This window comes from Staphylococcus sp. 11007852 (genome assembly GCF_011394325.1).
GTDB lineage: Bacteria > Bacillota > Bacilli > Staphylococcales > Staphylococcaceae > Staphylococcus > Staphylococcus agnetis.
Map to the genome: position 1 here is coordinate 1 of NZ_JAANBJ010000042.1, position 51,068 is coordinate 51,068.

Annotated in this window: 48 protein-coding genes, 1 riboswitch and 3 other annotated features; of the genes, 47 read left to right on the forward strand and 1 reads right to left on the reverse strand. The window is 35.2% G+C overall.

Annotation, left to right across the window (positions count from 1 at the left end; genetic code table 11):
* Positions 1-244: 244 nt before the first annotated feature.
* From G8Y85_RS12040 to G8Y85_RS12165, 26 genes are all read left to right on the forward strand, one after another.
* Positions 245-949 carry a response regulator transcription factor gene (locus G8Y85_RS12040; RefSeq protein WP_037565516.1) on the forward strand — a complete coding sequence of 235 codons (705 nt, stop codon included), beginning with the start codon at positions 245-247 and terminating at the stop codon, positions 947-949.
* Positions 950-2,650: a two-component system histidine kinase PnpS gene (gene pnpS / locus G8Y85_RS12045; RefSeq protein WP_060551227.1), complete on the forward strand. Its 1,701-nt coding sequence runs from the start codon at positions 950-952 to the stop codon at positions 2,648-2,650.
* Positions 2,651-2,770: 120 nt separating this feature from the next.
* The gene (gene polA, locus G8Y85_RS12050; RefSeq protein ID WP_165805920.1) at positions 2,771-5,398 is read left to right on the forward strand and encodes a DNA polymerase I; all 2,628 of its coding nucleotides are present in this window, start codon (positions 2,771-2,773) and stop codon (positions 5,396-5,398) included.
* A 15-nt stretch (positions 5,399-5,413) separates the two neighbouring features.
* Positions 5,414-6,286, forward strand: coding sequence for a bifunctional DNA-formamidopyrimidine glycosylase/DNA-(apurinic or apyrimidinic site) lyase (mutM, locus tag G8Y85_RS12055; protein ID WP_103345301.1), 873 nt, complete (start codon positions 5,414-5,416; stop codon positions 6,284-6,286).
* 16 nt (positions 6,287-6,302) lie between these two features.
* The gene (gene coaE / locus G8Y85_RS12060) at positions 6,303-6,911 is read left to right on the forward strand and encodes a dephospho-CoA kinase (protein ID WP_060551224.1); all 609 of its coding nucleotides are present in this window, start codon (positions 6,303-6,305) and stop codon (positions 6,909-6,911) included.
* A 317-nt stretch (positions 6,912-7,228) separates the two neighbouring features.
* Positions 7,229-8,239, forward strand: a complete 1,011-nt coding sequence (locus G8Y85_RS12065; RefSeq protein ID WP_060551223.1) for a glyceraldehyde-3-phosphate dehydrogenase — start codon at positions 7,229-7,231, stop codon at positions 8,237-8,239.
* A gap of 166 nt (positions 8,240-8,405) precedes the next feature.
* Positions 8,406-8,873, forward strand: coding sequence for a transcriptional regulator NrdR (gene nrdR, locus G8Y85_RS12070; protein WP_037565510.1), 468 nt, complete (start codon positions 8,406-8,408; stop codon positions 8,871-8,873).
* A gap of 1 nt (position 8,874) precedes the next feature.
* Positions 8,875-10,242, forward strand: a complete 1,368-nt coding sequence (locus G8Y85_RS12075; protein ID WP_165805921.1) for a replicative helicase loading/DNA remodeling protein DnaB — start codon at positions 8,875-8,877, stop codon at positions 10,240-10,242.
* Positions 10,239-11,162, forward strand: coding sequence for a primosomal protein DnaI (gene dnaI / locus G8Y85_RS12080; protein ID WP_060551221.1), 924 nt, complete (start codon positions 10,239-10,241; stop codon positions 11,160-11,162). Before G8Y85_RS12075 ends, dnaI begins: the two co-directional genes overlap by 4 nt.
* 292 nt (positions 11,163-11,454) lie before the next feature.
* Complete coding sequence (gene thrS / locus G8Y85_RS12085) at positions 11,455-13,392, forward strand: threonine--tRNA ligase (protein ID WP_107368643.1); 1,938 nt, start codon at positions 11,455-11,457, stop codon at positions 13,390-13,392.
* A 54-nt stretch (positions 13,393-13,446) separates the two neighbouring features.
* A riboswitch (Lysine riboswitch) is annotated at positions 13,447-13,621 on the forward strand.
* Between the two features lie 120 nt (positions 13,622-13,741).
* The gene (locus G8Y85_RS12090; RefSeq protein WP_165805922.1) at positions 13,742-15,256 is read left to right on the forward strand and encodes an amino acid permease; all 1,515 of its coding nucleotides are present in this window, start codon (positions 13,742-13,744) and stop codon (positions 15,254-15,256) included.
* A 34-nt stretch (positions 15,257-15,290) separates the two neighbouring features.
* Positions 15,291-15,424: a sequence feature (ribosomal protein L20 leader region), on the forward strand.
* A gap of 26 nt (positions 15,425-15,450) precedes the next feature.
* A complete protein-coding gene (gene infC / locus G8Y85_RS12095) occupies positions 15,451-15,978 on the forward strand; it encodes a translation initiation factor IF-3 (protein ID WP_082021572.1) in 528 nt (175 codons plus the stop codon).
* A 27-nt stretch (positions 15,979-16,005) separates the two neighbouring features.
* Positions 16,006-16,206, forward strand: a complete 201-nt coding sequence (rpmI, locus tag G8Y85_RS12100) for a 50S ribosomal protein L35 (protein ID WP_037565503.1) — start codon at positions 16,006-16,008, stop codon at positions 16,204-16,206.
* Positions 16,207-16,265: 59 nt separating this feature from the next.
* Positions 16,266-16,622 (forward strand): 50S ribosomal protein L20, encoded by a 357-nt coding sequence (gene rplT, locus G8Y85_RS12105; RefSeq protein ID WP_037565502.1) that lies wholly within the window; start codon positions 16,266-16,268, stop codon positions 16,620-16,622.
* Positions 16,623-16,841: 219 nt separating this feature from the next.
* The gene (locus tag G8Y85_RS12110; protein WP_103345297.1) at positions 16,842-17,453 is read left to right on the forward strand and encodes an NUDIX domain-containing protein; all 612 of its coding nucleotides are present in this window, start codon (positions 16,842-16,844) and stop codon (positions 17,451-17,453) included.
* Positions 17,454-17,462: 9 nt separating this feature from the next.
* Positions 17,463-18,386 (forward strand): hypothetical protein, encoded by a 924-nt coding sequence (locus G8Y85_RS12115; RefSeq protein WP_165805923.1) that lies wholly within the window; start codon positions 17,463-17,465, stop codon positions 18,384-18,386.
* An 84-nt stretch (positions 18,387-18,470) separates the two neighbouring features.
* Entirely contained in the window at positions 18,471-19,784 is a 1,314-nt protein-coding gene (gene tig, locus G8Y85_RS12120) for a trigger factor (protein ID WP_165805924.1), read from the forward strand.
* A 212-nt stretch (positions 19,785-19,996) separates the two neighbouring features.
* On the forward strand, positions 19,997-21,259 hold the full coding sequence (clpX, locus tag G8Y85_RS12125; RefSeq protein ID WP_165805925.1) for an ATP-dependent Clp protease ATP-binding subunit ClpX: 1,263 nt from the start codon (positions 19,997-19,999) through the stop codon (positions 21,257-21,259).
* Between the two features lie 69 nt (positions 21,260-21,328).
* Positions 21,329-21,916 (forward strand): ribosome biogenesis GTP-binding protein YihA/YsxC, encoded by a 588-nt coding sequence (yihA, locus tag G8Y85_RS12130; RefSeq protein WP_107400937.1) that lies wholly within the window; start codon positions 21,329-21,331, stop codon positions 21,914-21,916.
* Positions 21,917-22,038: 122 nt separating this feature from the next.
* Entirely contained in the window at positions 22,039-23,379 is a 1,341-nt protein-coding gene (gene hemA, locus G8Y85_RS12135) for a glutamyl-tRNA reductase (protein ID WP_165805926.1), read from the forward strand.
* Between the two features lie 14 nt (positions 23,380-23,393).
* Positions 23,394-24,230, forward strand: coding sequence for a cytochrome c biogenesis protein CcsA (ccsA, locus tag G8Y85_RS12140; protein ID WP_165805927.1), 837 nt, complete (start codon positions 23,394-23,396; stop codon positions 24,228-24,230).
* Positions 24,231-24,250: 20 nt separating this feature from the next.
* Entirely contained in the window at positions 24,251-25,177 is a 927-nt protein-coding gene (gene hemC / locus G8Y85_RS12145; RefSeq protein WP_103345293.1) for a hydroxymethylbilane synthase, read from the forward strand.
* 10 nt (positions 25,178-25,187) lie between these two features.
* Positions 25,188-25,868: a uroporphyrinogen-III synthase gene (locus G8Y85_RS12150; RefSeq protein ID WP_165805928.1), complete on the forward strand. Its 681-nt coding sequence runs from the start codon at positions 25,188-25,190 to the stop codon at positions 25,866-25,868.
* A complete protein-coding gene (hemB, locus tag G8Y85_RS12155; protein WP_060551210.1) occupies positions 25,865-26,842 on the forward strand; it encodes a porphobilinogen synthase in 978 nt (325 codons plus the stop codon). Before G8Y85_RS12150 ends, hemB begins: the two co-directional genes overlap by 4 nt.
* A gap of 15 nt (positions 26,843-26,857) precedes the next feature.
* On the forward strand, positions 26,858-28,144 hold the full coding sequence (hemL, locus tag G8Y85_RS12160; protein ID WP_105988906.1) for a glutamate-1-semialdehyde 2,1-aminomutase: 1,287 nt from the start codon (positions 26,858-26,860) through the stop codon (positions 28,142-28,144).
* Between the two features lie 215 nt (positions 28,145-28,359).
* Complete coding sequence (locus tag G8Y85_RS12165) at positions 28,360-29,430, forward strand: AbrB family transcriptional regulator (RefSeq protein ID WP_165805929.1); 1,071 nt, start codon at positions 28,360-28,362, stop codon at positions 29,428-29,430.
* Positions 29,431-29,485: 55 nt separating this feature from the next.
* Here the strand turns inward: G8Y85_RS12165 and G8Y85_RS12170 are convergent, their stop codons facing one another.
* The gene (locus G8Y85_RS12170; protein WP_165805930.1) at positions 29,486-30,037 is read right to left on the reverse strand and encodes a DNA-3-methyladenine glycosylase I; all 552 of its coding nucleotides are present in this window, start codon (positions 30,035-30,037) and stop codon (positions 29,486-29,488) included.
* Positions 30,038-30,092: 55 nt separating this feature from the next.
* Positions 30,093-30,302 (forward strand) — a binding site (T-box leader).
* A 42-nt stretch (positions 30,303-30,344) separates the two neighbouring features.
* On the opposite strand from G8Y85_RS12170, the gene G8Y85_RS12175 reads away from it, so the two are divergent.
* The 21 genes from G8Y85_RS12175 (at position 30,345) to G8Y85_RS12275 (ending at position 50,955) form a co-directional block, all read left to right on the forward strand.
* The gene (locus G8Y85_RS12175) at positions 30,345-32,975 is read left to right on the forward strand and encodes a valine--tRNA ligase (RefSeq protein WP_103345289.1); all 2,631 of its coding nucleotides are present in this window, start codon (positions 30,345-30,347) and stop codon (positions 32,973-32,975) included.
* 11 nt (positions 32,976-32,986) lie between these two features.
* Entirely contained in the window at positions 32,987-34,249 is a 1,263-nt protein-coding gene (locus G8Y85_RS12180; RefSeq protein WP_103345288.1) for a bifunctional folylpolyglutamate synthase/dihydrofolate synthase, read from the forward strand.
* A gap of 170 nt (positions 34,250-34,419) precedes the next feature.
* Positions 34,420-35,133: a prepilin peptidase gene (locus G8Y85_RS12565; RefSeq protein WP_082624728.1), complete on the forward strand. Its 714-nt coding sequence runs from the start codon at positions 34,420-34,422 to the stop codon at positions 35,131-35,133.
* Positions 35,130-35,813, forward strand: a complete 684-nt coding sequence (gene radC, locus G8Y85_RS12190; protein WP_060551203.1) for a RadC family protein — start codon at positions 35,130-35,132, stop codon at positions 35,811-35,813. The genes G8Y85_RS12565 and radC overlap by 4 nt, the downstream gene beginning before the upstream one ends.
* A gap of 336 nt (positions 35,814-36,149) precedes the next feature.
* The gene (locus G8Y85_RS12195; protein WP_165805931.1) at positions 36,150-36,608 is read left to right on the forward strand and encodes a DUF4930 family protein; all 459 of its coding nucleotides are present in this window, start codon (positions 36,150-36,152) and stop codon (positions 36,606-36,608) included.
* 70 nt (positions 36,609-36,678) lie between these two features.
* Complete coding sequence (locus G8Y85_RS12200) at positions 36,679-36,822, forward strand: hypothetical protein (protein ID WP_165805190.1); 144 nt, start codon at positions 36,679-36,681, stop codon at positions 36,820-36,822.
* Positions 36,823-37,053: 231 nt separating this feature from the next.
* A complete protein-coding gene (gene mreC, locus G8Y85_RS12205; RefSeq protein WP_060551201.1) occupies positions 37,054-37,890 on the forward strand; it encodes a rod shape-determining protein MreC in 837 nt (278 codons plus the stop codon).
* Positions 37,887-38,411, forward strand: a complete 525-nt coding sequence (gene mreD, locus G8Y85_RS12210; RefSeq protein ID WP_107400933.1) for a rod shape-determining protein MreD — start codon at positions 37,887-37,889, stop codon at positions 38,409-38,411. Before mreC ends, mreD begins: the two co-directional genes overlap by 4 nt.
* A gap of 28 nt (positions 38,412-38,439) precedes the next feature.
* Positions 38,440-38,513, forward strand: a sequence feature (ribosomal protein L21 leader region).
* An 11-nt stretch (positions 38,514-38,524) separates the two neighbouring features.
* Positions 38,525-38,833: a 50S ribosomal protein L21 gene (gene rplU, locus G8Y85_RS12215; protein WP_037565481.1), complete on the forward strand. Its 309-nt coding sequence runs from the start codon at positions 38,525-38,527 to the stop codon at positions 38,831-38,833.
* Between the two features lie 2 nt (positions 38,834-38,835).
* The gene (locus tag G8Y85_RS12220; protein ID WP_037565480.1) at positions 38,836-39,156 is read left to right on the forward strand and encodes a ribosomal-processing cysteine protease Prp; all 321 of its coding nucleotides are present in this window, start codon (positions 38,836-38,838) and stop codon (positions 39,154-39,156) included.
* A gap of 10 nt (positions 39,157-39,166) precedes the next feature.
* Positions 39,167-39,451, forward strand: a complete 285-nt coding sequence (rpmA, locus tag G8Y85_RS12225; protein WP_014613716.1) for a 50S ribosomal protein L27 — start codon at positions 39,167-39,169, stop codon at positions 39,449-39,451.
* Positions 39,452-39,619: 168 nt separating this feature from the next.
* Positions 39,620-40,909 (forward strand): GTPase ObgE, encoded by a 1,290-nt coding sequence (obgE, locus tag G8Y85_RS12230; RefSeq protein ID WP_103345285.1) that lies wholly within the window; start codon positions 39,620-39,622, stop codon positions 40,907-40,909.
* A gap of 15 nt (positions 40,910-40,924) precedes the next feature.
* Entirely contained in the window at positions 40,925-41,368 is a 444-nt protein-coding gene (locus G8Y85_RS12235) for an ACT domain-containing protein (protein ID WP_037565478.1), read from the forward strand.
* 12 nt (positions 41,369-41,380) lie between these two features.
* A complete protein-coding gene (gene ruvA, locus G8Y85_RS12240) occupies positions 41,381-41,980 on the forward strand; it encodes a Holliday junction branch migration protein RuvA (RefSeq protein WP_165805932.1) in 600 nt (199 codons plus the stop codon).
* Between the two features lie 15 nt (positions 41,981-41,995).
* The gene (gene ruvB / locus G8Y85_RS12245) at positions 41,996-42,991 is read left to right on the forward strand and encodes a Holliday junction branch migration DNA helicase RuvB (RefSeq protein ID WP_060551196.1); all 996 of its coding nucleotides are present in this window, start codon (positions 41,996-41,998) and stop codon (positions 42,989-42,991) included.
* A gap of 13 nt (positions 42,992-43,004) precedes the next feature.
* Complete coding sequence (gene queA, locus G8Y85_RS12250) at positions 43,005-44,030, forward strand: tRNA preQ1(34) S-adenosylmethionine ribosyltransferase-isomerase QueA (protein ID WP_107371445.1); 1,026 nt, start codon at positions 43,005-43,007, stop codon at positions 44,028-44,030.
* 13 nt (positions 44,031-44,043) lie between these two features.
* Positions 44,044-45,183 carry a tRNA guanosine(34) transglycosylase Tgt gene (tgt, locus tag G8Y85_RS12255; protein WP_060551194.1) on the forward strand — a complete coding sequence of 380 codons (1,140 nt, stop codon included), beginning with the start codon at positions 44,044-44,046 and terminating at the stop codon, positions 45,181-45,183.
* Between the two features lie 15 nt (positions 45,184-45,198).
* Complete coding sequence (gene yajC, locus G8Y85_RS12260) at positions 45,199-45,462, forward strand: preprotein translocase subunit YajC (RefSeq protein ID WP_039645397.1); 264 nt, start codon at positions 45,199-45,201, stop codon at positions 45,460-45,462.
* A 308-nt stretch (positions 45,463-45,770) separates the two neighbouring features.
* Positions 45,771-48,050, forward strand: coding sequence for a protein translocase subunit SecDF (secDF, locus tag G8Y85_RS12265; RefSeq protein WP_105995570.1), 2,280 nt, complete (start codon positions 45,771-45,773; stop codon positions 48,048-48,050).
* A gap of 92 nt (positions 48,051-48,142) precedes the next feature.
* Positions 48,143-50,425, forward strand: coding sequence for a single-stranded-DNA-specific exonuclease RecJ (gene recJ / locus G8Y85_RS12270; RefSeq protein WP_165805933.1), 2,283 nt, complete (start codon positions 48,143-48,145; stop codon positions 50,423-50,425).
* Between the two features lie 11 nt (positions 50,426-50,436).
* Positions 50,437-50,955 (forward strand): adenine phosphoribosyltransferase, encoded by a 519-nt coding sequence (locus G8Y85_RS12275; RefSeq protein ID WP_037565470.1) that lies wholly within the window; start codon positions 50,437-50,439, stop codon positions 50,953-50,955.
* The last annotated feature ends 113 nt before the right edge of the window (positions 50,956-51,068 follow it).

Sequence of the window (51,068 nt, forward strand, 5' to 3'; positions counted from 1 at the left end):
TTTTTATGTAAATCACGGTATATTTTTATTTAATATGACATTTACACATTTACTTCATGTGCTAAAAATTCACTTAAAAACGATACACTTTTGAACTTTAAGGGTATAAGCTAATGGAATACAGATGAACATTTTGATTTTTGTTAAGGTATTATGAATATATTGTAAAGTTACTTAATAACATATTATTTTTAAGTACATTTTAAGTTATAATGAACTTAATCATTCATAGGAGGTACGTTTAATGGTGCAAAGAGTGCTCGTAGTAGATGATGAACAATCGATTGTCACACTACTTAAATACAATCTTGAACAAGCAGGGTATATTGTAGAAATCGCTCAAGACGGCGAGGAAGCAATTGAAAAAGAAAAAGAAACAAAACCTGACTTAATCGTATTAGATGTGATGTTACCTAAAAAAGATGGTATCGAAGTATGTAAAACGATTCGTTCTGATAAAAATCAAGTCCCAATATTAATGTTAACAGCTAAAGATGATGAGTTTGATCGCGTTTTAGGTTTGGAATTGGGTGCTGATGACTACATGACAAAACCTTTCTCACCTAGAGAAGTCGTGGCGAGAGTTAAAGCGATTTTACGCCGTTCTTCTCAATTTGAAACAACCCGCGCTGATGAAGAAGATGAAGATATCGTGATTGGTCCTATTCGTATTAGACCAGATTATTTTGAAGTTTATCGTAATGATGAACTCTTAGAATTAACCCCAAAAGAGTTTGAACTATTATTGTATCTTGTAGAACGTCAAGGGCGTGTGATTACAAGAGAACATATGTTAAATTCGGTATGGAATTATGAGTTTGCAGGTGACTCACGTATTGTTGATGTTCATATCAGTCATTTACGTGATAAATTAGAAGAAAACCCAAAACAACCGCAGTTCATTAAAACTGTAAGAGGTTTAGGTTACAAATTGGAGCGTCCAAAATAGATGATAAAGTTTTATCACAAGTTATTAATTATACTTACAACAATCACTGTTGTAAGTTTTCTTATATTAGGCTTTATTGTTCATAATTCTATATACACGATTTCTGTGGATCATCAAAAACGTGAATTACTCAAACAATCTAAACATATCATTCAACGCTATCAAGCGCACCAATCATCGCGTATTCAAGATATAGCTGAAACATATCAAGCTAATATTCACATTATCACTAATGGTAAAACTGAAACACTTCATACTGAAAAAGATTTTACTATCGAAAATAGAAAAGATGAGCTTTTGAGGCAATTGCATTCTGAAAATCCTGTTTATATCCTTGATGGAAAATCCGGTGAATATTTGTATGGTGTCAAACATCAACAAACAATACTGTTAATGAGTGGGAAATATGATGCGGTCTATGATTTACAAATGCAATTCTGGAAGTACTTAATATTGATTGGTATTGTTATTATGGCATTGATTTTCTTTACAGTTCGCTATATTAACCGCACTTATATACAACCGATTAATGAGGTTTCTTATGCCGCTTCTTTATTAACGCAAGGGAATTATAAAGTGCGTGTTCCTGAAAGCAGTGTCAAAGAAACACGTGAACTCTATGTAACAATTAATGTACTTGCAAGACGTTTAGAGCGTTTAAATAGTGAGCAAAAAATTCAGCGTAATCGCCTAGTGACTACATTAGAAAATATACCGAGTGCTGTACTAATGATTGATAAGCATGGAAATATCGTAGTTGCCAATAAAACATTTTATGAGATTTTTAACGAGACGAAAAATGTTGAACATCAAAACTATGAAAAGTTTTTACATCCGACTTTAAAAAAACTCGTTGTAGAAGGTTTTCGTACTGAAAAACCCGTGTATGATCAAGTGGAGCTACAATTAAGTTTAATACATCAAAAGTTTTTTGATACGTCATGCGTACCTATTTTGACTAGAACAAAGAAACGATTACAAGGGATGGTTATTGTTTTACATGATATTACACAATTGAAAAAACTCGAAAATTTAAGACGTGACTTTGTTGCAAATGTTTCGCATGAATTAAAAACACCGATCACGTCGATGAAAGGGTTCACTGAAACACTTTTAGATGGTGCTAAAAATGATGAGGCATCATTAGATATGTTTTTAAATATCATGTTAAAAGAATCTAATCGCATTCAATCGCTCGTTAATGATTTGCTGGATTTATCGAAAATTGAACAAAATACGGCATTAGATAAACATCCTATTAACCTATCTCAAGTTGCGAACAATGCTTTAGACTTAATTCAACCTTTAGCGAGCGAAAAAAACATTGATTTAATTGATGAAATCGATGAGCATATCACTGCACTAGCGGATGAAACAAAGATGTCTCAGGTTATCGTAAACTTATTATCAAATGCAGTGAATTATTCTCCGCCAGACAAAACGATTACTTTACGTGTGTATCAAAATGATAAACATAAAGTGATTGAAGTTATAGATGAAGGTATAGGTATAGCAGAAGAGGAAACTGTGCGTATTTTCGAACGATTTTATCGAGTTGATAAAGCGCGCAGTCGTGAATCAGGTGGCACGGGTCTTGGGCTTTCTATCACGAAACATATTGTGGAAGGGTATCAAGGTAAAATTGAGGTTGAAAGTGAAATAGGTAAAGGGTCCACTTTTAGAGTGCAATTACCTGAATAAAGTGATATTGCGATACAGGTTTGGTTTTAACCAAGTCTGTATCGTTTTCTTTTAGTGCCGCAATGGGTATTTAGTATGTGATGTGATAAAATAAATGCAAAGTAGCTAGGAGGGACCCATGTGGAAAAGTTAGTGTTAATTGATGGTAACAGTTTAAGCTTTAGAGCATTTTATGCGTTACCCTTATTACAAAATAAAGCTGGTATTCACACGAATGCAATTTATGGCTTTGCACGTTTATTAGAAAAAATTATCAAAGAAGAATCACCCACACATTTTCTAGTTGCATTTGATGCTGGGAAAACAACATTTCGACACGAGACTTATCAAAATTATAAAGGTGGCAGACAAAAAACACCTCCAGAATTAAGTGAACAGTTCCCTTATATTCGCCAACTGTTGGACGCTTATCAAATCAAGCGGTATGAATTAGAACAATATGAAGCCGATGATATTATTGGGACACTTAGTCGTGAAGCGGATCAAAAAGGGTTAGAAACCATCATCATTACAGGAGACCGTGATTTAACACAATTGGCCACTGATAACGTGACAATTTATTATACAAAAAAAGGTGTCACAGATGTAGATCATTATACACCGGCATTTATCGCAGAACAGTATGGCGGTCTTGTTCCTGATCAAATACGTGATTTGAAAGGTTTAATGGGTGATACATCAGATAATATTCCAGGTGTTGCTGGTGTTGGTGAAAAAACAGCACTAAAATTGTTACATCAATTTAAAACTGTTGAAGGTGTGTATGACAATATAGAACAAGTCAGTGGGAAAAAGTTGAAAGAAAAATTAGCTAATAGCCAAGCGGATGCATTAATGAGTAAACAATTAGCTACTATAAATTGCGACAGTCCCATCTCTGTTACGATAGAAGATACAAAACGTCCGACAACAATAGATGAGACAGAAAAAATTGAGCTGTTTAAAACATTGGAATTTCGCCAATTATTAAAAGATATTGATATTAAAGCAGATACATCATCAGTTCAAAAATCATATCAAATCTCCTCAGATTTTAAAGGAATTCAATTTGATGCTTTAGATGCAGCGATAGTTCATATTGAAATTGATGGAGACAATTATATCAAAAATAATATTTTAAAATTTGGTTTGAAAACAGACAATGACTATATTGTTGTGGACGCACATCAGATTAAGGAGATTGAACCTTTAGTTGCGTGGCTTGAAGATGAAAAAACGTGTAAATATGTGTTTGATGCTAAGAAAACATATGTCGCGTGTAAGCGTTTAGGCATACGCATTCAAAACATAGTTTTTGATACGATGCTTGCAAGCTATTTAATTGATCCATCGCAAACAATTGAGGATGTAGCTTCCGTTTCATCTCTATATGAAGGGACATTTGTTCAGGATCGTGTTGCTATTTATGGAAAAGGAAAATCTTATCTTATCCCCGATGACCAACCGTTAGCCGAACATATTGCATCAATTTTAGATGCAATTGAAATCATGTATCCAATGATGCAACAAAAATTGGATGCGCATGAACAAATGACTTTATTAACGGATATTGAACTTCCTTTAGCTTTAATTTTGGGTGAAATGGAGTTTACTGGTATTTACACAGATGTGACGACGCTACAAACTATGGAAGCTGATATTCAATCGAAATTGGATACACTGATTAAAGATATTCATAAAGTAGCGGGTGAAACATTTAATATTAACTCTCCGAAACAACTTGGTGTTATCTTATTTGAAAAGTTACAATTGCCTGTTATTAAAAAAACTAAAACAGGGTATTCCACAGCAGTTGATGTATTAGAAAAATTGCAAGGTGAGCACGACATTATTGATTTAATTCTTCAGTACCGTACGCTTTCTAAGCTACAATCGACTTATGTAGAAGGCTTACAAAAAGTGATTTCTGAAGATGGCCGTATTCATACGCGCTTTAATCAAACGTTAGCTCAAACGGGTCGTTTATCTTCTGTGGATCCTAACTTGCAAAATATACCAATTCGTATTGAAGAAGGGCGCAAAATTCGTAAAGCATTCAAATCAACAGATGAAAATAGTGTAATTTTAGCAGCAGACTATTCACAAATCGAGTTACGTGTACTTGCACATATTACTAAAGATCGTACCCTTCAAGATGCTTTTATTAATAATGAAGATATCCATACGACGACTGCTATGAAAGTGTTTAATGTTGATGCTTCCGAAGTAACTGCTCTAATGCGTCGTCAAGCGAAAGCAGTTAACTTTGGTATCGTGTATGGAATTAGCGATTATGGTTTAAGCCAAAGTCTAGGTATTACACGTAAAGCAGCTAAACAGTTTATAGATGACTATTTAAATCACTTTCCTGGTGTAAAGACTTATATGGAAGAAATTGTTCAAGATGCGAAACAAGATGGTTATGTAGAAACATTGTTAAAACGTCGTCGATATATTCCTGATATAACGAGTCGTAACTTTAATAAACGTGGTTTTGCTGAACGCACAGCTATGAATTCCCCAATTCAAGGTAGCGCGGCTGACATTATCAAATGTGCGATGGTTAAGTTAGATGAAGCGATGAAACATTCTGATTTTAAAGCTAAGATGTTATTACAAGTACACGATGAGTTGATTTTTGAATTACCTAAAGATGAAGTTGAAACATTTAGTAAGTTTGTAGAAGACATTATGATTCATGCATTAGAATTAGATGTACCGCTTCAAGTAGATTCAGATTATGGGAAAACGTGGTACGATGCAAAATAGAAAGTAGGGAACACATTGCCAGAATTACCAGAAGTTGAACATGTAAAACGTGGCATTCAACCGCTCATTGAAGGTGCAAGCATTGAAAAGATTACCTTTTCCGATAGTGTCATTTTAGGTAAACAACAAGGTAAAGACACCATTATAAAGGGCATAAGTTTAGAGGCGTTTCAACAGTTTAGTGTTAGTTATACTATTCAACATGTATATCGCCGAAGCAAATATATTCTTTTTGATTTGGTAAACGATTCTGATCAACGTACATTAGTATCTCACTTAGGCATGGCTGGTGGCTTTTTTGTAGTCAAACATATTGAGGATATTAACATTGCAAACTATCGAAAGCATTGGCACGTTATATTTCATTTAGATAACGATTGGTTACTTGTTTATTCAGATATTAGACGGTTTGGTGAAATTAGAAATGTTAAATGTTTAGAGGAATACCCTTCTCTATTAGAAATTGCACCTGAACCATTTGATATCGATGCGTTATCGCATTATTTAGCTCAATATGAAGTTAATCGTTATAAAAAAATGCCGATAAAACGTATGATTTTAGAACATCGCGTCATTGCTGGGTGTGGGAATATATATGCGTGTGAAGCGTTATTTGATGCTAAAATCAATCCACATCGTTTAGCACAAGATTTATCACATGATGAGCGCATAAACGTTTTTAAAAGTGTTGTAAAAGTTCTAGAAATGGGTATTTTACATGGAGGAACAAGTATCTCTGATTACGTTCACGCAGATGGTCAACGTGGAACGATGCAAAATAATTTAAAAGTATATAAACAGAAAATGTGTGAAGAATGTAAAAGTGCGATTGATACAGCGATTATTGGCGGTCGTAATACACACTATTGTAAAAATTGTCAAAAATAAGGGAAGAAGGTATGTTATGTCAAAAGTCATTGGTTTAACGGGTGGAATTGCCACTGGTAAATCCACTGTGGCAGAACTTTTGAAAGCGCACGGCTTTAAAATAGTAGATGCTGATGTCGCGTCTCGAAAAGCAGTTGAAAAAGGGTCTGAAGGCTTGTCACAAGTCCGAGCAGAATTTGGTGAGGAAGCCATTGATGACAATGGAGAAATGAATCGCCATTATATCGGACAACAAGTGTTCTATGATGATGTAAAACGTGAAAAATTAAATGCTATTATTCATCCTATTGTGAGAACGTTAATGGAAAAGGAAAGAGATCAATATCTTGCTGAAGGTTATGATGTTGTCATGGATATTCCTTTACTATATGAAAATGGTCTTGAAAATACAGTGGATGAAGTATGGTTAGTTTATACATCTCCTAGCATTCAAATAGACCGTTTAATGGAACGTAACCAATTATCAATTGAAGATGCCAAAGCACGCATTTATAGTCAAATTTCAATTGATAAAAAGAGTCGTATGGCTGATGTAGTAATTGATAATTTTGGCACAAAACTTGAACTTAAACAAAATTTAGAGGAAGTTTTAGCTGAAAAGGGTTATCTTAAAAGTGTTGAATAAAGTGAAATAAAATGGGGTGGACCAATTTTAAGGTTCACCCCATTTTTTATAAATTCAGGTGGATGCGAATGAAAGATGTAGGATTGAGTTTACAGGTAGCTAATGCGCCATGTAACCTCTAAATTTATGATTCATCATATATCACTACATAGGTTAATGTGACACATTAATATCCCAAAGGCACTATACACGGATTGTAAAAATATACAAATGACATTTTATAAGTAAAATTTATCAACGCAAACGGTTTCATTTTTGATTAATTATGATATACTCTTAAATATAAGTATAACACATTAACAAGGAGTGCTTTTTTCATGACGACAAAGATTGCGATAAACGGTTTAGGTCGTATCGGCCGTATGGTTTTAAGAATTGCATTAAACAGAGAGGATATTGAGGTAGTTGCGATTAACGCGAGTTATCCACCAGAGACCATTGCACATCTTATTAAATATGATACAACGCACGGACGTTTCAACAAAGAAGTACAACCTATAGAAAATGGTATTAGTGTGGATGGTAAAGAAATTAAATTAGTTTCTGATCGTAACCCAGAAAATTTACCTTGGAAAGCTTTAGGTATTGATGTAGTTATTGAAGCGACAGGTAAATTTAACCACGGTGATAAGGCGGATGCTCATATTAGAGCAGGTGCAAAAAAAGTATTGTTAACAGGTCCATCAAAAGGTGGACACGTGCAAACGATTGTTAAAGGTGTAAATGACAGTGATTTAGATGTTGATACATATGACATCTTTAGTAATGCGTCATGTACGACAAATTGTTTAGCACCTGTTGCAAAATTGTTAAATGATACGTTCGGTATTGAAAACGGCCTAATGACTACAGTACATGCCGTAACAAATGATCAAAACAATTTAGATAATCCACATAAAGATTTACGTCGTGCACGTGCAGCATTTGAAAGTATTATTCCAACATCTACTGGCGCAGCAAAAGCACTCGCACTAGTGTTGCCAGAACTTGAAGGGAAACTACACGGAATGGCATTACGCGTGCCAACTAAAAATGTGTCGCTCGTTGATTTAGTTGTAGATTTAAAACAACCTGTAACTAAAGAAGAAGTGAACCAATTATTTAGAGATCATCAACTTGGTGGTGTAATTGATATTGTGGATGAACCCCTTGTATCAGATGACTTTAAAACAGATAGCCACTCTGCAATTATCGATGCGCAATCAACTATCGTGATGGGTGAAAATAAAGTAAAAGTACTTGCTTGGTATGATAACGAATGGGGTTACTCTACACGTGTTGTAGATGTCTTACAACAAATTGCGAAAGCGATTAAAGTGACAGCATAAGTTGTAAATTGCTAATATATAGATTGGTTTAACAAAAAATAGTATATTTTTCTCGATTAGGGTCAAGGTAAAATGTTTACCTTGGCTCTTTTTAATCACTGTACTTTTGCTATTAAATCAGTTTGTAGTATAATGAAACAAAATTATTGAAGAAGGTGAAAAAGTCGTGAAATGCCCTAAATGTCAACACACGCACGCTCGTGTTGTGGATTCGAGACATGTAGATGACCTAAATGCAATTAGAAGAAGACGTGAATGTGAACATTGTGGAACACGTTTCACTACTTTTGAACACATTGAGATGAGTCCGCTCATTGTTGTTAAAAAAGATGGAACAAGAGAGCAATTCAATCGTGAAAAAATTTTAAACGGTTTGGTTCGATCATGCGAAAAACGACCAGTACGTTTTCAAAAACTAGAGGAAATTACAAATCAAGTGGAATGGAAATTGAGAGATTCAGGTATGGCAGAAATTTCATCGAGAGATATTGGAGAACATGTGATGGATTTATTAATAGATGTAGACCAGGTTTCTTATGTGCGTTTTGCATCCGTGTACCGTGAATTTAAAGATGTAGATCAATTGCTTAAATCCATGCAAGGTATTATTAAAGATAACAGGCGGAGTGAATAATATGGTATCGATGTATCCGAATCAATTACAAGCACATGATGGTTTTGCCGTCGTGCGCGCATATTTTTATCACCAACGTCACCAAGAAGTACTTCATCGACTTTTTATACCACTGATTGGTGCTGATGCTGTTAGTTATTATCAATATTTAGAACAATTTGCCTCAAGTACTTTTGATGACGGTTACACACATTATACGATTATGTCTGAGTTGAAAATTAACTTATTAAAATTCCGAGAAAAATTAGATTTATTAGAGGGAATTGGTTTGTTAAAGACCTATGTACGTCACACAAAACAAACTACACAATTCGTTTATGAACTCGTTGCACCACCATCGCCTTATAAATTTTTTAATGACCCGATGTTGTCTGTTTATTTTTATCAAGTTGTTGGCCAATCACGTTTTCATGAAATTAAACGGTATTTTATTCCAAATGAGATGGATTTAAAGGGTTTTACCGAAGTAACTAAAAAATTTACAGATGTTTTTAAAGTACCACAACAGTCACATCGACCGAATGCAGGTGCATTAAATGAACAAAGTTATAATGGTGTCGATTTATCTGATGTTTATTTTGATTTTGACTTATTAAAAGATATGCTTCAAACGCATTATGTAAGTAGTGAAGTGATTAGTGAACCGAATAAAACAACGATTATTCAGTTGGCTACATTATATCGATTATCCCCTGACATGATGAAAACAGCGATATTAAAATCGTTAAATAGCGATCAAACATTATCTTTATCAACTTTACGTAAAACAGCGCAAGATTATTATTTGATTGAAAACCAACAAGAATTACCTGCACTTACGCCTTCAAATTCAGGTGAAACGACGAACGCTATCCAAAATCCTTTAAAAGCTGACGTTTCCAATTGGGATGAGTGGTATGAAATGATGGACAATACAAGTCCTATTGTGATGCTCACATCGTGGGGTGACGCAGAACCGACCCCGCAACAAAAAGCAATGATAGAAGATTTAATCACGCGCGAGAAGTTAAGCTTCGGTGCGATTAATGTTTTATTGCAATATGTCTTACTAACGAAAGATCAAAATTTACCTAAAAATTACGTGCTTTCAGTAGCGTCAAGTTGGAAAAAACAACAGGTGACAGACGCGAGATCCGCACATGAACTCGCACAAAAGATAAAAGAGAAACAATCACAACATTATTCAAAACCACGTGCTTCACAATACCGTAATAAACAACATTTACAATCACTCGAAAAAACACCAAGGTGGCTTACACATCCTGAAGAATTTGAGTTGAAAAAAGAAGACGAAGCGCATCTTGAAAAGGAAAAACAAGCCTTTTTAAATAAATTAAAAAACAAAAAACGGGCAGGTGAAAAAGAATGAAATCATTTAGTCACATTATAGGGTCGAATGATGCCTTCGAAAAACGTATTGCTAAAATTAAACGCGATGTTTTACAAGATCCAGATGTCAAGCAGTTTATAGACGCGCACCAACATGAAATCACAAATCACATGATAGATGTAGACTTAAATATACTTCAAGAATATAAAGATCAACAAAAGCAATGTGATGATGATCATTCCTTCGAAAACTGTCCAAACTTTGTGAAAGGGCATATTCCACAATTATATATCGAAAATAATCGCATCAAAATCAAATATACGCCATGCCCATGTAAAATTAAGCATGATGAGGCGAAGTATTATAGTAGCATGATTACTTCATTTCATATGCACCCTGAAACATTAAATGCGAAAATTAAAGATATTTATATGAATCGAAGAAATCGTTTAGAACTGGCGATGCGCTTAGACGATATGATTGATCAAATTATTGCGAAAACACCCACTAAAGGTTTATATCTTTATGGTGAATTTGGGACAGGGAAGTCATTTATATTAGGTGCCATTGCTAATGAATTGAAAAGTAATCGAGTGCCTTCTACAATCATCTATGTGCCTGAATTTATTCGTACACTCAAAAATGGTTTTAAAGATGGCTCGACGGACCGACGTGTTAAAGAAGTGAGAGAAGCCCGTGTTCTGTTTTTAGATGATATTGGCGCAGAAGAAATTTCACCATGGGTTCGAGATGAAGTGTTAGGACCTATTTTACATTACCGTATGATTCAAGAATTACCAACGTTTTTCAGCTCGAATTTAAATTTAGACGAACTCGAACACCATCTATCTGTAACGCGTGGTGGCACTGAAGTAACGAAGGCCGCTCGGATTATGGAACGTGTTAAAACTTTAGCAGAGCCTTATCGATTAGAAGGGGAAAATTATAGAAAACGTTGAAAATTTATAAAAAAGCGCTATAATGGAAATAACTAAATGACGACAAAAAATAGAGGATACGATGTTGTACAGCCTATTATACAGAGAGCTACCGTTTGATGAGAGTGTAGTTAATAGTGTATCGCATTACTCCCTCAGTATGACATTTGTAATGAATGTCCGGCTCAAGACCGTTATCTTAAGTAGAGTTTGCATATTTTTATGCAGTACTAGGGTGGTACCACGATGACCTCGTCCCTATTTAGGGATGGGGTCTTTTTATTTTAGTCGTTAAAATTTAAGGAGGATGCATATGTCACAAATAATGATTCGCTTTCCAGATGGAAATGAAAAAAGTTTTGAAAAAGGGATTACAACAGAAGAAATTGCTCAATCGATCAGTCCTGGGCTACGTAAAAAAGCAGTTGCAGGTAAATTTAATCATCAATTAGTCGATCTTACACGTCCTTTAGAAGAAGATGGTGATATTGAAATTATTACACCGGGAAGTGATGAGGCATTAGAAGTATTACGGCACTCTACTGCTCATCTTATGGCACAAGCATTGAAACGTTTATATGGCGATGTAAAGTTTGGTGTGGGCCCTGTGATTGATGGCGGCTTCTATTATGATTTTGATATGGATGACAAAGTTTCAAGTGATGATTTTGAAAAAATTGAAAAAACAATGAAACAAATCGTTAATGAAAATCATCCGGTGACACATCGTGTAGTTAGTCGAAACGAAGCGAAAGCATTCTTTAATGATGACCCTTACAAATTAGAATTAATCGAGGCGATTCCAGAAGATGAAAATGTAACGCTCTATACTCAAGGTGAGTTTACAGATTTATGTCGCGGTGTACATGTCCCATCTACAGCTAAAATTAAAGAATTTAAATTGTTATCTACTGCTGGCGCATATTGGCGCGGAGATAGTAATAATAAAATGTTGCAACGTATTTATGGAACAGCGTTCTTTGATAAGAAAGATTTAAAAGCACACTTGAAAATGCTTGAAGAACGTAAAGAGCGTGATCACAGACGTATCGGTAAAGATTTAGAGCTCTTCACTAACAATCAATTAGTAGGAGCAGGGTTACCATTATGGTTACCAAATGGTGCAACAATTCGCCGTGAGATTGAACGCTACATCGTAGATAAAGAAGTAAGTTTAGGTTATGACCATGTCTATACACCTGTCATGGCGAATGTAAATTTATACAAAACATCTGGACATTGGGATCATTATCAAGAAGACATGTTTCCAGTGATGCAACTTGATGAGGATGAAGCAATGGTACTTCGTCCGATGAACTGTCCACATCATATGATGATTTATGCAAATAAACCACATTCATACCGCGAATTGCCGATTCGTATTGCTGAATTAGGTACTATGCATCGTTATGAAGCGAGTGGCGCGGTATCAGGACTACAGCGTGTACGCGGCATGACGTTAAATGATGCCCATATCTTTGTGCGACCTGATCAAATTAAAGATGAATTCAAGCGCACAGTGAACATGATTATTGATGTATATAAAGACTTCGGTTTTGAAGATTATCGCTTTAGATTAAGCTATCGCGATCCTGAAGATAAAGAAAAATACTTTGATGATGATGACATGTGGAATAAAGCGGAATCGATGTTAAAAGAAGCGGTGGATGAACTGGGTCTTTCCTATGAAGAAGCTATAGGTGAAGCGGCATTCTATGGTCCTAAATTAGACGTTCAAGTGAAAACGGCAATGGGTAAAGAGGAAACGTTGTCTACAGTACAACTTGATTTCTTATTACCTGAGCGTTTTGATTTAAATTACATCGGTAAAGATGGTGAACAACATCGTCCAGTTGTTATTCACCGCGGAGTCGTTTCTACAATGGAACGTTTTGTTGCATTTTTAACAGAAGAAACAAAAGGGGTTTTCCCAACTTGGTTAGCACCGCAACAAGTTGAAATCATTCCAGTCAATGTTGAGTTGCATTATGATTATGCGAGACAACTTCAAGATGAACTCAAATCACAAGGTGTCCGCGTTCATATTGATGACCGTAATGAAAAGATGGGCTATAAAATCCGTGAAGCACAAATGAAAAAAATTCCTTATCAGCTTGTAGTAGGTGATAAAGAAGTTGAAAATCATGAAGTTAACGTACGTAAATATGGCTCTAAAGATCAAGAAACAGTTGAAAAAGACACGTTTATTTGGAATTTAGTGGACGAAATCCGTTTAAAAAAGAAAAGATAACTTGTCTTTCAGTAAACTTTAAGCTATAGTAGATACAAATCAAAAATTTAATAAAATTTAGTTAGAGGTTGCGTCTTTAATGAGTCGTTTGTCAGAAGTCGAATGGAACATATGTTGCACAAATTAAAGGTAAAGACGCCGAAATAAAAGTTCATCCATCAACAACTTTTATTGGGCTGGTATTCGAATAGGAACCAGACTGTCACAATAGTGGTGTGCTATCTATGTTGAAATATATAACAAAGGTTGCATCCTCGATGTAACCTTTGTTTCTTTTTACACAAATAAACACAATGATCATCATGTAACATTTGCACCTACCTCTAAGTAAAGGGAAAGGATAGGTTTTATGAGTCAAAGTAATTTGGGAAATGAAAACACGGTTCAAAGACACCTTAAAGATCGTCATATTTCGATGATCGCGATCGGTGGTGCGATTGGAACAGGACTATTTATGACATCTGGTGGCGCGATTGCAGATGCGGGTCCATTAGGGGCATTACTAGGATATGCGATTATCGGCGTGATGGTATTTTTCTTGATGACATCTTTAGGAGAGATGGCTACGTACTTGCCTGTATCTGGATCATTTAGTACGTATGCGACACGGTTTGTAGATCCTTCATTAGGATTTGCCCTTGGATGGAACTACTGGTTTAACTGGGTTATTACAGTTGCTGCAGACGTCACAATCGCTGCGCAAGTCATTCAATATTGGCAACCGCTACAGTTTCTACCAGCATGGGCGTGGAGTTGCTTGTTCATGTGTATCATCTTTAGCTTGAATGCTTTATCTGTTAAAGTGTATGGCGAAAGTGAATATTGGTTTGCATTTATTAAAGTGGCAACGGTCATTATTTTCATTATTGTAGGTCTTCTTACGATTGTGGGTATTATGGGTGGCCAAGCTGTTGGATTTGATACATTCACTAAAGGTGATGGTCCAATTTTAGGTGGTAGCTTTGGTGGCAGTCTATTAGCTGTTTTTGGTGTATTCTTAATTGCTGGTTTCTCTTTCCAAGGTACAGAACTTGTAGGGATTACAGCTGGAGAATCTGAAAATCCTCAACGTGCTGTGCCGAAAGCCATTAAACAAGTTTTTTGGCGTATTTTACTTTTCTACATTTTTGCTATTTTTATCATCGGTATGTTGATTCCATACGATAACCCTGCATTAATGGGCGGTGGTAATGATATCGCTACATCACCATTTACATTAGTTTTTAAAAATGCTGGTTTAGCCTTTGCGGCATCGTTTATGAATGCGGTGATTTTAACCTCTGTATTGTCAGCAGGTAACTCAGGTATGTATGCAAGTACGCGTATGTTGTACTCTATGAGTAAAGATGGACTCGCAGCACGCATTTTCGGTCATACAAATAAGAATGGGACACCAATTATCTCAATGCTTGCAACCGCTGCAATCGTTATTTTAATATTTATCGTGCAACAAGTTAGTGGTAACGCGTATGAGTATATTGTTGCGGCAAGTGGTTTAACTGGATTTATCGCATGGGTTGGTATCGCCGTCAGTCATTATCGTTTTAGAAAAGCATTTGATGCACAAAATTATGATAAAGACAAATTGGTTTACAAAGCGAAATTGTTCCCATTCGGTCCAATACTTGCAGGTGTTTTATGTATCGTTGTCATCATTGGTCAAGACGTTGATTTTATTCAAAGTGGTAACTTTGATTTCAATCGTTTCCTTATCACATATATGGGTATTCCGGTATTTTTAGGGTTTTTCTTATATCACAAATTTAGATATAAAACGAAATTAATACCTTTAAATGATGTGAACTTAGATCCTTCTATTTCAACGAAAGAAAAAACTTTCAGAAACATGTTGACTAATTCGTAACAACTTGGTATAGTTAATTCTGTTGATTACGAAACGGACCAAGTAGAAGCACCCGCTTCTCACCTGTAGCGACGCATCAAGCAGTTGGCAGGTAAACGATAAACATGTAGAAAACGTTCATGTTATTGAAGAAGCGGGGACATTTTATGTCCTCGCTTCTTTTTGTACTTGGACCATTCGTAAAACTATTGGAGGTGTCAACCATAGCTAAGGATCAAACGCAAGTTAATGAAAAGATTCGCGCAAAAGAATTACGTGTTATCGGTCAAAATGGTGACCAAATTGGTTTAAAAACCAAACATGAAGCATTAGAAATGGCAGACCGTCTAGGATTAGATGTCGTTGTTGTTGCACCTAATGCGAAACCGCCTGTTGCTCGTATTATGGACTATGGTAAGTACAAATTTGAGCAACAAAAGAAAGAAAAAGAAATGAAAAAGAAACAAAAAATTATCAACGTGAAAGAAATACGTTTAAGTCCAACAATTGAAGAACATGACTTCAATACAAAGCTTAAAAACGGACGTAAATTCTTATCTAAAGGTGATAAAGTTAAAGTTTCGATTCGTTTCAGAGGGCGTGCCATTACACATAAAGAAATTGGTCAACGTGTTTTAGAAAAGTTTGCTGATGAATGTAAAGATATTGCATCTGTAGAGCAAAAGCCTAAAATGGAAGGCCGTCAAATGTTTCTTATGTTAGCGCCAACTAACGAAAAATAAACAACGATTAAATAGGAGGAACTCACTATGCCTAAAATGAAAACTCATCGCGGAGCAGCGAAACGTGTTAAAAGAACTGGATCTGGTCAATTAAAACGTTCTAGAGCGTACACTTCTCACTTATTCGCTAACAAATCTACAAAGCAAAAACGTCAATTACGTAAAGCATCATTAGTATCTAAGAGCGATGCAAAACGTGTAAGACAGTTATTAACATACGTTAAATAATTTTAGTTTTCGATATGGTATGTAAGGCATACCGCAAGAGATAAAAGGAGGAATTTATTATGCCACGTGTTAAAGGTGGAACAGTAACAAGAGCGCGTCGTAAAAAGACGATTAAATTAGCAAAAGGTTACTTTGGTTCAAAAAGTACATTATATAAAGTAGCAAAACAACAAGTAATGAAATCAGGTCAATATTCATTCCGTGACCGCCGTCAAAGAAAACGTGACTTCCGTAAATTATGGATTACACGTATCAATGCAGCTGCACGTCAACACGACATCAGCTACTCACGTTTAATGAACGGTTTAAAAACTGCTGGTATCGATATTAACCGTAAAATGCTTTCTGAAATCGCGATTTCAGACGATAAAGCTTTCGGTGAATTAGTAAGTAAAGCGAAAGAAGCTTTAAAATAAACCTAATTAAAAATGCTTTTCACGTCTAAAGATTTAATCTTTTGAGTGAAAAGCATTTTTATCTTTGTGTGCATGTAGCTTCTTCAATTTAATTTAGACGAAAAATAATGGAGTAAGACGAGAAAACACCATGTGTAAGTTGTCATTGATACGGTATATCACTTTTCGTTATACCCATTCTCTGATACGATTAAGAAAATGAATATAAAGGAGAACATTATGTCGAAATTTGATGAACAAATCGCTGTCGTACAACGTCATTCGTTGTTCAACCAAGAAAAGAATGCTTTTAATGGTTTTATTTCTAAAAGCGATGCGAAGAGTATTGAAATTTTTAACACATTAGACCAGTATGAAGTAAAAAGACGTGGGGATATGGAAGAGGATCCTTCTTACAAACAACTTATATCCTACTGCATACTTGAAAATGAAAATGGCGACCTTTTAGTCTATGAACGTTTATCAGGTGGTGGTGAAGCACGTCTACACGGACAAGGCTCTATTGGTGTAGGTGGGCATATGAATGATGTTCCAGATGCACAAACCATCAATGACTTAATTATTGTCAATGCAAGTCGTGAGCTTGAAGAAGAGGTGGGGCTTCATGTTACAAGTGCATCACAACTTGAACATGTTGGATTCATCAATGACGACTCTAACGAAGTGGGTAAAGTTCATATTGGTATTGTTTTTAAAGTTAAAGTCAAAGCCAATAACATTGAAGTTAAAGAAACAGATACATTGAAAATAGAATGGAAGTCTCTTGAAGACATCAATGATTTAAATCAATTCGAATCATGGAGTGCGCTTATTTTACAAGATTTGAAATAGGTGATAAAGATGAGTGAAATAATTCCATTTCCAAAGCGTAAAGATAAAATTGAAAAAGATATGATCACATTTTTTAATCAAGGCGACTATGAACGTGTGTATGATTTATTCATTACGTACGAAGCATCGTTTGAGTTAACGTCACAATTAGCGCTAATGAAATGCGAAACATTATGGGAGTTAAAGTCATATCTTGAATTAAAAGAAGAAGCAAATATTTTAATGTCACAAGGGTTCCAACCATACGATACTTTGATGATTTATTATGTGAAAAGTTTGTTTGAATTAAAACAATATCATGCTGTGATTGATGTCATTGATCAAGTGATTGATGAAGTTAACGAACATCAAACACGCTTAGTATTTTTACCTATTAAAGATCAAGCGACGGCAGAACTTAATAAGCGTAAAGATTATTTTCATTACCAATTACAATCTTTCTTTAGTCTTTCTAATGGTGAACAGACGAAATTGTTATTAGATTTAATTGATGACCATGCTTATCAATATGCAGACACATTTGCATTTTATATCAAACATGAATCCCTTAATCATCGGTTAATGACGCTTATTCTTGAATATTTAAAATTTGCACACTATGAACAACCGATTCACATTGAAAAATTCGGCTTACACACAGAGGTTAAACCTCATCGTTTAAAAGGCGTTTCACACACAAGCTTCAACAATAAACTGATGCCTAGAATCATCGAATGGTTAGAGAAAGCAATGCCATCATTAGTAAGTGAGGCGTATGTGCATCTCAATACACACAATATCGCGTTGTATCCTTTTGAAATTACTTCAATTGATACTATTGACCATTGGTTGAAAGCGTATCAAATGTACTTTAAATCCTTAACAGGCGAGGAAAACAAAAAGGATGACGACTTACATGCATTGGTTGAACTTATAAATTTATTAAATACATAGGCGCTTGGGTTTATCACCACGCCAACCTATGCTATAATGAAGAAGTTGAAAAATTTTAATAGTATATCATGGAGGTTTATACACATGACAGCAACTTGGGAAAAGAAAGAAGGCAACGAAGGGTTATTACAAGTAACTGTTCCTGCTGAAGAAGTAGATAAAGCATTAGATCAAGCTTTTAAAAAAGTAGTTAAACAAATTAACGTACCTGGCTTCCGTAAAGGTAAAGTGCCACGTCCAATTTTCGAACAACGTTTTGGTGTTGAAGCGTTATATCAAGACGCTGTAGACATTTTATTACCAAAAGCATACAGCAATGCAGTTGAAGAAGCTGGTATTAATCCAGTAGATCAACCTGAAATTGAAGTAACTCAAATTGAAAAAGGTAAAGAATTCAAATTTGATGCGACAGTTACTGTAGAACCTGAAGTTGAATTAGGTGACTACAAAGGGTTAGAAATTGAAAAACAAAATACTGAATTAGCAGATGAAGAAGTGGAAGAAACTATTCAACAACGTTTAGAAGCAATGGCTGATATGGTGGTTAAAGAAGACGGTAAAGTTGAAGAAGGCGATACTGTAAATCTTGACTTCGATGGTTATGTTGATGGTGAACAATTTGAAGGTGGACAAGCTGACGGTTATGACTTAGAAATCGGATCTGGTATGTTTATCCCAGGTTTCGAAGAACAACTTGTTGGTTTAGCTGTTGGTGAAGAAAAGGATGTTGAAGTAACATTCCCTGAAGAATACCACGCTGAAGAATTAGCAGGTAAACCAGCAACTTTCAAAACAAAAATCAATGAAATTAAATCAAAAGAAGTGCCAGAATTAGACGACGAGCTTGCGAATGAACTTGATTCTGAAGCAAATACTGTAGATGAATATAAAGAAAACTTACGTAAGCAATTAGCAGAAAATAAAGCGACTGAAGCTGAAAATACACAAAAAGAAGAAGCAATTACAAAAGCTACAGATAATGCTAAAGTTGATATTCCAAATGCGATGATTAAAACAGAAGAAGATCGCATGGTACAAGAATTCGCACAACGTTTACAACAACAAGGATTAAACCTTGAAACGTATTTCCAAATTTCAGGTCAACCTGAAGAGGATTTACGTGGTCAAATGAAAGAAGATGCTGAACAACGCGTGAAAACAAACTTAACATTAGCTGCGATTGCAGATGCTGAAAATATCGAAGCAACAGACGAAGATGTTGAAAAAGAACTTGAAACAATGAGTGCTCAATTCGGTATTTCTGTAGACGATATTAAATCAACTTTAGGTAACACAGACATCGTTAAAAATGACGTACGTGTGAAAAAAGTTATTGATTTATTAGTTAAAGAAGCTAAGCTTGTTGAAGCGACTAAAGAAGAAGAAAGCGACAAATAAGCTTTGAGATAACGAAACATGCTAATATGGTTTCATTTCTCAATTTAAATAGTAAATGAATAGTTGCGGGGGTGAGTGTTTGAAGCCAAGTGATGCATATCGGTTTCACATTCACTCCCATCTTATTTTATGCAAATAACTTGATAGGCTATCCATTTGCGTAATAGAATGCTTTTTAGTATAGTCATAGAAGAACAGGGGTGTAATCAATTATGTTTAAATTCAATGAAGATGAAGAAAACTTAAAATGTTCTTTCTGTGGTAAAGATCAAGACCAAGTCAAGAAGCTTGTAGCAGGAAGTGGTGTATACATTTGTAATGAATGTATCGAACTTTGCTCTGAGATTGTTGAAGAAGAATTGAATCAAAACGAAACAGAAGAACTCACAGAATTACCCACACCAAAAGAAATTATGGAACAATTAGACAGCTACGTTATCGGTCAAGATAGAGCTAAAAAATCGTTAGCAGTAGCTGTATATAACCATTATAAACGTGTTAAACAATTAGGACCTAAAGATGACGATGTAGAATTGCAAAAAAGTAATGTTGCACTTATAGGGCCGACTGGTAGTGGTAAAACATTATTAGCGCAAACATTAGCTCGAACATTAAATGTGCCGTTTGCTATTGCGGATGCAACGAGTTTAACGGAAGCGGGTTATGTGGGTGAAGATGTTGAAAATATCCTTTTACGTTTAATCCAAGCAGCTGATTTTGATATCGATAAAGCTGAAAAAGGGATTATTTATGTTGATGAGATAGATAAAATTGCACGTAAATCTGAAAATACATCGATTACACGCGATGTATCAGGTGAAGGTGTGCAACAAGCATTATTAAAAATATTAGAGGGTACGACTGCGAGTGTACCGCCACAAGGTGGACGTAAGCATCCAAATCAAGAATTTATTCAAATCGATACTACGAATATTTTATTTATTCTTGGTGGTGCGTTTGATGGCATTGAAGACGTGATTAAACGCCGTTTAGGAGAAAAAGTCATTGGTTTTGCGAGTAGCGAAGCATCAAATTATGATGACGCATCATTATTAGAACATATTCGTCCTGAAGATTTACAAACGTATGGCTTAATCCCTGAATTTATCGGTCGTGTACCGATCGTTGCTAATCTTGAAACATTAGATGTTGAAGCATTAAAAAACATTTTAACACAACCTAAAAATGCACTCGTTAAACAATATACGAAAATGTTAGAGTTGGATAATGTTGCATTAGAATTTACAGAAGAAGCACTTAATGCGATTAGTGAAAAAGCCATTGAACGTAAAACTGGCGCGCGTGGTTTACGCTCGATTATCGAAGAAGCGCTCATCGATATTATGTTTGATGTCCCTTCAACTGAAAATGTTGCAAAAGTAGTCATTACGAAAGAAACGATTATTAACGAAACTGAGCCTGATTTATATGATTCAGAAGGAAATCTTTTAAACGATAAGAAAACTTCTGCATAACAATAGGCATCATTATTGGCCTAAGCTGAATGTAACGATTCAACTTAGGCTTTTTTATGAGGTGAATACATGAATATTAATCCAAATAATGTAGATATTTTAATAAGTGCGGTCAAACCTGAACAGTATCCTGAAATTGGATTGCCTGAGGTGGCGCTGAGTGGGCGTTCTAATGTTGGAAAATCATCGTTTATAAACAGTATGATTGGTCGGAAAAACATGGCAAGAACGTCCCAACAACCCGGTAAAACACAAACATTAAACTTTTTTGATATTGATCATCAGTTAATCTTTGTCGATGTTCCAGGATATGGGTACGCAAAGGTAAGTAAAAAACAAAGAGAAGCGTTTGGAAAAATGATTGAAACATATATTACACAACGAGAGGCTTTAAAACTTGTTATTCAATTAGTAGATCTTAGGCACCCTCCTACAGAAGATGATGTCCTCATGTATGACTTCTTAAAATATCATGAGATTCCAACATTAATTATCGCGACTAAAGAGGATAAAATTCCTAAAGGTAAGGTTCAAAAACATATCAAAGTGATAAAAGAAGCATTAGAACTCGAAAAAGGTGATCACATCATCAGTTATTCTTCTGTTGATAAAAAAAATCAACAAATGATTTGGGATGCGATTACGACGCACTTTTAAATGTGAGTTTGACAAATTCATGACAACATCATTTAGCAACTTATAAATACGGGCAATAATAATTAGAATGACTTTAATGTATGTTATAATTTGGGTATTGTAGATATAACGGGGGCGTTATAATGTATATGATTTCTGTAAGTGTGAATCATCACACTGCGAATGTATCATTGAGAGAAAAATTAAATTTTAATAACGTGGATATGTATCGTGTACATGAAACGTTGTATGAAACGAAATCAATATTAGAAAATGTTATCGTATCCACATGTAATCGAACTGAAGTCTATGCTATTGTAGACCAAATTCATACTGGGCGATATTATATTCAACGCTTTTTAGCGCGTGAGTTTAATTTTGAAGTTGATGAAATCAAGCAATTTACAGATGTGAAAGTGGAAGATGATGCTGTGACACATTTGTTTAGAGTTACATCTGGATTAGATTCTATTGTATTAGGTGAAACGCAAATTTTGGGTCAAATCCGAGATGCATTTTTAATTGCGCAAAAAGCAGGAACTACGGGTATTATTTTTAATGAATTATTCAAGCAAGCGATTACATTTAGTAAAAAAGCGCATCATGAAACGGATATAGCCGATCATGCTACAAGCGTTTCTTATGCAGCGGTGGAGCTAGCGAAGAAAATTTACGGTAAATTAACGCGTCGTAATGCTTTAGTGATTGGTGCAGGTGAAATGGCAGAACTTGCCATTATGAATTTAAAAGGTGCAGGCGTGACAGATATAACAGTTATCAACAGAACGCTTGAACGTGCTGAAGATTTAGCACTAAAACATCATATTTCTGTCGGTGCGTTTTCTGAAATAACGCATTATTTGGCTACTGCTGACATTGTAATTAGTTCAACGAGTGCAGAAGGGTTTGTCATTACAAAAGACATGATTGCACTGAGTCACGATTTAAATAAAAATCGTCAACAGGTTTTAATCGATATCGCGGTACCGCGAGATATTGAACCACTAGACACCGTTGATTCTAATATTTTTATATACGATGTCGATGATTTAAAAGGGCTTGTTGATGCGAATATGAGAGAGCGTCAAAAAGCTGCAGCACTTATCGCTGAACGCATTCCAAATGAAATTGATAAGCATAATGAGTGGGTCAAAATGTTAGGCGTCGTCCCTGTCATTCGAGCGTTGCGCGAAAAAGCAATGACCATTCAGGAAGAAACAATGATTAGTATCGATCGTAAGTTGCCACATTTATCTGATAGAGAACGTAAAGTGATATCTAAGCATACTAAAAGTATTATTAACCAAATGTTAAAAGATCCTATTAAGCAAGCTAAAGAAATTAGCGATGATAAATATTCAGAAGAAAAGTTAGCACTCTTTAAAGAGATTTTTGATTTAGAGGTGACGTCTGACTATAAGACAGAAGCCACTGAAAAAAAGAGACACTTACTTAAGCAGAGGTTTTTCTTACTAGATAATTAAAGAATGGTGATGCTATGGAAGAAGCATTTTTTATAAGATTTCATGAATGTATCTTTATCATTTATTTAATCAGTGTGCTCACTTTAACGATCGATGTATTGCATAAAAATAGTCGATTTCAAAATATTGGATTTTATACATTAGGCATCGCATGGGTACTTCAGACCAGTTCATTGGTTTTGTATATTTTTTGGATGGGGCAATTACCTTTAACCTCAATTATTGAAAGTTTTTATATACTAACATGGCTGATATTAACGATTACTTTTATCTTTGCGGTCTTTAGAAGTTCCGCATATTTAATTGCATTGCTGAATCTGATAGGTTTAATGTTTATGGCAATTCATACGTTTCATCCGAATCAATTTCAGTTAAATGGTTCACGTTTAAATGTGATTAATGAGTTATTAATCTTCCATATCTCATTCGCACTTGTCAGTTATCTTTTTTTCGCAATTGCGTGTGTGAATGCGATACTGTATTTAATACAATATCGTAATTTAAAAGAAAAGCGTTTTAATCAAGATTACTTTCGTATTGGTAGTGTGGCGACTTTAGAAAAAGGCGTTTTTTATAGTTCGTTTTTAGGAGTAATGTTACTGTTTATCAGTATTCTCTTAGGTATTCAATGGGGGATATTGACGGTAGGGCATCATATATTTTTAGATTTAAAAGTCATATCATCAATCTTTATCTTAATATGTTACGGGTTTTACATTACATTAAGGTTGTTGCGCAAGTTCTCATCACTTGCGTTAATTTATGTCAATATCGGACTGTTCATATGTTGTATGATTAATCTTATATTTATTACGCAACTGTCAGAATTCCATCAATGGACAGGTGTATAAAATCGTTTGGAGGACATATTATGCGTAAATTGGTAGTAGGTTCAAGACGCAGTCAATTAGCTTTGACACAAAGTAAACAATTCATCGAAAAACTGAAAGCGATCGATCCAACTTTAGATATCGAAATCAAAGAAATTGTGACGAAAGGGGATCAGATCGTTGATCGCCAACTGTCTAAAGTGGGCGGTAAGGGATTGTTTGTAAAAGAAATACAGAACGAATTATTTAATAAGAATATTGATTTTGCTATTCATTCTTTGAAAGATGTGCCGAGTGTACTTCCAGAAGGCTTGGTCATAGGATGTATTCCAGATAGGGAAATTCCTTTAGATGCATATATCGCAAAAAATCATACGCCATTAGAAGATTTAGCAAGTGGCAGTATTATAGGTACGAGTTCTTTACGTAGAGGTGCCCAAATTCTTGCGCAATACCCGCATTTAAAAATCAAATGGATACGGGGAAACATCGATACACGATTACGCAAACTTAAAGAAGAAGACTATGATGCCATCATTCTAGCAGCAGCTGGATTAAAAAGAATGGGTTGGTCTGACGATGGCGTTACGGCTTATCTTGATGACCGTCTTGTCTTACCAGCTATAGGTCAAGGTGCGCTCGGTATTGAATGTCGTGCAGATGATGACGCTTTACTTGCATTACTTAAAAAAGTACATAACCCGGATGTTGCGGCATGTGTTACGGCAGAACGTACCTTTTTAAAAGAAATGGACGGTAGTTGTCAAGTACCTATTGCTGGACATGCGCGTATCACATCTAATGATTCCATTCTATTTAAGGGACTCATTATGTCAACAGATGGAAAGCAACGTTTTGAATATGAAGCGGAAGGTAAAGATCCAGTCGCATTAGGATTAAAAGTGAGTGAACAACTCAAGGCACAAGGTGCTGAAACAATTATCCAAGCTTTAAGCGAATCACATTGAGGTGTATAGTATGAAGCCAAACGTATTGATGACACAAACACATACATTTGAAGACGCACGCGTAAATATAAAACATTTACCATTTTTAAAACCTGTTGCGTTAGCATTTGATACCCGTGTGTTAGCGTCTCATTTTGATTGGCTTATTTTTACATCTAAAAATGCAGTAAAATTTTTCCGTCCATATTTACAAGTTGTTTCATATGAAAATGTGGCAGTTATCGGTGAGAAAACAAAGCAGTATTGTGATAGTATTGGACTAGATGTCGCTTTTTATCCAAAAGATTATTCTCAAGAAGGTTTCATAGAAATGCATCCATTTCATCAAAAGGAGCGTGTCCTGATACCTTCAAGTGTCAAGGCACGTCCGAAGTTAATGGAGACACTTAATTCACAAGGCATCATAGCAATTAAAGTCGATTTATATGACGTACATATTGAACAACAGTCTATTCAACAAGCAATGGAAGTCCTTGCAAACAGTGAGGTTGATGCGATAACATTTGCAAGTTCATCGGCAGCGCATGCTTTTTTTAGTATATCTCCGCCACAACGTCCGAATTTATACTATGCAATTGGATTACAAACGGCAAAGACGATTCATCAATATGGCTATACGTGTAAAGTTGCACACAAGCAGACATTGGAAAGTCTCATTAATAAAATTATTGAAGAGGGGTCAAATATATGAAGTTTGATAGACATAGAAGATTACGCGTTTCACCAACAATGAGATCAATTGTGCGAGAGACACATTTACGTAAAGAAGATTTAATTTATCCGATTTTTGTTGTTGAAAAGGATGATGTTAAAAAGGAGATTACATCTCTTCCTAATGTATATCAAATCAGTTTAAATTTATTACATGAAGAAATCAAAGAAGCTTATGATTTAGGCATTCGTTCATTTATCTTTTTTGGTATTCCTAATGAAAAGGATGCATGTGGTACTGGGGCATTTATAGATGATGGTGTGATTCAAAAAGCGACGCGCATTGCAAAAAAACTTTATGACGATATTTTAGTTATAGCAGATACATGTTTATGTGAATATACAGATCATGGACATTGTGGTTTGATTGACGATCATACACACGATGTTGATAACGATAAAACTTTACCTTTACTTGTTAAAACAGCGGTTTCTCAAGTTAAAGCAGGCGCTGACATTATCGCACCAAGTAACATGATGGATGGGTTTGTTGCAGAAATTCGTCAAGGTTTAGATGAAGCAGGTTATCAACATATTCCAATCATGAGTTATGGGATTAAATATGCGTCTAGTTTCTTTGGACCATTCCGAGATGCCGCTGAATCTACGCCATCTTTTGGTGACAGAAAAACATATCAAATGGATCCTGCTAATCGCCTTGAGGCACTTCGTGAATTAGAGAGTGACCTGAAAGAAGGTGCAGATATGATGATTGTTAAACCTGCACTCAGCTATTTAGACATTATTAGAGATGTACGAAATAACACGAACATCCCAGTTGTTGCATACAATGTGAGTGGTGAATATAGTATGACAAAAGCTGCAGCGATAAATGGTTGGATTGATGAAGAAAAAGTGGTCATGGAACAAATGATTTCTATGAAACGTGCAGGGGCAGATTTAATTATTACGTACTTTGCGAAAGACTTATGTCACTATATCGAGAGACAATAGGAGGTTATAAACGATATGCGTTATGAAAAATCAACTCAAGCTTTTGAAATTGCTGAAAAATTAATGCCTGGTGGCGTTAATAGTCCCGTTCGTGCATTTAAAGCGGTAGACACACCTCCTTTATTTATGGAACGTGGTGAAGGAAGTAAAATATATGACATTGATGGCAATGAATATATTGATTACGTATTGAGTTGGGGACCTTTAATTTTAGGTCACCGGGATCCTAAAGTGATAGATGCGATTCATAAGGTTGTGGATCGTGGCACAAGTTTTGGTGCATCTACCCTTGAAGAAAATAAATTAGCGCAACTTGTTATCGATCGTGTCCCTTCAATCGAGAAAGTAAGAATGGTTTCTTCTGGTACAGAAGCGACGCTTGATACATTAAGACTCGCGCGTGGTTATACTGGGAAAAATAAAATTATTAAATTTGAAGGAAATTATCATGGGCATAGTGACTCTCTATTAATTAAAGCGGGTTCCGGTGTTGCGACACTTGGTTTACCGGATTCACCAGGTGTACCAGAGGGCACGGCTAAGAATACAATTACGGTCCCTTATAATGATATAGAAGCGGTAAAATATGCATTCGAGCAATTTGCCGATGATATCGCGGCAGTGATTGTCGAACCAGTTGCAGGTAATATGGGTGTAGTTCCCCCAGTAGAAGGGTTTTTACAAGGTTTAAGAACCATTACACATGAACATGATGCATTGTTGATTTTTGATGAAGTTATGACTGGATTTAGAGTAGGTTACCATTGTGCACAAGGTTACTTTAATGTCACACCAGATTTAACTTGTCTAGGAAAAGTAATTGGTGGTGGCCTTCCAGTGGGGGCGTTTGGTGGTAAAAAAGAAATTATGGATCATATCGCACCGAGTGGTGATATCTACCAAGCGGGAACGCTATCAGGAAATCCGCTTGCCATGACAAGTGGCTATATGACGTTAAGTCAATTGACTCCTGAAAGTTACGTATATTTCAATGAATTAGGGGACGCATTAGAAGAAGGACTTAAAACAACCTTTGCTAAATATAACGTACCGATTGTGATTAATCGTGCCGGTTCGATGATAGGTTTCTTTTTAAACGAAGGACCTGTGACGAATTTTAAACAAGCGAATCAAAGTGATTTAAAATTATTCAGCATGATGTATCGTGAGTTAGCGCAAGAGGGTGTCTTTTTACCTCCGTCACAATTTGAAGGTATGTTTCTTTCTACATCACACACACATGAAGATGTTCAAAAAACAATAGCAGCTTTTGATACAGCTTTAAGTAGAATTATTAAGTAATGTTAAAAATATTAAAATTGTCATAAGTTTGTTTTATGAGTAGGTTGCCGTGGCAATAATAGGATTGGTTTTCCATTGAAAAGATGTGAGGTATACAAGTAAATGATGCAAGAATGAATTGATGTACATATGTGACAATTGCTACAATCAACATCGTTTTATTTTATATCACTTGAAAATGGAAAACCTATAATTTTTTATTGGCGGTGTTTGAGATGAAAAGCACGTATCTAAAGCATAATTTAATATTATTTGCACTTGCATTAGCGTGTAGCTTTATTTTGTACTTTCTCAATATTATGCTGCCATGGATGTTTGGACCTATCATAGCCAGTGTGATTGCTGTGCGTGTTTTAAAACTAAATGTAAAATGGCCATGGCTTTTAAGTGAGTTAGGTTTAATTATGTTAGGTGTACAAATAGGAAGTGCATTTACGTCTAAAGTGATAAATGATATTAAATACGATTGGTTTTCTATTATTCTAGTTACAATCCTTTTATTGGTATTAGCGCTTATCGTGTCAATAGGGTTTAAGCGTATTGCTAAAGTGAATACTGAAACGGCATTACTCAGTGTGATACCCGGTGCACTCAGTCAAATGCTTGTAATGGCTGATGAAAATAAAAAAGCGGATATTCTTGTCGTGAGTTTAACCCAAACGTCACGGATTATATTTGTCGTCATACTGGTACCACTGATTTCATTCTTTTTTAAACATGATCAATCAACGACAGCTGAACACAATCTCCCACTTACTCAAGTTCTCAACATTCTGGATGTGTTCATTCTCGTTATGAGTATAGCGTTGGTTTATTTTTTAATGAAATGGATCAAGTTCCCAACCAAAATGTTGTTAGCCCCTATAGTGGTTTTAATTGTGTGGAATATTGCTACAGGTCGTGCTTTTACTGTAGATTATCCTATTATTGCGATAGCACAAATGATGTATATGATTCGTATTGGTATTCAAATTTCACATCTTATTGATCGTATGAAAGGTCGCGTTGCTGTTGCGGTAGCGTATCAAAATATTTGTTTGATTTTAGGTGCGTTTATAATGGTTTTTGCAATTAAAACTTTAAATACTGCATCTATCAATGAACTCTTTTTGAGTGCAGCGCCTGGTGGGATGAGTCAAATTGTTTTAATTGCACTTGAAACCGGGGGAGATGTTGCGATGATTTCTAGCTATCATATCTTTAGGATATTTTTTATCCTCTTTATCATCGCTCCAATCATTCATTACTATTTAGGTTATCGTATGAAGCGGAATGCGGATAATTAAATTATAAATGAGCAGTATAATGCATTTGATAAAACGATGCACTATACTGCTTTTTTTAAGGTCTATAAGGACAATCTATAAGATGACTATTATACATACCACACGCTTCCATAAAAGAAAAAATGGTCACTGGTCCGATAAACTTAAATCCATAATGCTTTAAATCTTTAGAAAGTTTTTTGGGTGTATCATTGACTGTTATACGTTCATCAGCTGTTTGATATTTGAAATCAATTGGCGTGTGATTGACATAAGACCATAGGAAGTCACTGAAACTGCCATGTTCTTGTTCAATTTTAATATAACCTTTTGCTTGTGAAACAATAGCTTCAAGTTTTTTTCTATTATGAATGATATTAGGAAATGTCATTAGCATATCGATATCATTTTGTGTCATTTGCGCTACTTTATATGGGTCAAAATCATGAAACGCTTTTCGATAATCGTCTTTTTTCTTTAGAATAGTCAACCAAGATAATCCAGCGTGTTGAGATTCTAATGCTAAAAGTTCAAATAATGCGAGACTATCATACATTGGCTTTCCCCATACATCATTGTGATAAGCGAGATAAATAGGGTCTTTCGTACCAAAAGCACATGCATTCATAAATATCACTCCAATTATTGACTTCATTATGGATTCAGTATACTATAATAATGAATTAAATATTAAATTTGGGAAGAGTAGGTAAGTCACTTTTTTAAGAGAGTGCATGGTGCTGTGAATGCATAAAAGTCTTATTGAAGGTAGCCCACGTGTACTTTAACTGAACCATCGGAGTAAGTTAAAGCGTCTCATGAGCGTTAATCATTAGAGTGCAATAGTGTATACTATTGAAAATAGGTGGTACCACGGAACATCCGTCCTATATCAGGACAGATGTTCTTTTTTATTTTACGGAGGGATTAAAACTATGGAAATGCAACCTAAATATCATCCGCAAGAAGTTGAAGCGGGTCGTTATCAAGAGTGGTTAGACCAATCACTTTTTAAACCTACAGGAGATCAAACGAAACCAACATATACAATTGTCATCCCACCCCCAAATGTTACAGGTAAGTTGCATCTAGGACATGCTTGGGATACAACTTTGCAAGATATTTTAACGCGCATGAAGCGTATGCAAGGTTATGACACATTGTATCTACCAGGTATGGATCATGCAGGTATTGCGACTCAGGCTAAAGTTGAGGCAAAAATGAAAGAAGAAGGTATTTCACGTCATGATATCGGACGCGAAAAATTCCTTGAAAAAGCTTGGGATTGGAAAGAAGAATATGCAGACTTTATCCGTCAACAATGGGCAAAACTTGGTTTGGGTCTTGATTATTCCCGTGAACGTTTTACATTAGATGAAGGTTTGAGTAAAGCGGTACGAAAAGTTTTTGTTGATATGTACAACAAAGGATTAATTTATCGCGGAGAACGCATTATTAACTGGGATCCAGAAGCGCGTACCGCATTATCAGATATCGAAGTGGTACATGAAGATGTCAACGGTAAATTTTATCATTTTAAATATCCTTTTGCTGATGGAGAAGGATATATTGAAATCGCTACAACGCGTCCAGAAACGATGTTAGGTGATACAGCAATTGTTGTAAATCCAGATGATTCACGCTATCAGGATGTGATTGGTAAAAAAGTTATCTTACCACGCGTAGGTCGCGAATTACCTATTATTGCAGATAGCTATGTAGATAAAGATTTCGGTAGTGGTGCGATGAAAGTGACACCTGCACATGACCCAAATGACTTTGAAATCGGAAATCGTCATGAACTTGAACGCATCGTGGTAATGGATGAATCGGGTCATATGAATGATTTAGCAGGTGAATATGCAGGACTAGATCGCTTTGAATGTCGTAAAAAACTCGTTGCGGACTTAGAAGCTGAAGGCCTTGTAATTAAAATTGAAGATCATGTGCATTCTGTCGGTCATTCTGAACGTACAGGTGCAGTGGTGGAACCTTATTTATCTACACAATGGTTTGTTAAAATGGCACCTTTAGCTCAACAAGCATTAGATAATCAAAAAGGTGATGGCCGTATTGAATTTGTGCCAGCTCGTTTTGAGAAAACTTTTAATCGATGGATGGAAGAAATTAGAGATTGGACAATTTCTCGTCAATTATGGTGGGGGCATCAAATTCCGGCTTGGTATCATAATGAAACCGGTGAAATTTATGTTGGTGAACATGCACCTAAAGATGCCCACAATTGGACACAAGATGAAGATGTCCTTGATACGTGGTTCTCAAGCGCATTATGGCCATTTTCAACGCTTGGTTGGCCAGATGAAGAGGCGCAAGATTTTAAACGTTATTATCCAACCAATGTACTTGTAACAGGATATGATATTATTTTCTTCTGGGTCGCACGTATGATATTCCAAGGTTTAGAATTTACAGGTCAAAAACCATTCAATGATGTGTTATTACATGGTTTGGTTCGTGCTGAAGATGGTAGAAAAATGAGTAAATCTTTAGGAAATGGTGTAGATCCTATGGATGTCATTGATCAGTATGGTGCGGATAGTTTAAGATTCTTCTTAGCTACAGGTTCATCACCAGGGCATGATTTACGCTATTCTACAGAAAAAGTTGAATCCGTATGGAATTTCATCAATAAAATTTGGAATGCTGCGCGTTTTAGCTTAATGAATATCGGCGAAACGTTCAAATATGAAGATATTGACTTAACTCAAGATTTATCAGTCGCAGATCAATGGATTTTAACACGCTTGAATGAAACTATTGAAACAGTGACGCACTTAAGTGATAAATATGAATTCGGTGAAGTAGGTAGAGTACTTTATAACTTTATTTGGGATGAATTCTGTGATTGGTATATTGAAATGAGTAAAATACCAATGAATGGTGATGATGAGAATCAAAAAAATGTAACGCGATCCGTTTTAAGTTATACACTTGACCGTATGATGCGCTTACTTCATCCTTTTATGCCATTTGTAACAGAGCATATTTGGCAAAACTTACCACATGAAGGCGAATCTATTGTCACAAGCGAATGGCCAACTGTAAATAATGCATTGATGTTCTCAGAAAGTAAACAAATCATGCAACAGCTTGTTGAAATTATTAAGTCCGTTCGTCAATCACGACTAGAGGTGAATACACCTTTATCTAAAGCAATTCCTATTAAAATTCAGGCTAAAAATGACGCAACAAAAGCATTGTTAATTGCAAATCAACATTACTTAGAGCGTTTCTGTAATCCGAGTGAATTAGAAATAAGTACTGAAGTGTCTATTCCTGAAAAAGCAATGACTTCTGTAGTGAGTGCAGGTGAAGTTATTCTTCCATTAGAAGGTTTAATTGATATGGATAAAGAAATCGCGAGACTTGAAAAAGAGCTTGATAAATGGCAAAAAGAGTTAGACCGTGTGAATAAAAAATTATCAAATGAGAATTTTGTTAATAAAGCACCTGAAAAAGTCATTAATGAAGAACGTGCAAAAAAAGCGCAATATCAAGAAAAATTTGACGGTGTTCAATCAAGAATCGAACAACTAAAAGCTTAGGAGTATAGGGTATGAATTATCTAGATAGTTTATATTGGATACACGAACGTACAAAATTCGGCATAAAACCTGGTGTGAAACGCATGGAATGGATGTTAAGTCGCTTAAATCACCCTGAACGTAATATTAAAGCAATTCATGTTGGGGGTACAAACGGCAAAGGTTCAACTGTTGCGTATTTACGTACAGCGCTTGTTAATAATGGTTATGAAGTCGGCACATTCACATCTCCTTATATTGAAACATTCAATGAGCGTATCAGTTTGAATGGTGAACCAATATCAAATGATGCAATTGTAGCGCTAGTAGCACGCGTAAAACCTGTAAGTGAAGCAATGGAACAAGAGACGGATTTAGGTGTTGCAACGGAATTTGAAATCATAACAACCATGATGTATCTCTACTTTGGTGAGATACATCCCGTTGATTTCGTCATCGTTGAAGCAGGGTTAGGTGTTAAAAATGACTCGACGAATGTTATTCAACCTATCTTAAGCGTCTTAACAAGCATAGGACTAGATCATACGGATATTCTGGGCCATTCTTATTTAGATATAGCAAAAGACAAAGGTGCTATTATTAAGCCACATACACCGGTTATATACGCAGTTAAAAATGAAGAAGCTTTAAAATATTTGAGACAACTCGCGATCGATTTAAATGCCCCAGCAATGGAGTATGACCGAGATATTTTAGTAGTGTCAGAAGCAGATGAATTTACGTATAGATATAAAGACTATGAAATGGAAAATATTGCCTTAAAAATGCTAGGAGAACATCAAAAAGAAAACGCTGCTTTAGCTATTACAGCATTGATTGATCTATTTGAACGACAAATCATTGATATTGATTTTAATAAGATGATTCAAGGTATAGAAAGTGTACAGTGGAAAGGGCGAATCGAAAAAGTAAATGACAGCCCTTTAATTATTATTGATGGTGCGCATAACAAAGAAAGTGTAGATGCGCTTGTCGATACGATTGGTCGTTATTATGGTCTTGATAAAGTCGATATTTTGTTTTCTGCTATTAAAGGTAAACCTATTTCTTCGATGTTAACTGCTTTTAATACGATTGCAAACCATTTTTATGTTACTGGCTTTGAATTTCCTAAAGCTTTACCGAAACAAACACTTTATGATGAAGTAGAGTTTAAAGACAAAACTTTAATCGATGACTATGTCGACTTCATTAAAAATTATCAAGGTGAAGCGTTATTAATAACTGGAAGTTTGTACTTCATAAGTGAAGTCAAAGCTAAGATGGGATACTAATTAATACAGTTTATTAAAAACGTGCTTAAACTTTGAAAGATTATTACAATTTTTCAAGTACTTTAGGCGCGTTTTTAATTATATAGTCAATTAAACGTGGGAAAATAAGAGTGATCGAAATTTATATTTATTGCCTGCCGTCATGTATACTTTATGTGAGGGAGGTCATCATGATTTTACAATGCTATTTTGGAAGTTGTTTAATGAGTTTTCTATTATGTGTTTCGCGATATCGTTTACATCATTGGAAACAATTATTTTCACGGTCAAAATGTAACCATTGTTTTAAAACTTTAAGGTGGTGGATGCTCATTCCAATAATGAGTTTCATTTTACTCAAAGGGAGATGTTTTTACTGTCATTACCAAATACCACGTTTTTTATGGGTCGGTGAATGCTTAGGCGCGTTCACAAGTTTTTTAATTTTTACACATGCATTTCAAATCGAAACAATGTATTTTTATCTTTTGAGCTTCATTTTACTGACGATGAGTTTCATTGATGTTCAGTCTTATATTGTCCCACATCGTCTTTTGCTATTATTACTAGTGATGGTAGCAATCATGAGACCAGGCCAGTTTCATTTTTCTCTTCTTACATGTTTATGTATAAGCATACTTCTAGTCATAGGAATTGTATTTCACCACTTCATAGGATTTGGTGACATTAAACTTTTGATGATTCTATTTACGATCTTACCTGTCCCATTCGTCCTTTACACAATATGGTTTACTTTTCCTTTAGCATATTTATGTTATCCATTTTACGCTCCATTTTTATCTGATAAGCATTATATCCCCCTTGTTCCTTTTATCACACTATCATTTTTTATTGTTGCTTATTGTTATCCACTGTTGAATGTATGGTTAGGAGGTGTCATATGACCCGCATCAAAGATTTATCTCCTGAAGAAATGCCCAAAGAGCGTTTAATTCATTCAGGTGCTCAAGCGCTATCTAATACAGAATTGTTAGCCATATTAATTAACACTGGTAGCAAAGGGCGATCGAGTTTAGATATTGCAACCACTTTATTGTCCCAAAGTAAGACGTTGAGCGCTTTACAAAATATTTCATTGCAAGAATTAGTTACTTTTGAAGGTCTCGGGACAAGTAAAAGCACGACATTGTTGGCAGCTTTTGAATTAGCGCGACGTTTAAATTTTAAAGTTGATAAAAACAACTCACAAATGATTAAACATCCTGATCAAATCGCAGCCATGTTATATCCTCAACTTCAATTTGAAAAGCAAGAACATTTTATCGTGTTCATTTTAAATACTAAACATCAAATCATTCATCAAGAAACATTATTTAAAGGCACTTTGAATAGTGCTATCATTCATCCAAGGGAAGTTTTTAAAATCGCGCTTAAATATTCAGCGCATGCGATCATTGTGGCACATAATCATCCATCTGGTGACCCAACGCCATCTTCTGCAGATATCGAAACGACCATACGTTTAGCAGCATGTGGAGACACGATGGGGATTCAACTACTCGATCATATAGTGATTGGACACCAATGTTATGAATGTGTCATTATTGATGAAAACAAAAAATAAACGCTATACGTAATTTTACGTATAACGTTTTACATTAAAGTTGAAAATTTTCAGCAAGCAACATGAATAATTTATAACACAAGTAAATGATTAAAACAAATATTCCGGCTTTGATTAAAAATCTTATTATCGTAACACTTACTCTAAATAGTAATACGACAAGTAATATAATTAAGAATATTGAAAGTATGCTCAATAATCGTCACTCCTTTACTCTAATATACGCATTTTAAATAAAAATTGCATCCGACTTGCGCTCGTGGTTAAATTAAGTCTATAGAATGAGGTTGGATGTGAGTAAATGATCTATAATTGATTGATAAAGGAGGCATATCAATGAAATTGATTTTAAGTCTAATAAAAATGTTTATCGTTATCATATGTATTGGATTAATTGCATTTTTTGTCATTAAAGACGTGCCTCAAATCAATCAAGCGAAATGGAATCCGTTACAAACGACAGTACAACAAAATGTAGATGAAGACGGTTTTATCATTCCAACTGAAGGGAAAAAATATGTCGTTGAGGATAATGAAATTTTAAGAAATGTTCCTTCAAGTCAGGCGCGTAATTTCTTTAATTGGATTGATAAATATGAATTTATGCAAGTTAATGCATTTTCTAGAATGGGTTATGATGATAAATATTTAATTGCTGAGAGAGACACGCAATATATAATATATCAATTTGGAAGCCGCTATGTACGAGTCTATACGACTGAGCATGATTTATATTCAGACTTAAATCAACTTGGACATCAAATTGAAATGCATCCTATAACAGCATATCAATAATGACGCTGGTATTTGAAAATTTATCTCAAATACGTTAGGCTTGAATAAAATTGTAAAAAGGGTGAGTCATATGTCTACAGAAAATAATGCGCAACAAAGCAATGAACAATTAAAAGCGCAAAAGTTATTTGCTCAATGGCGAAAGGACGAAACTTTATACAAAGAAGATGCGCCACAAAACGATAAGTCTAAAAAAGACAGTCAGTCTCTATAAGTGATATTATTTGTCACCATAATTCATCTTTATATGAACTATGGTGGCTTTTTAATATTAATTGTCGTTTTAAAGTCTTAAGGGTTGGGACAAAACAATTTTGAATATTCCATCTTCTTTCAATTAGTATTCCAGTTATTTTAGAATAATTATCTCTTGTGGCTTTATTTCATTGTCATAGTGATATAAAATAATGAGTGTTATTTACAATTACATATTGAGGTGTTGAGGTTGTCTCATTTTTTTAAAAATAATAAATTAATCGTGTTGTTTTGTGCGCTCATTATTTTTATAGCTTTAATTGGATTGTCAATACGTTCACACTCACAATCCATTCCTGAGCAATATGCAGGTGATTCTATTTCGTTTGGTCAACGCGTCTTTTCATATCCTATGCAAGTCATTTCTGCGACTACAAAAGCCATTTTTCATAACGAAGCACAACCATCGCAATCAGAAAACCAACTTAAATCTGATAACCAACGACTTCAAGCTGAAAACAAGCAGTTACGTGATGATTTAAAAATCAGTGATATTTCTAAATATGATCCTATGGCTGTCAACGTTATCGCACGGCATCCTGATCAATGGATGAATACATTAATCATTGATAAAGGCGCAAAGTCAGGTATTACAGAAAACATGGCAGTATTAACACCCAATGGTTTGATTGGGCGCGTGACAAAAGTTAATCAATTCTCAGCACAAGTCAATTTAATATCTACAAAAGGGCGTACAAATCGACTTTCCGTACATATATTAAATAAAGACAAAGAAGCTTTTGGTTTAATTGATCATTATGATGAAAAATCGGACCGACTCATTATTTCAGATATTGATAACAGTCATAAGTTGTCTAAAGGAGATAAAGTGATTACAAGTGGTTTAGGTGATCAATTACCACGGGGCATTTTTGTAGGAGAAGTTGAAAAAGTTCAAAATGATCAGTATGGATTGTCTAAACAAGTGGTAGTGAAAACAGGTGCAAATATTAATCAAATCGGCACAGTTTATGTTGCAAAACGTGATCCTAAAACAGTAGATCGTTCTGAGGAGGATGCATCATGAAACGTGCATCAGTTTACCTCATAGTTGCGATCATATGTTTTTATTTAGATACGGTTCTTACGATGATGTCGCCGATAAAGATTTTTGGCATCCAGTTTATTATGGTGCCGCGTCTCACTTTAATCTTTCTATTATTAATGACCTTTTACAGAAATGTGTATAGTGCATTGATTTTAGGTATGTTCCTAGGGTTAATGACCGACCTATACTTTGGTGAAATATATGGCGTTTATTTAATAGCGTATTTAATGCTGATTTTGTTTGTTGAAAAGTTTTTTTCACTTTTTTATCGAGACCATGCAGTAGTATTCTTAGTGATTTTAGTCAGTGTTATTGTACTTGATATTTTTGTAGCGTTCTTATATCACTTGGTAGGCTTGATTGACTTTAATATTTTAGATTATTTACTTTTTAGAGCACCTTTAACGTTGCTGCTAAATGCCATTTTACTCATCTTCATTTATACCTTGTTAGATTACCGTCAAAATCGCAAAAGAACTATTGACATCAAAATCAAGTGATGGTATGATGCAGTAGTTGAGTAGTTTTAGCTACATACAACCGCTCAAATATAGGTTTTAAGTACATGATGTCACCTATATATGGCGTGACTTAATTATAGGAGGTGCAAAGTATGTTTGCTATTATTGAAACAGGTGGAAAACAAATCAAAGTAGAAGAAGGTCAAGAAATTTACGTTGAAAAATTAAACGGTAATGAAGGCGATACTTTTACTTTTGATAAAGTCTTATTCGTAGGTGGAGATAGCATCACTGTTGGCGCGCCAACAATCGAAGGTGCAACAGTATCTGCGAAAATTAACAAACACGGTCGTGGTAAAAAAATCACTGTATTTACTTACCGTCGTCGTAAAGACTCTAAACGTAAAAAAGGTCACCGTCAACCATATACGAAGTTAACAATCGACAAAATTAGCCTTTAATTATGATTAACGTTGATATTAAGTTAAATGATGACGGACAGGTCACAGATGTGATAATGGAAGGACATGCAGATTTTGCTGAACATGGACAAGATATTGTGTGTGCAGGCGCATCAGCTGTACTTTTCGGTAGCGTCAATGCTATTATAGGATTAACTTCTGAAAGACCTGATATAGATTATAGTGATGACGGAGGCTATTTTCATTTCCGTAGCGTAGATACATCTAATGAAAAAGCACAGTTAATCTTACAATCTATGTTAATATCTTTACAAACAATCGAAGAAGAATATAAAGACTACATTAAATTAAATTATAAGTGAGGTGTAACTCATGCTTAAATTAAACTTACAATTTTTCGCATCTAAAAAAGGGGTAAGTTCTACAAAAAACGGACGTGACTCTGAATCAAAACGTTTAGGTGCTAAACGTGCAGATGGTCAATTTGTTACTGGTGGATCAATTTTATTCCGTCAACGTGGAACAAAAATTTACCCAGGTGAAAACGTAGGTCGTGGCGGCGATGACACATTATTCGCTAAAATCGACGGCGTTGTAAAATTTGAACGTAAAGGTCGCGACAAAAAACAAGTATCTGTATATGCAGTTGCTGAATAATTTGTCCACATACACACACCAGAAGGTTGCTTCTGGTGTTTCTTTTTTATCTAATGCTATTTATGAAGTGAAATGCTTGATTAAACATACGTTGAATTCTATGCCATTTCTATAGTTTTGACTTCAAAAGCTAGATATTAACATATAAAATGAAAATGAGGTGAAATCATGTTTGTCGATCAAGTTAAAATATTTTTAAAAGCAGGAGACGGAGGTAATGGCATTACAGCTTATCGCCGTGAAAAATATGTTCCTTTTGGTGGTCCAGCTGGCGGCGATGGTGGTCGTGGCGCATCTGTCATTTTTGAAGTGGATGAAGGTTTAAGAACTTTAATGGATTTTCGCTTTCAGCGCCATTTCAAAGCTAAAAAAGGTGAAAACGGACAAAGCAGTAATATGCATGGTAAAAATGCTGAAGATCTTGTATTAAAAGTGCCTCCAGGTACTATTGTAAAAGATGTAGAAACAGAACAGACATTAGCTGACTTAGTAGAGCACGGGCAACGTGCAACGATAGCTAAAGGGGGGCGTGGCGGTAGAGGCAACTCTCGTTTTGCGACGCCTAAAAACCCTGCACCGGATTTTAGTGAAAATGGAGAACCTGGTGAGGAACTAGAAGTAACTTTGGAACTGAAATTGTTAGCCGATGTTGGACTTGTTGGTTTTCCAAGTGTTGGAAAATCTACTTTACTTTCCATTGTGTCTAAAGCTAAACCAAAAATAGGAGCCTATCATTTTACAACAATTCAACCCAATTTAGGTGTAGTAACTACACCAGATCAACGTAGTTTCGTTATGGCTGATTTACCTGGTCTTATTGAAGGTGCATCAGAAGGTGTTGGGCTTGGTCATCAATTTTTACGCCACGTTGAACGCACAAAAGTTATTGTTCATGTTATTGATATGAGCGGCATGGAAGGGCGCGATCCTTACGAGGATTATGTAACTATAAATAGAGAAATGTGCGCTTATGAAGAAAAATTACAGAAACGTCCTCAAATTATCGTTGCAAACAAAATGGATATGCCTGAAGCCGAAGCACAACTTGAATTGTTTAAAGAACAGCTCGAGGAAGATGTTACAATCATACCAATTTCGGCATATACGCGAGAAAATATTGATCAACTGTTATATTCAATTGCCAACACTCTAGAATCTGTTAAAGATATTGATTTCAATGCTGAGGAGGAAACGCCTGGCATTCACCGTGTTGTTTATAAACATACGCCGTCTGTAGATAAGTTTACAATCTCTCGTGATGATGATGGTGCTTATGTTGTCAGCGGTAATGCAATAGAACGACTCTTCAAGATGACGGACTTCAATAGCGATCCAGCTATTCGACGATTCGCTCGACAAATGCGCTCAATGGGTATTGATGATGCGTTACGTGAACGCGGTGCTGAAAATGGTGATATCGTTCGTATTCTAGGTGGAGAATTTGAATTTGTAGAATAATAGGAGCGGGTTAAAATGAAATATCAGTATTTTCTTATACGGGAAGATGTTTTGCCTTACGTGGTTTCAAAAGTACTTCGCGTAAAAGAGAGCTTAAAAGACAATCCATCATTAACCGTGCAAGAGGCAGTAAAACTTCACGACTGTTCAAGAAGTGCTTTTTATAAATATAGAGATACCATTTTTCCTTTAGATGAGGTCAACAATGCTTCTAAAGAATTTACGATTATTTTATTTGTGACAGATAAAGTAGGCACACTTGCGACGATTTTGGATAAAATTTCTCAACTTCATTTATCGGTTTTAACCATTCACCAAAGTGTCCCTATAGATAAAAAAGCGTCAATCACGTTATCTTTAAATGCCAGTAAGACCGATTTAAATGTATACGATATCATTAATACATTGCGTCAATTAGATAATGTACATAACGTAGATATTATCGGAATGAATATGTAAGGAGATATGAATATGTACGCATATATTAAAGGAACACTGAAACATTTATATCCGACACATGTGGTGGTAGAAACGTCTTCTGGTGTCGCATATGAAATTCAAACGCCTAATTCTTATCGTTTCCAAAGTCAACTTAATCACACATGTATCATCTACACAGCTTTAATCGTTCGTGAAGATGCGCAATTGCTTTATGGTTTCATAGATAATGAAGAAAAAGATATGTTTCTAAGTTTAATTAAAGTGACTGGCATTGGACCGAAATCTGCATTAGCCATACTGACAGCAAGTACACCTAACCAAGTGAAATTAGCAATCGAGAGTGAAAATGATGCGTATTTAACACAATTTCCTGGAATCGGTAAAAAGACAGCACGTCAAATTGTTTTAGATTTAAAAGGGAAAGTAGTTGTGACTGAAGAGCAAGATGCTACGCTCATGATACAATCTGATACCAACACATCCGTGTTTAAAGACGAAGCAATTCTTGCATTAGAAGCATTAGGATATTCTAAACGAGAACTCAATAGGATTGAAAAGAAAATGGCTAAAGAGTCATTTGATACTGTAGATGAAGCAGTTAAATTTGGTTTGCAACAACTCATTTCATAACTAAGGAGGAGTTCAATGGATAAAAAACGTATGGTTGATGGTCACGAAACGGTAGAAGATCATGATTTTGAACTATCATTACGTCCTGATCGTTTACGTCAGTATATCGGTCAATCATCTATAAAATCTAATTTGGAAGTTTTTATTAAGGCAGCGCAGCTTAGAAAAGAACCATTAGATCACGTATTGTTATTCGGTCCTCCTGGCCTTGGGAAAACGACATTATCACATATTATAGCAAATGAAATGAATGTGAATTTACGCACAGTTTCAGGCCCATCTATAGAACGTCCTGGTGACTTGGCTGCTATTTTAACTGGTTTACAACCTGGTGACGTATTGTTTATTGATGAAATTCATAGATTAAGTAGTGTAGTGGAAGAGGTCCTTTACCCAGCAATGGAAGATTTTTTTCTAGACATTGTGGTCGGAAAAGGTGAAGAAGCGAGAAGTATACGTATTGATCTGCCTCCATTCACGTTAGTAGGTGCAACTACGAGAGCTGGTAGTTTAACAAGTCCTTTACGCGATCGATTTGGGGTTCATTTAAGGTTAGAATATTATAAAACCGAAGAACTACAACAAATCATTACCCGTACTGCAGAAGTGTTAGGGACAATGATCGATTCTGAAAGCGCCCTTGAAATAGCCAAGCGCAGTCGAGGTACCCCAAGAATTGCCAATCGTTTGTTAAAACGTATTCGAGATTTTCAACAAGTTAATGAAGACGATCAAATTTATATTGAAACTACAAAATATGCATTAGACTTACTTCAAGTTGATGAAGAGGGTCTAGATTATATCGACCATAAGATGATGGCATGTATAATTGAACAATATCGTGGTGGTCCAGTCGGATTAGACACCATCGCCGTATCTATAGGAGAAGAACGTATCACTATAGAGGATGTGTATGAACCTTTCTTAATTCAACAAGGGTTTATTGAACGCACACCAAGAGGTCGAAAAGCAACACCTAAAGCTTACGCACATTTTAATTATTCTGTTTAAATGAGGGACTAATTTGAATATAGAAGATTTTAACTATCACTTACCTGAAAACTTAATTGCTCAAACACCACTTAAAGAGCGCGACACGAGCAAACTTTTATATATGAACCGCGAGACAGGTGATATTCAGGACTTACAGTTTAAAGAGGTTATTCGATTTTTCAAACCTGGAGATACACTCGTATTAAACGATACTAAAGTCATGCCTGCACGGTTGTTTGGGTTAAAGAAAGAAACAAACGCCAAAGTAGAAATGTTAATGCTTACCAATATTGAAGGCGATGATTGGGAAGTGCTTTTAAAACCTGCTAAAAGAATAAAGGTTGGCCAATCTATCTCTTTTGGTGATGGTAAAATTGTAGCGACGTGTATGAAAGAGTTAGATCAAGGTGGCAGGGTAATGCGATTGCATTATGAAGGAATTTTACAAGAGCGTCTTGATGAACTAGGTGAGATGCCACTGCCACCATACATTAAAGAACGGCTTGATGACCGTGACCGTTATCAAACGGTTTATGCAAAAGCAACTGGATCTGCAGCAGCACCTACAGCGGGCTTACACTTTACCGATGATTTGTTGAAAAAAGTACAAGATAAAGGTGTTCAAATTGCATTTGTGACACTTCATGTAGGTTTAGGAACGTTTCGACCTGTTAGTGTTACGGATGTCAATGCACATGAAATGCATAGCGAATATTACACAGTGAGTAAAGAGACAGCTCAATTACTGAATGACACAAAAGCAAAAGGTCACCGCATTATTGCCGTAGGTACAACTTCAACACGAACATTAGAGACGGTAGTAAGAGATCATGGTGAATTTACGCAAGCAAGTGGATGGACAAATATTTTTATCTATCCTGGTTTTGAATTTAAAGCCATTGATGGCTTAATTACAAATTTTCATTTACCAAAATCAACATTAGTGATGCTTGTGTCTGCTTTTAGTTCAACACAGTATGTTTTAAACGCATATACACATGCGGTCAATGCAAAATATCGATTTTTTAGTTTTGGAGATGCAATGATTATTATATAGAGAGGTTTTGACTATGCCAGCAGTTACTTACGAACATATCAAGACGTGTAAACAATCTGGTGCCCGTCTAGGAATTGTTCATACACCACATGGTTCATTTGAAACACCGATGTTTATGCCAGTAGGGACTAAAGCAACGGTAAAAACGATGAGCCCAGAAGATTTAAAAGCGATGGAAGCGAAAATTATCCTTAGTAATACGTATCATCTTTGGTTACAACCTGGAAATGATATTGTAAAAAAAGCTGGGGGGCTTCATAAATTCATGAATTGGGATGGTCCGATTTTAACAGACTCGGGTGGATTCCAAGTATTTAGTTTAAGTGATTTACGTAAAATTAGTGAAGAAGGCGTTGAGTTTAGACACCATGCCAACGGCTCAAAATTATTTTTGTCACCTGAAGATTCTATTAAAATCCAAAATGATTTAGGTTCAGATATTATTATGGCATTTGATGAATGTCCACCTATGCCAGCTGAATATCAGTACGTTAAAGATTCTATAGAACGCACCACGCGTTGGGCGAAACGCTGTAAAGATGCACACCAACGTCCTGAAGATCAAGCATTGTTTGGCATCATTCAAGGCGGAGAATATAAAGATTTACGTCAGCAAAGTGCCGAGGATCTTGTAAAACTAGATTTTCCTGGTTATGCGATTGGTGGTTTATCAGTCGGAGAACCAAAACCAGTGATGTATGATATGGTTGAGCACACAGTACAATTTATGCCTGAAAATAAGCCGAGATATTTAATGGGTGTGGGTTCTCCAGATGCACTTATTGAATGTAGTATACGTGGTATGGACATGTTTGATTGTGTATTGCCCACACGTATTGCTAGAAATGGGACTTGTATGACGTCTCATGGTCGACTAGTTGTTAAAAATGCAAAATTTAAAGATGACTTCAGACCGTTAGATGAAAATTGTGATTGCTATACATGTAAAAACTATACGCGTGCCTATTTAAGACATTTAATTAAAGCAGATGAAACGTTCGGTATACGTTTAACTACTTATCATAACCTTCATTTTCTGCTAAAATTAATGGAGAACATTAGACAAGCCATTCGAGAAGACCGTCTTTTAGATTTTAAAGAAGAATTTTTCGAACAATATGGTCTTAATGTTGAAAATCCGAAAAATTTCTAGATAGGAGTTTATTTTATGTCTTCATTACTTAGTTTATTACCATTAATCCTACTTTTTGTAGTTATGTGGTTCTTTATGATTCGTCCGCAACAAAAGCGTGCGAAAGAACATCGTGAAATGGTTTCCCAATTACAATCAGGTCAACGTGTAACGACAATTGGTGGTATCAAAGGGACAGTGCGTGCTGTAGATGAAACAACTGCTGTTGTTGTTGTTAATGGAAAAGGCACTGAAATGACATTTGAAAAACAAGCAATTAAACAAGTAGATCCTTCATAATTTGAAAATAAGGATTGAATCGGGATGAGAAATCAAAGACGTCATGTATGATTTCAATCCCGTTTTTTTATGATAATTCTGTGTGAATTGTAAATAACTTGAAAAAATGATATTAAAGGCGTACAGTTATAAATTGGTTGAACACGTGAACGTTAAAAAGTAGTGTGGTACTTTACAATAAACGTTTAAAAATTCATAAAATTATTTAATGGAAGCAAGTTTAAGATAACTTTAATATATTAAAATAACTTGCGTGCTAAACTATAACTAAAGTATGCTAGTTTCATAAGCTAAAAAGAGGTGTTTATGTGAAAAAAGTCAGTAAATTGATTACTTTTTTACTGTTAGTCGTATTGCTCTTTGGCGGCATGGCTGCAACGTATAAAAATGTAGTCAAAGATGTTAATTTAGGACTTGATTTACAAGGTGGATTTGAAGTTTTATATCAAGTAAAACCACTCTCTGACGGTGACAAAATCGATAAAACTGCCGTCCAGTCCACTGCTAAAACATTAGAACGTCGTGTCAATGTTTTAGGGGTCTCTGAGCCAAAAATTCAAGTCGAAGATCAAAACCGAATTCGTGTCCAATTAGCGGGCGTGAAAGACCAAGATCAAGCACGAAAAATTTTATCATCACAAGCTAATTTAACGATTAGAGATGCCGATGATAAAATCAAATTGACAGGTAAAGATTTAGTTCAAGGTTCTGCTAAACAGGAATTTAAACAAAACACAAATCAACCTGCCGTCACATTTAAATTAAAAGATAGTGACAAATTTAAAAAAGTTACAGAAGAAATCTCTAAAAAGCAAGAAAATGTAATGGTCGTATGGTTAGATTATCAAAAAGGCGATAGCTATCATAAAGAGAAAACGAAAGAAAAACCAAAATACGTTTCTGCTGCTTCTGTAGACCAACCTATTAATTCACCTAATGTTGAAATTTCAGGTGGTTTTAAAGGTGAAAAAGGTATCACTGAGGCGAAACAAATCGCAGACTTATTAAATTCTGGTTCCTTACCAGTTAAATTAGATGAAATCTACTCAACATCTGTAGGTGCACAATTTGGTCAGGACGCGCTCCAAAAAACAATTTTCGCATCTATTATAGGTATTAGTCTCATCTTTATTTTTATGACATTATTCTACCGCTTGCCTGGTATTATTGCGGTAATTACGTTAACAACATACGTTTACTTGACATTATTGGCATTCAATTTCATTTCAGGTGTACTTACGCTACCTGGTCTTGCTGCATTAGTACTTGGGGTTGGGATGGCAGTTGATGCTAACATTATTATGTATGAACGTATTAAAGATGAGCTCAGAATAGGGCGTAACTTAAAACAAGCCTATAAAAAAGCCAACAAGTCATCATTTATTACAATACTAGATGCCAATTTAACAACGGTATTAGCCGCAACTGTACTCTTTTTCTTTGGTGAAAGTTCAGTAAAAGGTTTTGCTACAATGTTACTCTTGGCCATTCTAATGAGCTTTGTAACAGCTGTATTTTTAACACGATTACTATTATCACTTATCGTTTATTCTAACGTGTTTAAGAAAAAATTATGGTGGTTTGGTGTTAAGAAAAATCAAATTCATGATATTAACGAAGGTAAAGATGTTTCAGAATTAAGTACACCGTACGATCGTATTGATTTTATGAAACTTGCTAAACCTCTTTTTGCTGTTAGTGGTTTAATCATTGCAGCCGGGGTTATCATATTATTTATTTTCAAACTTAACTTAGGTATTGATTTCACGGCGGGTACACGTATTGATGCACAAAGTGACCATGCTTTAAAGCAACACCAAGTTGAAAAGAAAATGGAATCAATTGGCTTGAAACCAGATCAATTGTCTATCGGTGGCACTAATGATACAAAAGCTTCTATGCAATATAAACATGATTTATCTAAAGAAGAAGTTTCTAAAGTAAAATCATTGATTCAAAAAGAATTTGGTCATGATCCAACTGTAAATACTGTATCTCCGGTTATTGGTCAAGAGTTAGCTAAAAATGCAATGTTAGCGGTCTTATTAGCTTCCATTGGCATGATTATTTATATCACGCTGCGTTTTGAATGGCGTATGGGTATATCTTCAATCATTTCACTTTTACATGATGCGTTTATGATTATTGCTGTATTTAGCTTATTCCGATTAGAAGTCGATATAACATTTATCGCTGCCGTATTGACGATTATAGGTTATTCCATTAATGATACGATTGTTACTTTTGACCGAGTACGGGAAATGTTAAGAAAAGTAAAAGTCATCACGAAAGAAGAAGAAATTGATTATATTGTTAATAGTTCTATCAGACAAACGTTAACTCGTTCTGTAAATACTGTATTAACAGTAGTCATCGTAGTAGTCGCGTTATTATTACTTGGTGCATCAAGTATCTTCAATTTCTCACTGGCATTATTGATTGGTTTAGTTTCCGGTGTATTTTCATCTATCTTTATTGCCGTTCCGTTATGGGGCATTTTAAAGAAACGTGAATTACGCAAATCTGAACATCATAAATTAACAGTTTATAAACGCAAACGTAGTAATGATGAAAAAGTATTAGTATAATTTTAAAGGGATGAATCCTCAAATGATTCATCCCTTTAATGTTTCTCATACATATTTTTGATATAATGTTTGAGTGAAATGAGGCGTTAGTAATGATTCAATCTAAATATAAATGGGTTACTAAAAAAACGGATAACGTAATCACTGAAGATACAATTAAAACTTTTAATATTACGCCGTTAATGCAAAGTATTTTAGAAAGTAAAGGAATAACAAGTTACGAAGATATTGACCAAATGTTAAATGCAAAAACGGTTACTCATGATACAGCACGTTTAAGTGATATACAACGTGCGACAAATCGTATCCAACAAGCTATCAATGCAGAGGAACCGATTTTAGTTTATGGTGACTATGATGCTGATGGCGTGACGTCAACAACCATTTTAGTACAAACTTTAAAAAAATTAGGCGCCGTTGTCGGTTGGTATATACCTAATCGTTTTTCTGAAGGTTATGGGCCCAGTGAGGTAGCTTTTAAAAATGCCTATGACGAAGGTGTTAAATTAATCATTACTGTTGATAATGGCATTCAAGGACACCATGAAATCGATATGGTTCAGCAATTAGGTGTAGATGTCATTGTAACCGATCATCATGAAATGGGTGACACTTTGCCAAATGCCTATGCCATCATACACCCGATGCACCCTGATTATGATTATCCGTTTCAATACTTATGTGGTGCTGGTGTAGCACTAAAACTCGCGCAACATTTACTAGATGACATTCCTGACTACTTTTGGGTTTATGCCATGATAGGAACGATTGCAGATTTAGTTCCGATGCGCGATGAAAATAGAAGTATCGTCCGTAAAGGCTTAAAATTGATCAATCATGATATGCCAGTTGCGCTCAAAGCATTATTAAATGAAGCGAATTATGATGATGCAGTTAATGAAGAAACAATTGGGTTTACGATTGGGCCTAGATTGAATGCGGTTGGACGTTTAGACGATGCGAGTTTAGCCGCTGAATTGTTGATGACAAACGATGAAGATGAAGCCCAATTTTTAGCAGAACAAGTAGAACATTTTAATCAAGAACGTAAGACAATTGTGCAAGCTGTAACTGAAGAAGCTATGATTATGGCTCAAGCACAAGTTGCAGAAGGACAACGTTTTTTAGTTTTATATCAAGAGGATTGGCATGAAGGAATTTTAGGAATTGTAGCATCTCGAATCGTCGAATCCTATCAACGACCAACCATGATTTTGAATATTGATCATGAAAAGCAACATGCTAAAGGCTCTGCACGTAGTATCTCACAAATTTCAATGTTCGAATTGTTATCTACTCAAGCCGATTTAATAGATAAATTTGGAGGACATCATGCTGCTGCTGGCTTAACACTGCCTATTGAAAATGTTGAAAGTTTAAAACAGGCGCTTAACGAAGTCATGAAAAATCAATATAAAGAAGATGCACTTCAACCTGAAAAATATATCGATGCGGCAGTTGCGCTTGATACTGTCACTGTAGAAAATATTGCGTCTTTAGAACGTTTGCGTCCATTTGGTATGCAATTCGAACGCCCGTTATTTCAATTAAATCATTTAACAATTCAACAGGCTAGGGCGATTGGTCAACAACAAAATCATTTAAAAATTTCATTTGTAGAACAAAAACTTCAAGGGCTTTTTTGGAATGAAGGTTCTCGTATCCACGAAATAATGCCTAATCAACACATTAATGCGATTGGTGAATTGCAAATAAACGAGTGGAACGGTAACCGAACGCCGCAACTAATTGTTACCGATATCCATAGTAATGAACGCCAAATGTTTGATTATCGTAGTAAAAACAAAAAGTTGCCACAATTTGAGACAACTTCTAATACATGCTATTTGATTCATCCGAGCAGCGACAAACGACATCAACATGAATATTATTATGGAGAACCTATACCTAGTGATTATGAGAAATGTGTTTTCTTAGAGCTACCTCTCACAATAGATGATTTCAAAGAGAGCTTGCAACATATTTCGGCATCACAAGTTTATGTTCAATTTACACACCAAAAATCGATATATTTCGAAGGTATACCGAAAATTGATACCTTTAAAAAATGTTATAAGCTATTATACCAACAAAAAGAGATTGACCTTACAAAAGAGGGCTTAAACATGAGTCGTTTCTTACAAATTGAACCACAATTGTTAAAATTTATATTAAAAGTGTTCCTCGATTTACAATTTATCACACAAAATAATGGTATAATAAAAATCGATACAACTGCTACCAAACAAGACATTACTTCTAGTCGTATTTATCAAGGACGGTTACATCGAATAGAAGTAGAAAAGCAGTTATTATATTCCGATTTTCCAGCTTTACAACAATGGATGGAAAATGCGATGCAAAAGGAAGAATGAGGAGGAAAAGCATGGATTTAAAGCAATATGTCTCAGAGGTGCAAGATTGGCCAAAAAAAGGTGTTAATTTTAAAGACATTACTACAATTATGGATAATGGTGAGGCATATGGGTATGCTACGGATCAAATTGTAAAGTATGCTAAAGAAAAAAATGTTGATATCGTAGTAGGTCCAGAAGCACGTGGCTTTATTATCGGATGTCCTGTCGCGTATGCTATGGGTATTGGGTTTGCGCCTGTTCGTAAAGAAGGCAAATTACCACGAGAAGTGATTCGTTACGAATATGATTTAGAATATGGCAGTAACGTTTTAACGATGCATGCGGATGCGATTAAACCAGGTCAACGTGTGTTGATTACCGATGATCTATTAGCAACAGGTGGTACAATTGAAGCTGCCATTAAATTGGTTGAACAACAAGGCGGTATTGTTGCTGGCATTGCTTTTATTATAGAGTTAGCATATCTAAATGGAATTGAAAAAATAAAAGATTATGATGTGATGCGTTTAATATCTTATGATGAGTAATCCTTGATTTTAAGATATTGAACTATTAAACGCATTTGATTTGTTAAAGTGATGTATCAATTTTAATACAATTGCTAGTTTTAAATATTAAAGATGATGTCTTATTCATATAA

Coding starts and splice junctions, on each gene's coding strand:
- G8Y85_RS12040 (WP_037565516.1), top strand. CDS start 245: ATGGTGCAAAGAGTGCTCGTAGTAGATGATGAACAATCGATTGTCACA.
- pnpS (WP_060551227.1), top strand. CDS start 950: ATGATAAAGTTTTATCACAAGTTATTAATTATACTTACAACAATCACT.
- coaE (WP_060551224.1), top strand. CDS start 6,303: ATGTCAAAAGTCATTGGTTTAACGGGTGGAATTGCCACTGGTAAATCC.
- G8Y85_RS12065 (WP_060551223.1), top strand. CDS start 7,229: ATGACGACAAAGATTGCGATAAACGGTTTAGGTCGTATCGGCCGTATG.
- G8Y85_RS12075 (WP_165805921.1), top strand. CDS start 8,875: ATGGTATCGATGTATCCGAATCAATTACAAGCACATGATGGTTTTGCC.
- dnaI (WP_060551221.1), top strand. CDS start 10,239: ATGAAATCATTTAGTCACATTATAGGGTCGAATGATGCCTTCGAAAAA.
- thrS (WP_107368643.1), top strand. CDS start 11,455: ATGTCACAAATAATGATTCGCTTTCCAGATGGAAATGAAAAAAGTTTT.
- G8Y85_RS12090 (WP_165805922.1), top strand. CDS start 13,742: ATGAGTCAAAGTAATTTGGGAAATGAAAACACGGTTCAAAGACACCTT.
- rpmI (WP_037565503.1), top strand. CDS start 16,006: ATGCCTAAAATGAAAACTCATCGCGGAGCAGCGAAACGTGTTAAAAGA.
- rplT (WP_037565502.1), top strand. CDS start 16,266: ATGCCACGTGTTAAAGGTGGAACAGTAACAAGAGCGCGTCGTAAAAAG.
- G8Y85_RS12110 (WP_103345297.1), top strand. CDS start 16,842: ATGTCGAAATTTGATGAACAAATCGCTGTCGTACAACGTCATTCGTTG.
- G8Y85_RS12115 (WP_165805923.1), top strand. CDS start 17,463: ATGAGTGAAATAATTCCATTTCCAAAGCGTAAAGATAAAATTGAAAAA.
- tig (WP_165805924.1), top strand. CDS start 18,471: ATGACAGCAACTTGGGAAAAGAAAGAAGGCAACGAAGGGTTATTACAA.
- clpX (WP_165805925.1), top strand. CDS start 19,997: ATGTTTAAATTCAATGAAGATGAAGAAAACTTAAAATGTTCTTTCTGT.
- yihA (WP_107400937.1), top strand. CDS start 21,329: ATGAATATTAATCCAAATAATGTAGATATTTTAATAAGTGCGGTCAAA.
- hemA (WP_165805926.1), top strand. CDS start 22,039: ATGTATATGATTTCTGTAAGTGTGAATCATCACACTGCGAATGTATCA.
- ccsA (WP_165805927.1), top strand. CDS start 23,394: ATGGAAGAAGCATTTTTTATAAGATTTCATGAATGTATCTTTATCATT.
- hemC (WP_103345293.1), top strand. CDS start 24,251: ATGCGTAAATTGGTAGTAGGTTCAAGACGCAGTCAATTAGCTTTGACA.
- G8Y85_RS12150 (WP_165805928.1), top strand. CDS start 25,188: ATGAAGCCAAACGTATTGATGACACAAACACATACATTTGAAGACGCA.
- hemB (WP_060551210.1), top strand. CDS start 25,865: ATGAAGTTTGATAGACATAGAAGATTACGCGTTTCACCAACAATGAGA.
- hemL (WP_105988906.1), top strand. CDS start 26,858: ATGCGTTATGAAAAATCAACTCAAGCTTTTGAAATTGCTGAAAAATTA.
- G8Y85_RS12165 (WP_165805929.1), top strand. CDS start 28,360: ATGAAAAGCACGTATCTAAAGCATAATTTAATATTATTTGCACTTGCA.
- G8Y85_RS12170 (WP_165805930.1), bottom strand. CDS start 30,037: ATGAATGCATGTGCTTTTGGTACGAAAGACCCTATTTATCTCGCTTAT.
- G8Y85_RS12175 (WP_103345289.1), top strand. CDS start 30,345: ATGGAAATGCAACCTAAATATCATCCGCAAGAAGTTGAAGCGGGTCGT.
- G8Y85_RS12180 (WP_103345288.1), top strand. CDS start 32,987: ATGAATTATCTAGATAGTTTATATTGGATACACGAACGTACAAAATTC.
- G8Y85_RS12565 (WP_082624728.1), top strand. CDS start 34,420: ATGATTTTACAATGCTATTTTGGAAGTTGTTTAATGAGTTTTCTATTA.
- radC (WP_060551203.1), top strand. CDS start 35,130: ATGACCCGCATCAAAGATTTATCTCCTGAAGAAATGCCCAAAGAGCGT.
- G8Y85_RS12195 (WP_165805931.1), top strand. CDS start 36,150: ATGAAATTGATTTTAAGTCTAATAAAAATGTTTATCGTTATCATATGT.
- G8Y85_RS12200 (WP_165805190.1), top strand. CDS start 36,679: ATGTCTACAGAAAATAATGCGCAACAAAGCAATGAACAATTAAAAGCG.
- mreD (WP_107400933.1), top strand. CDS start 37,887: ATGAAACGTGCATCAGTTTACCTCATAGTTGCGATCATATGTTTTTAT.
- rplU (WP_037565481.1), top strand. CDS start 38,525: ATGTTTGCTATTATTGAAACAGGTGGAAAACAAATCAAAGTAGAAGAA.
- G8Y85_RS12220 (WP_037565480.1), top strand. CDS start 38,836: ATGATTAACGTTGATATTAAGTTAAATGATGACGGACAGGTCACAGAT.
- rpmA (WP_014613716.1), top strand. CDS start 39,167: ATGCTTAAATTAAACTTACAATTTTTCGCATCTAAAAAAGGGGTAAGT.
- obgE (WP_103345285.1), top strand. CDS start 39,620: ATGTTTGTCGATCAAGTTAAAATATTTTTAAAAGCAGGAGACGGAGGT.
- G8Y85_RS12235 (WP_037565478.1), top strand. CDS start 40,925: ATGAAATATCAGTATTTTCTTATACGGGAAGATGTTTTGCCTTACGTG.
- ruvA (WP_165805932.1), top strand. CDS start 41,381: ATGTACGCATATATTAAAGGAACACTGAAACATTTATATCCGACACAT.
- ruvB (WP_060551196.1), top strand. CDS start 41,996: ATGGATAAAAAACGTATGGTTGATGGTCACGAAACGGTAGAAGATCAT.
- tgt (WP_060551194.1), top strand. CDS start 44,044: ATGCCAGCAGTTACTTACGAACATATCAAGACGTGTAAACAATCTGGT.
- yajC (WP_039645397.1), top strand. CDS start 45,199: ATGTCTTCATTACTTAGTTTATTACCATTAATCCTACTTTTTGTAGTT.
- recJ (WP_165805933.1), top strand. CDS start 48,143: ATGATTCAATCTAAATATAAATGGGTTACTAAAAAAACGGATAACGTA.
- G8Y85_RS12275 (WP_037565470.1), top strand. CDS start 50,437: ATGGATTTAAAGCAATATGTCTCAGAGGTGCAAGATTGGCCAAAAAAA.